The 55,477-nt window shown below is 30.2% G+C and carries 70 protein-coding genes and 1 tRNA gene (1 of these 71 cut by a window edge); 39 read left to right on the forward strand and 32 right to left on the reverse strand.

Annotated features, from left to right (window positions below):
* The 3 genes from CQA76_RS05100 to folE form a co-directional block, all read right to left on the reverse strand.
* Positions 1-1,012 (reverse strand): cache domain-containing protein (locus tag CQA76_RS05100; RefSeq protein ID WP_170999715.1); only part of this gene is annotated, 1,012 nt, incomplete at its 3' end.
* Between the two features lie 308 nt (positions 1,013-1,320).
* A complete protein-coding gene (gene fliI / locus CQA76_RS05105) occupies positions 1,321-2,700 on the reverse strand; it encodes a flagellar protein export ATPase FliI (RefSeq protein WP_137622361.1) in 1,380 nt (459 codons plus the stop codon).
* Entirely contained in the window at positions 2,700-3,272 is a 573-nt protein-coding gene (folE, locus tag CQA76_RS05110; RefSeq protein ID WP_137622362.1) for a GTP cyclohydrolase I FolE, read from the reverse strand. Before folE ends, fliI begins: the two co-directional genes overlap by 1 nt.
* A 127-nt stretch (positions 3,273-3,399) precedes the next feature.
* Between folE and tig the strand changes: the two genes are divergently transcribed.
* From tig to CQA76_RS05160, 10 genes are read left to right on the forward strand one after another with little or no spacing between them, the layout of a single operon-like run.
* Positions 3,400-4,725: a trigger factor gene (gene tig / locus CQA76_RS05115; RefSeq protein WP_137622363.1), complete on the forward strand. Its 1,326-nt coding sequence runs from the start codon at positions 3,400-3,402 to the stop codon at positions 4,723-4,725.
* Positions 4,725-5,309, forward strand: coding sequence for an ATP-dependent Clp endopeptidase proteolytic subunit ClpP (gene clpP / locus CQA76_RS05120; RefSeq protein ID WP_137622364.1), 585 nt, complete (start codon positions 4,725-4,727; stop codon positions 5,307-5,309). Before tig ends, clpP begins: the two co-directional genes overlap by 1 nt.
* A gap of 19 nt (positions 5,310-5,328) precedes the next feature.
* Positions 5,329-5,856: a peptide deformylase gene (gene def, locus CQA76_RS05125; RefSeq protein ID WP_137622365.1), complete on the forward strand. Its 528-nt coding sequence runs from the start codon at positions 5,329-5,331 to the stop codon at positions 5,854-5,856.
* Positions 5,853-7,358, forward strand: a complete 1,506-nt coding sequence (locus tag CQA76_RS05130; protein ID WP_137622366.1) for a YifB family Mg chelatase-like AAA ATPase — start codon at positions 5,853-5,855, stop codon at positions 7,356-7,358. The genes def and CQA76_RS05130 overlap by 4 nt, the downstream gene beginning before the upstream one ends.
* Before the next feature lie 3 nt (positions 7,359-7,361).
* On the forward strand, positions 7,362-8,060 hold the full coding sequence (locus CQA76_RS05135) for an NYN domain-containing protein (protein WP_137622367.1): 699 nt from the start codon (positions 7,362-7,364) through the stop codon (positions 8,058-8,060).
* On the forward strand, positions 8,044-9,402 hold the full coding sequence (locus CQA76_RS05140; protein WP_137622368.1) for an NAD(P)H-hydrate dehydratase: 1,359 nt from the start codon (positions 8,044-8,046) through the stop codon (positions 9,400-9,402). The genes CQA76_RS05135 and CQA76_RS05140 overlap by 17 nt, the downstream gene beginning before the upstream one ends.
* Positions 9,393-9,971 carry a phosphoribosylglycinamide formyltransferase gene (gene purN / locus CQA76_RS05145; protein ID WP_137622369.1) on the forward strand — a complete coding sequence of 193 codons (579 nt, stop codon included), beginning with the start codon at positions 9,393-9,395 and terminating at the stop codon, positions 9,969-9,971. The genes CQA76_RS05140 and purN overlap by 10 nt, the downstream gene beginning before the upstream one ends.
* A gap of 9 nt (positions 9,972-9,980) precedes the next feature.
* Positions 9,981-10,700 (forward strand): TerC family protein, encoded by a 720-nt coding sequence (locus CQA76_RS05150; RefSeq protein ID WP_137622370.1) that lies wholly within the window; start codon positions 9,981-9,983, stop codon positions 10,698-10,700.
* Entirely contained in the window at positions 10,693-10,902 is a 210-nt protein-coding gene (locus CQA76_RS05155; protein WP_137622371.1) for an alkylphosphonate utilization protein, read from the forward strand. Before CQA76_RS05150 ends, CQA76_RS05155 begins: the two co-directional genes overlap by 8 nt.
* A 10-nt stretch (positions 10,903-10,912) precedes the next feature.
* The gene (locus CQA76_RS05160) at positions 10,913-12,097 is read left to right on the forward strand and encodes a serine/threonine protein phosphatase (protein WP_137622372.1); all 1,185 of its coding nucleotides are present in this window, start codon (positions 10,913-10,915) and stop codon (positions 12,095-12,097) included.
* A 9-nt stretch (positions 12,098-12,106) separates the two neighbouring features.
* Here the strand turns inward: CQA76_RS05160 and CQA76_RS05165 are convergent, their stop codons facing one another.
* Positions 12,107-13,465, reverse strand: coding sequence for a hemolysin family protein (locus CQA76_RS05165; protein ID WP_137622373.1), 1,359 nt, complete (start codon positions 13,463-13,465; stop codon positions 12,107-12,109).
* Positions 13,466-13,522: 57 nt separating this feature from the next.
* A complete protein-coding gene (locus CQA76_RS05170; protein WP_137622374.1) occupies positions 13,523-15,037 on the reverse strand; it encodes a putative transporter in 1,515 nt (504 codons plus the stop codon).
* Between the two features lie 86 nt (positions 15,038-15,123).
* On the opposite strand from CQA76_RS05170, the gene CQA76_RS05175 reads away from it, so the two are divergent.
* The gene (locus tag CQA76_RS05175) at positions 15,124-16,329 is read left to right on the forward strand and encodes a saccharopine dehydrogenase family protein (protein ID WP_137622375.1); all 1,206 of its coding nucleotides are present in this window, start codon (positions 15,124-15,126) and stop codon (positions 16,327-16,329) included.
* An 11-nt stretch (positions 16,330-16,340) separates the two neighbouring features.
* On the opposite strand, the gene CQA76_RS05180 is transcribed toward CQA76_RS05175, so the two are convergent.
* The 4 genes from CQA76_RS05180 to CQA76_RS05195 all read right to left on the reverse strand — a co-directional run bounded on the left by CQA76_RS05180 (position 16,341) and on the right by CQA76_RS05195 (position 18,086).
* Positions 16,341-16,703: a hypothetical protein gene (locus tag CQA76_RS05180; RefSeq protein ID WP_137622376.1), complete on the reverse strand. Its 363-nt coding sequence runs from the start codon at positions 16,701-16,703 to the stop codon at positions 16,341-16,343.
* Between the two features lie 110 nt (positions 16,704-16,813).
* On the reverse strand, positions 16,814-17,029 hold the full coding sequence (locus tag CQA76_RS05185; protein WP_137622377.1) for a class I SAM-dependent methyltransferase: 216 nt from the start codon (positions 17,027-17,029) through the stop codon (positions 16,814-16,816).
* Between the two features lie 219 nt (positions 17,030-17,248).
* Positions 17,249-17,887 carry a superoxide dismutase [Fe] gene (gene sodB, locus CQA76_RS05190; protein ID WP_137622378.1) on the reverse strand — a complete coding sequence of 213 codons (639 nt, stop codon included), beginning with the start codon at positions 17,885-17,887 and terminating at the stop codon, positions 17,249-17,251.
* Positions 17,888-18,011: 124 nt separating this feature from the next.
* A tRNA-Glu gene (locus CQA76_RS05195) sits at positions 18,012-18,086 on the reverse strand.
* 147 nt (positions 18,087-18,233) lie between these two features.
* Here CQA76_RS05195 and CQA76_RS05200 point away from each other — a divergent pair.
* Positions 18,234-18,800, forward strand: coding sequence for a manganese efflux pump MntP (locus tag CQA76_RS05200; RefSeq protein WP_137622379.1), 567 nt, complete (start codon positions 18,234-18,236; stop codon positions 18,798-18,800).
* Here the strand turns inward: CQA76_RS05200 and miaA are convergent.
* Complete coding sequence (gene miaA / locus CQA76_RS05205) at positions 18,790-19,653, reverse strand: tRNA (adenosine(37)-N6)-dimethylallyltransferase MiaA (RefSeq protein ID WP_137622380.1); 864 nt, start codon at positions 19,651-19,653, stop codon at positions 18,790-18,792. The genes CQA76_RS05200 and miaA overlap by 11 nt on opposite strands.
* 66 nt (positions 19,654-19,719) lie before the next feature.
* On the opposite strand from miaA, the gene mqnP reads away from it, so the two are divergent.
* The 19 genes from mqnP to trxB all read left to right on the forward strand — a co-directional run bounded on the left by mqnP (position 19,720) and on the right by trxB (position 33,192).
* Entirely contained in the window at positions 19,720-20,604 is an 885-nt protein-coding gene (gene mqnP, locus CQA76_RS05210; RefSeq protein WP_137622381.1) for a menaquinone biosynthesis prenyltransferase MqnP, read from the forward strand.
* Positions 20,595-21,098: a hypothetical protein gene (locus CQA76_RS05215; RefSeq protein ID WP_137622382.1), complete on the forward strand. Its 504-nt coding sequence runs from the start codon at positions 20,595-20,597 to the stop codon at positions 21,096-21,098. The genes mqnP and CQA76_RS05215 overlap by 10 nt, the downstream gene beginning before the upstream one ends.
* A complete protein-coding gene (locus CQA76_RS05220; protein WP_137622383.1) occupies positions 21,091-21,609 on the forward strand; it encodes a DUF6115 domain-containing protein in 519 nt (172 codons plus the stop codon). Before CQA76_RS05215 ends, CQA76_RS05220 begins: the two co-directional genes overlap by 8 nt.
* 10 nt (positions 21,610-21,619) lie before the next feature.
* Positions 21,620-22,582 (forward strand): GTP 3',8-cyclase MoaA, encoded by a 963-nt coding sequence (gene moaA / locus CQA76_RS05225; protein ID WP_137622384.1) that lies wholly within the window; start codon positions 21,620-21,622, stop codon positions 22,580-22,582.
* Positions 22,583-22,584: 2 nt separating this feature from the next.
* Positions 22,585-23,328 carry a 7-carboxy-7-deazaguanine synthase QueE gene (locus CQA76_RS05230; protein ID WP_137622385.1) on the forward strand — a complete coding sequence of 248 codons (744 nt, stop codon included), beginning with the start codon at positions 22,585-22,587 and terminating at the stop codon, positions 23,326-23,328.
* Positions 23,325-23,906, forward strand: coding sequence for a 6-pyruvoyl trahydropterin synthase family protein (locus CQA76_RS05235; RefSeq protein ID WP_137622386.1), 582 nt, complete (start codon positions 23,325-23,327; stop codon positions 23,904-23,906). Before CQA76_RS05230 ends, CQA76_RS05235 begins: the two co-directional genes overlap by 4 nt.
* Positions 23,906-24,331: a c-type cytochrome gene (locus CQA76_RS05240; RefSeq protein WP_137622387.1), complete on the forward strand. Its 426-nt coding sequence runs from the start codon at positions 23,906-23,908 to the stop codon at positions 24,329-24,331. Before CQA76_RS05235 ends, CQA76_RS05240 begins: the two co-directional genes overlap by 1 nt.
* Positions 24,331-24,738 (forward strand): hypothetical protein, encoded by a 408-nt coding sequence (locus CQA76_RS05245; RefSeq protein ID WP_137622388.1) that lies wholly within the window; start codon positions 24,331-24,333, stop codon positions 24,736-24,738. The genes CQA76_RS05240 and CQA76_RS05245 overlap by 1 nt, the downstream gene beginning before the upstream one ends.
* 2 nt (positions 24,739-24,740) lie before the next feature.
* On the forward strand, positions 24,741-25,397 hold the full coding sequence (locus CQA76_RS05250; RefSeq protein ID WP_137622389.1) for a 16S rRNA (uracil(1498)-N(3))-methyltransferase: 657 nt from the start codon (positions 24,741-24,743) through the stop codon (positions 25,395-25,397).
* Between the two features lie 79 nt (positions 25,398-25,476).
* The gene (gene rpmE / locus CQA76_RS05255) at positions 25,477-25,677 is read left to right on the forward strand and encodes a 50S ribosomal protein L31 (protein ID WP_137620680.1); all 201 of its coding nucleotides are present in this window, start codon (positions 25,477-25,479) and stop codon (positions 25,675-25,677) included.
* A 2-nt stretch (positions 25,678-25,679) separates the two neighbouring features.
* Complete coding sequence (gene rsmI, locus CQA76_RS05260; RefSeq protein WP_137622390.1) at positions 25,680-26,504, forward strand: 16S rRNA (cytidine(1402)-2'-O)-methyltransferase; 825 nt, start codon at positions 25,680-25,682, stop codon at positions 26,502-26,504.
* A gap of 13 nt (positions 26,505-26,517) precedes the next feature.
* Positions 26,518-27,201, forward strand: coding sequence for a 23S rRNA (guanosine(2251)-2'-O)-methyltransferase RlmB (gene rlmB / locus CQA76_RS05265; protein ID WP_137622391.1), 684 nt, complete (start codon positions 26,518-26,520; stop codon positions 27,199-27,201).
* A complete protein-coding gene (locus CQA76_RS05270; RefSeq protein WP_137622392.1) occupies positions 27,194-28,165 on the forward strand; it encodes a helix-turn-helix domain-containing protein in 972 nt (323 codons plus the stop codon). The genes rlmB and CQA76_RS05270 overlap by 8 nt, the downstream gene beginning before the upstream one ends.
* Complete coding sequence (locus tag CQA76_RS09160; RefSeq protein ID WP_212741543.1) at positions 28,159-28,965, forward strand: hypothetical protein; 807 nt, start codon at positions 28,159-28,161, stop codon at positions 28,963-28,965. The genes CQA76_RS05270 and CQA76_RS09160 overlap by 7 nt, the downstream gene beginning before the upstream one ends.
* Positions 28,966-28,975: 10 nt before the next feature.
* Positions 28,976-30,178 (forward strand): LL-diaminopimelate aminotransferase, encoded by a 1,203-nt coding sequence (locus tag CQA76_RS05275; RefSeq protein WP_137622393.1) that lies wholly within the window; start codon positions 28,976-28,978, stop codon positions 30,176-30,178.
* Positions 30,179-30,181: 3 nt separating this feature from the next.
* Positions 30,182-31,429, forward strand: a complete 1,248-nt coding sequence (locus CQA76_RS05280) for a homoserine dehydrogenase (protein WP_137622394.1) — start codon at positions 30,182-30,184, stop codon at positions 31,427-31,429.
* Positions 31,429-31,767 (forward strand): YraN family protein, encoded by a 339-nt coding sequence (locus CQA76_RS05285; RefSeq protein WP_137622395.1) that lies wholly within the window; start codon positions 31,429-31,431, stop codon positions 31,765-31,767. Before CQA76_RS05280 ends, CQA76_RS05285 begins: the two co-directional genes overlap by 1 nt.
* Before the next feature lie 53 nt (positions 31,768-31,820).
* Positions 31,821-32,135: a thioredoxin gene (trxA, locus tag CQA76_RS05290; RefSeq protein WP_137622396.1), complete on the forward strand. Its 315-nt coding sequence runs from the start codon at positions 31,821-31,823 to the stop codon at positions 32,133-32,135.
* A 118-nt stretch (positions 32,136-32,253) separates the two neighbouring features.
* Complete coding sequence (trxB, locus tag CQA76_RS05295; RefSeq protein ID WP_137622397.1) at positions 32,254-33,192, forward strand: thioredoxin-disulfide reductase; 939 nt, start codon at positions 32,254-32,256, stop codon at positions 33,190-33,192.
* A gap of 779 nt (positions 33,193-33,971) precedes the next feature.
* Here trxB and CQA76_RS05300 read toward each other — a convergent pair.
* A complete protein-coding gene (locus CQA76_RS05300) occupies positions 33,972-34,184 on the reverse strand; it encodes a hypothetical protein (protein WP_137622398.1) in 213 nt (70 codons plus the stop codon).
* The gene (locus CQA76_RS05305; protein WP_137622399.1) at positions 34,184-34,402 is read right to left on the reverse strand and encodes a hypothetical protein; all 219 of its coding nucleotides are present in this window, start codon (positions 34,400-34,402) and stop codon (positions 34,184-34,186) included. The genes CQA76_RS05300 and CQA76_RS05305 overlap by 1 nt, the downstream gene beginning before the upstream one ends.
* Before the next feature lie 338 nt (positions 34,403-34,740).
* Between CQA76_RS05305 and CQA76_RS09220 the strand changes: the two genes are divergently transcribed.
* The 8 genes from CQA76_RS09220 (at position 34,741) to CQA76_RS05345 (ending at position 39,144) form a co-directional block, all read left to right on the forward strand.
* Positions 34,741-35,352 carry a hypothetical protein gene (locus CQA76_RS09220; RefSeq protein WP_232364903.1) on the forward strand — a complete coding sequence of 204 codons (612 nt, stop codon included), beginning with the start codon at positions 34,741-34,743 and terminating at the stop codon, positions 35,350-35,352.
* A 126-nt stretch (positions 35,353-35,478) separates the two neighbouring features.
* Positions 35,479-36,408 carry a Cj0814 family flagellar-dependent secreted protein gene (locus CQA76_RS09025; RefSeq protein WP_170999716.1) on the forward strand — a complete coding sequence of 310 codons (930 nt, stop codon included), beginning with the start codon at positions 35,479-35,481 and terminating at the stop codon, positions 36,406-36,408.
* Positions 36,409-37,079: 671 nt separating this feature from the next.
* Positions 37,080-37,277 (forward strand): hypothetical protein, encoded by a 198-nt coding sequence (locus CQA76_RS05320; RefSeq protein ID WP_137622400.1) that lies wholly within the window; start codon positions 37,080-37,082, stop codon positions 37,275-37,277.
* On the forward strand, positions 37,277-37,513 hold the full coding sequence (locus CQA76_RS05325; RefSeq protein WP_137622401.1) for a hypothetical protein: 237 nt from the start codon (positions 37,277-37,279) through the stop codon (positions 37,511-37,513). The genes CQA76_RS05320 and CQA76_RS05325 overlap by 1 nt, the downstream gene beginning before the upstream one ends.
* Positions 37,514-37,728: 215 nt before the next feature.
* On the forward strand, positions 37,729-37,932 hold the full coding sequence (locus CQA76_RS05330) for a YqaE/Pmp3 family membrane protein (protein ID WP_137622402.1): 204 nt from the start codon (positions 37,729-37,731) through the stop codon (positions 37,930-37,932).
* Positions 37,932-38,255 (forward strand): outer membrane protein assembly factor BamE domain-containing protein, encoded by a 324-nt coding sequence (bamE, locus tag CQA76_RS05335; protein ID WP_137622403.1) that lies wholly within the window; start codon positions 37,932-37,934, stop codon positions 38,253-38,255. Before CQA76_RS05330 ends, bamE begins: the two co-directional genes overlap by 1 nt.
* 165 nt (positions 38,256-38,420) lie before the next feature.
* Positions 38,421-38,714, forward strand: coding sequence for a hypothetical protein (locus tag CQA76_RS05340; protein WP_137622404.1), 294 nt, complete (start codon positions 38,421-38,423; stop codon positions 38,712-38,714).
* A gap of 10 nt (positions 38,715-38,724) precedes the next feature.
* A complete protein-coding gene (locus tag CQA76_RS05345) occupies positions 38,725-39,144 on the forward strand; it encodes a hypothetical protein (RefSeq protein ID WP_137622405.1) in 420 nt (139 codons plus the stop codon).
* A 258-nt stretch (positions 39,145-39,402) separates the two neighbouring features.
* On the opposite strand, the gene CQA76_RS05350 is transcribed toward CQA76_RS05345, so the two are convergent.
* The 20 genes from CQA76_RS05350 to atpA form a co-directional block, all read right to left on the reverse strand.
* Positions 39,403-40,860, reverse strand: coding sequence for a DASS family sodium-coupled anion symporter (locus tag CQA76_RS05350; RefSeq protein ID WP_212741544.1), 1,458 nt, complete (start codon positions 40,858-40,860; stop codon positions 39,403-39,405).
* 108 nt (positions 40,861-40,968) lie between these two features.
* Positions 40,969-41,376, reverse strand: a complete 408-nt coding sequence (gene ybeY / locus CQA76_RS05355; protein WP_137622407.1) for an rRNA maturation RNase YbeY — start codon at positions 41,374-41,376, stop codon at positions 40,969-40,971.
* Complete coding sequence (gene recO, locus CQA76_RS05360) at positions 41,373-41,987, reverse strand: recombination protein RecO (RefSeq protein ID WP_137622408.1); 615 nt, start codon at positions 41,985-41,987, stop codon at positions 41,373-41,375. Before recO ends, ybeY begins: the two co-directional genes overlap by 4 nt.
* Before the next feature lie 203 nt (positions 41,988-42,190).
* Positions 42,191-42,676, reverse strand: coding sequence for a hypothetical protein (locus CQA76_RS05365; RefSeq protein WP_137622409.1), 486 nt, complete (start codon positions 42,674-42,676; stop codon positions 42,191-42,193).
* Between the two features lie 9 nt (positions 42,677-42,685).
* Positions 42,686-43,267: a DUF4879 domain-containing protein gene (locus CQA76_RS05370; RefSeq protein WP_137622410.1), complete on the reverse strand. Its 582-nt coding sequence runs from the start codon at positions 43,265-43,267 to the stop codon at positions 42,686-42,688.
* 113 nt (positions 43,268-43,380) lie between these two features.
* A complete protein-coding gene (locus CQA76_RS05375; protein WP_137622411.1) occupies positions 43,381-43,902 on the reverse strand; it encodes an isochorismatase family cysteine hydrolase in 522 nt (173 codons plus the stop codon).
* A gap of 8 nt (positions 43,903-43,910) precedes the next feature.
* A complete protein-coding gene (locus CQA76_RS05380) occupies positions 43,911-44,666 on the reverse strand; it encodes an ATP-binding protein (protein WP_137622412.1) in 756 nt (251 codons plus the stop codon).
* The gene (locus CQA76_RS05385; protein ID WP_137622413.1) at positions 44,663-45,349 is read right to left on the reverse strand and encodes a 5'-methylthioadenosine/adenosylhomocysteine nucleosidase; all 687 of its coding nucleotides are present in this window, start codon (positions 45,347-45,349) and stop codon (positions 44,663-44,665) included. The genes CQA76_RS05380 and CQA76_RS05385 overlap by 4 nt, the downstream gene beginning before the upstream one ends.
* Entirely contained in the window at positions 45,346-46,269 is a 924-nt protein-coding gene (gene fabD, locus CQA76_RS05390; RefSeq protein WP_137622414.1) for an ACP S-malonyltransferase, read from the reverse strand. Before fabD ends, CQA76_RS05385 begins: the two co-directional genes overlap by 4 nt.
* Positions 46,269-46,832 (reverse strand): FKBP-type peptidyl-prolyl cis-trans isomerase, encoded by a 564-nt coding sequence (locus CQA76_RS05395; protein ID WP_137622415.1) that lies wholly within the window; start codon positions 46,830-46,832, stop codon positions 46,269-46,271. Before CQA76_RS05395 ends, fabD begins: the two co-directional genes overlap by 1 nt.
* A gap of 12 nt (positions 46,833-46,844) precedes the next feature.
* Complete coding sequence (locus tag CQA76_RS05400) at positions 46,845-47,795, reverse strand: tetratricopeptide repeat protein (RefSeq protein WP_137622416.1); 951 nt, start codon at positions 47,793-47,795, stop codon at positions 46,845-46,847.
* Between the two features lie 3 nt (positions 47,796-47,798).
* Positions 47,799-48,296 carry a peptidoglycan-associated lipoprotein Pal gene (gene pal, locus CQA76_RS05405; RefSeq protein WP_137622417.1) on the reverse strand — a complete coding sequence of 166 codons (498 nt, stop codon included), beginning with the start codon at positions 48,294-48,296 and terminating at the stop codon, positions 47,799-47,801.
* 67 nt (positions 48,297-48,363) lie between these two features.
* Positions 48,364-49,575, reverse strand: coding sequence for a Tol-Pal system protein TolB (gene tolB / locus CQA76_RS05410; protein ID WP_137622418.1), 1,212 nt, complete (start codon positions 49,573-49,575; stop codon positions 48,364-48,366).
* 13 nt (positions 49,576-49,588) lie between these two features.
* Complete coding sequence (locus tag CQA76_RS05415) at positions 49,589-50,365, reverse strand: TonB C-terminal domain-containing protein (RefSeq protein ID WP_137622419.1); 777 nt, start codon at positions 50,363-50,365, stop codon at positions 49,589-49,591.
* 4 nt (positions 50,366-50,369) lie between these two features.
* A complete protein-coding gene (locus tag CQA76_RS05420; RefSeq protein WP_137622420.1) occupies positions 50,370-50,759 on the reverse strand; it encodes an ExbD/TolR family protein in 390 nt (129 codons plus the stop codon).
* An 8-nt stretch (positions 50,760-50,767) separates the two neighbouring features.
* Positions 50,768-51,325, reverse strand: a complete 558-nt coding sequence (locus CQA76_RS05425; RefSeq protein WP_137622421.1) for a MotA/TolQ/ExbB proton channel family protein — start codon at positions 51,323-51,325, stop codon at positions 50,768-50,770.
* Positions 51,325-51,714, reverse strand: coding sequence for an ATP synthase F1 subunit epsilon (gene atpC / locus CQA76_RS05430; RefSeq protein ID WP_137622422.1), 390 nt, complete (start codon positions 51,712-51,714; stop codon positions 51,325-51,327). The genes CQA76_RS05425 and atpC overlap by 1 nt, the downstream gene beginning before the upstream one ends.
* Before the next feature lie 2 nt (positions 51,715-51,716).
* A complete protein-coding gene (gene atpD, locus CQA76_RS05435) occupies positions 51,717-53,114 on the reverse strand; it encodes a F0F1 ATP synthase subunit beta (protein WP_137622423.1) in 1,398 nt (465 codons plus the stop codon).
* Between the two features lie 25 nt (positions 53,115-53,139).
* Positions 53,140-54,024, reverse strand: coding sequence for an ATP synthase F1 subunit gamma (atpG, locus tag CQA76_RS05440; protein ID WP_137622424.1), 885 nt, complete (start codon positions 54,022-54,024; stop codon positions 53,140-53,142).
* 9 nt (positions 54,025-54,033) lie between these two features.
* Positions 54,034-55,477: the 3' portion of a F0F1 ATP synthase subunit alpha gene (gene atpA, locus CQA76_RS05445; RefSeq protein ID WP_137622425.1), read on the reverse strand. Its footprint extends 62 nt past the window's final position; the window shows 1,444 of its 1,506 coding nt (coding positions 63-1,506); its start codon lies off the right edge, out of view; it ends in the stop codon at positions 54,034-54,036.

Consider the following 55,477-nt stretch of genomic DNA (forward strand, 5'->3'; position numbering starts at 1 on the left):
TTTTATGATTGATGAAATCAAAGAATGAGTTAAGACCACTTTGGATGGTGGTGAGTGGGGAGAGACCTCTTGAGATTAAGATTCTGATTAGGATGAGGGCTACAACGGTAGCTATAATACCTGCAAGAGCTTGTGTGAAAAGAATTTCTCTAATAGAGCTTGTATAGACTTTGCTTTCAGTTACTGCACATATTCTAAATTTAGGATTTAAGGTTTTATTACATAACACTTCATAAGAATTTCCCTTGTCATCACTAGCTTCAAAGAGAGAATTTTTTTCTTCTGGATTTAAATAGAAATCCGGATTAGAATTGATCACATTGGTTATGTTAATACTCAATGGATTTTTTGTAAGAATTCTATCTAAATACTCGTGAAACATAATCTCACCATCTGGACTATAAACTGCTGCATAAGTATTTGCGGATTTTCCATAAACTAAAACGTCTTTTGAGTACTGCTCTAAAGTATAATCTGCACCAACAACACCAATCAATTTACTACCTTGATAAATAGGCATTGCGTAAGTTAAAACATGACCTCCATTCACTGATTGGTAAGGACCATAAGCATCAGGTTTTGTTGCCTTTTTAGCATCTTTATACCATGTTGCATTTTTGAGATCAAATGAACTAGAATCTAATACTTTCCAATTTGATAGAAAAACTTTTCCAGTATCCTCAAAACCTAAATAAATCAAATCAAAATGAAAAGCTTCTTTGAAAGACTCTAGCAAACCAAAAACTTCTTCATCGTTACCTTTGTTTAGAACTTTTTGAATTTCTTTAGCTAAAACTTCTACGGCTTTTCGTCTATTGTTTCCATAGTCATTAAAAGCTGTAGCAACATCCTCTGCTACTTTCATTTGATTATGTCTTAGCAATTCAAAAGTGCTATTTTTAGATTTAAAATAACTAAATGAATTGGTAATAGCTAATATAATAGCTATCAATAAACCTGCATATAAGGTTAATTTTAAAGATATACTGAAAGATTTCTTTTTTTCTTTCATTGTTTCCTCCTGAAAATATTTTTGTTTATTTTTAAAATTTAACTTATAAATAAAAATTGCAATTATAAAAAAAAAAAAAATAAAAAGCTTAAATTAGTTAAAAATTATATCTTAGATTTAATTAAAGAAATTTTCAGTGTGCTGATAAAGTTTTAGAAAACTAGATGAAAGAACTTAAAAATCATTTAAGTAAAATAAAAGCTAATGCAAAATTTACTAGAATCCATTTAAAGAAAAGCTGTCGTATTACTCAAATTTTAAAGCGTAATCATTGATTTTGTCATAGTGAAAAAGATTGGTTTCAACTTTTATTGTTGTGCTTGATTTGGATTGGGTAAAACAGCATTCATACTGCCTGCGTTTGCATTTTGAGCTGTAATATTGACATCAATTTGTTCTAAAAGCTTTATAGTTTCATCAAATTCAAAACTTTCTTCAGGATTTTGCCCTAAAAATTTTTGCATAAAATCTTTTTTAGCAATAGCTTCATCAAGCTCTCTATCACTTCCTTTTTGATAAGCACCAATACGGAGTAAAACTTCATTTTCTTTTAATAAAGAATTAAGTCTTTTAAATTTTCTTGCTAAGAGTTTATGTTCAGGTGTGATGATATCTCCCATAACCCTTGAGGCCGAATTTTGTATATTAATAGGTGGGTAAATTCCAAAATCAGTAAGCTCTCTGCTTAAAACTATGTGTCCATCTAAAATAGATCTGCTTTGATCAGCGATTGGATCACTCATATCATCTCCATCAACAAGCACGGTAAAAAATGCTGTGATAGTTCCTTTTCCTTCTTCTTTTCCAGTTCTTTCCATCAGTTGAGGCAAAAGACTTAAAACGCTAGGTGGATATCCTTTGGTTGTAGGGGGTTCGCCAAGGGCAAGTCCTATTTCCCTTTGAGCCATAGCAAAACGCGTTACACTATCCATGATAAAAAGAACGTCTTTGCCCTGTTCTTTGAAATATTCTGCCACACTCATAGCACAAAACGCACCATATTTACGCATCAAGGCACTATCATCACTTGTTGCCACAATGATGACTGTATCATCAAGTTTTCCACCTAAATTCTTTTGTATAAATTCAGGGATTTCGCGTCCTCTTTCACCGATTAGAGCTACCACTTTTATAGGTGCTTTTGAATTTTTAACTATCATTCCCATAAGGGTAGACTTTCCTACCCCACTTCCTGCAAAAATACCTAATTTTTGTCCTACTCCACAAGTTAATAAAGCATCGATAGTTTTAACACCTACAGGAAAAACTTCTTCAATCAAACCCCTTTTCATCGCATCAATAGGAGCACGCATGATAGGCATGTATTTACTTACCTCAATAGGAGCTTTTCCATCTTTAGGACGCATAAAAGGATCAACCACTCGTCCTAGAAGTTCATCACTCACTCCTATTTGCATTCCAGCGTCGCTAATAAAAGCTTTATCTCCGATTTTAAAACCTTCTATAAAACTAAAAGGACTTAGATAGCTAAATTGTTCTTTGATTTCTACAACCATAGCCAAAGTATTTAAATTTGGATTTTCATTAGAAACAAGTTTAACGATATCTCCAACTCCTGTTTTAAGTCCGCGAATTTCTATACTAGTAGCTGATATTTTTGTAATCTCTCCAAAAACAGCACTTAAATTTTCTTTGCCTAGCTTAGATCGTAGTTTTTCTAAATTCATTAAAAACGAACCTGTTTAGGGGAATTGATAAGTTCAAAAAATTCTTTGCGTGTTTTTTCATTTTTTAAAAACAACCCTCTAAGGGCTGAAGTGGAAGTAGTAGAATTAACCTTTTGCACCCCACGCATTTCCACGCACATATGACGTGCTTCTATAACAACGCCTACTCCTTTTGCATTAACATTTTCCATGAGTGCATCAGCGATTTGCTCTGTGAGTTGTTCTTGAATTTGCAAACGCCTTGCAAAAACTTCTACAAGACGAGGAATTTTACTCAAGCCTACAACTTTTTGATCGGGGATATAAGCCACATGGACGCGTCCAAAAAATGGCAAAAGATGATGTTCGCAAAGACTATAAAATTCTATATCACGAACTAAAACCATTTCATTGTTAGAGCTTTGAAACAGGGCGTCGTTTAAAACATCTTTAATATTTTCATGATAGCCTTTAGTTAAAAATTGAAAAGCCTTGAAAACGCGATTAGGAGTTTTTAGTAATCCTTCTCTATTTGGATTTTCTCCTACGGACTCAAGTATGGTTGTTACACATTTTTCAAACTCTTTTTGCAAGATTATCTCCACGTGTTGTTTTTAATTTTTATCATTTTATCATAAATTGCTTTAAAATTTTATGCAAGTAATAAGGAAAAATTTGTTATTATTAAAGCTAAATTTTATTTTATAAGGAAAAATAATCATGGAAGTAAAAGCAAAGCAATTAGATTCTGTAAATGCGACTGCTAGTGTAAAAATTCCTTCGGGAATGATTAAAAATGAAGTAGAAAATTTGGCAAAAAAAGCTTCTAAAAATATAAAAATGGATGGCTTTAGACCCGGAAAAGTTCCAGTCGCAGCTGTACTTAAAAGATATGAAAAAGAATTAACTCAAGATGCAGAACAAAATCTTTTTAAATCCGCTGTGGATAATGCTTTAAAAGAGTTAAAAAAAGAAGCAAAAGAGCTTGTTGGTGAGCCTTATTTTGAAAAATTTGATCGTCAAAATGGAGAGATAGTTGCAGAATTAGCACTTTCTTTTAAACCTGAATTTAAACTTGATGGTTATGAAAAACTTATTCCTGAGTATCAAACTCCTAAAGTAACAAAAAAAGAAATCGATGAAAAAAAAGAAGAATTATTAAAAAGATTTGCAACTCCTGAAGCTATAAAAACAAAAAGAGCTTTAAAAGAGGGAGATTTTGCTAAATTTGATTTTGAAGGTTTTGTAGATGAAAAACCTTTTGATGGCGGTAAGGCTGAAAATTATATTTTAGAAATAGGTTCTAAGCAATTCATACCAGGTTTTGAAGAAGGTATGATAGGAATGAAAATAGGAGAAGAAAAAGATATCAATGTTACTTTTCCTAAAGAATATGGAGCTCCTCATTTGGCAGGAAAAGATGCGGTATTTAAAGTAAAACTTCATGAAATTCAAGAGCTTAAAATGCCAGAACTTGATGAAGAAATGCTTAAAAAACTTTTACCAAATGAAGATAAACCAAGTGCAGAGCTTTTGGATGAAAAATTAAAAGAGCAAATTAAAAATGAGAAATTCTTTAAACTCGTAAATGATGAATTAAAAGCTAAATTTGCGGACGCTTTAATTGCAGGATATAATTTCGATTTACCACGCGGCATAGTAGAGCAAGAAACAGATATGCAATTCCGTGCAGCATTTAATACTTTTAGTGAAAAAGAAATTGAAGAAATGAAAGCTGATAAAGAAAAATATCAAGAAAAACGTAATTCTTTTAAGGAAGAAGCACAAAAAAGCGTAAAACTTACTTTTATTATCGATGAGCTTGCAAAAATTCGCAAAATAGAAGTAAGTGATCAAGAGCTTGTCCAAGCGATTTATTTTGAAGCATATCGTTACGGAATGAATCCAAAAGAACATTTGGATAATTATAAAAAACAAGGAGCTTTACCAGCTGTAAAAATGGCTTTAATCGAAGAAAAACTTTTCAATGATATTTTTATGCCAAAAACAGAAAAATCAAGCAAAAAACAAAAAGAGGATAAATAATGGTTATTCCTTATGTTATTGAAAAATCAAGTCGCGGAGAAAGAAGTTATGATATTTATTCTAGACTTTTAAAGGATAGAATAGTGATGCTTAGCGGTGAAATTCATGATGAACTTGCTGCTTCAATCGTAGCTCAACTTCTTTTTTTAGAAGCTGAAGATCCGCAAAAAGATATTTATCTTTATATTAATTCTCCAGGTGGGGTGATCACAAGCGGTTTTAGTATTTATGATACTATGAATTATATTAAGCCAGATGTATGCACTATTTGTATAGGTCAGGCAGCTTCTATGGGAGCGTTTTTATTAAGTTGTGGGGCGGAAGGCAAACGTTTTGCTTTACCTCATTCAAGAATTATGATCCATCAACCTTTGGGTGGTGCTAGAGGACAAGCAACAGATATAGAAATTCAAGCTAAAGAAATTTTAAGACTTAAAACCATACTTAATGATATTTTAGCTAAAAATACTAAGCAAAAAGTCGCTAAAATCGCCAAAGATACAGAAAGAGATTTTTTCATGTCAGCACAAGAGGCTAAAGAGTATGGTTTGATCGATAAGGTTTTGGAAAAAAGTTTTAAATAATTAAAGGTGATAAAATTTTATGGTTAGAAAGATTATTACTTATCCTAATCCTAGACTTTTTTTAAACTCAGAGCCTATTAAGGAATTTAATTCTGATTTACATGCTTTACTTGATGATATGTATGAAACGATGATTGCTAGCCAAGGAGTCGGTTTGGCTGCTATACAGATTGATGTTCCTTTGCGAGTTTTATTAGTAAATATTTTAGATGAAGAAGGAGAGCAAAAAAAGGAAGATTTGCTTGAAATCATCAATCCTGAGATTATCCCTTTAAATGAAGAAATGATCACTCATACGGAAGGATGTTTAAGTATCCCTGATTTTTTTGAAGAAGTGCAACGTTATAATCATATTTTGTTAAAATACCAAGATCGTTTTGGAGAACATAAAGAATTAGAAGCTAAAGGTTTTTTAGCTGTAGCTATACAGCATGAAAATGATCATTTAAATGGGCATTTATTTATAGAAAAAATTTCTTTTTTAAAAAGGCAAAAATTCGATAAAGATTTTAAAAAGAAATTGAAAAATCAAAAAAAAGCTAAATGAAAAAATTAAAATGTATCAGCTTTGATGAAAATTTAGATATTATTGACGTAGAATCAACTTTTACAAGAGGTTTGCCTAATTTAAGCATAGTAGGACTTGCAAACACAGCGATAAAAGAAAGTATTGAGCGTATTAAGGCGACGCTTTTAAGTTGTGATTTTGTATTTCCAGCTAAAAAAATCACTATCAATCTAAGCCCTTCAGGAATTCCTAAAAGAGGATCGCATTTTGATCTAGCTATTGCGGTGCTTATTTTGCTTCAAAATGAAGAATTAGATGATTTTTTTGTAGTAGGAGAATTAGGACTTGATGGAAGTATAAAAAGCACCAATGAACTCTTTTCTCTTCTTTTATTTTTATCCGCCAAAGTAAAACATGCTAGAGTTGTTGTGCCAAAAAGTATAGCCTTAAAAGCTTCTATGATCCCTAACTTAGAAATTTACGGACTTGAAAATTTAAATGAGGCGATTGAATTTTTCAAAGAAAAAAATTACGAAAAATTTAAATTTTTGCAAAACCATCCTTTATTTAGTAATCCTTTAAAAATCAATGATGAAATTTTTATCCCTAATAATCAATTTGATTTAGATTTTAAAGATGTAAAAGGGCAGGAAAAAGCTAAAAAAGCTTGTATGATTGCTGCGCTTGGAATGCATAATATACTTTTTGAAGGAAGTCCAGGAAGTGGCAAAAGTATGTGTGCAAAACGCCTAGTTTATATTATGCCTCCTCAAAGTTTGAGTGAGGTTTTAATGCAAAATGCTTACATGTCTTTAAATTCTAAAGAATGCGAATTTGCTAAAACAAGATCTTTTCGTCATCCGCATCACACTTCTACTAGAGCAAGTATTTTTGGAGGGGGTGCTAAAAATGCTAAAATTGGAGAGGTGGCACTCGCAAATGGTGGAGTTTTATTTTTTGATGAATTTCCGCATTTTAATAAACAAATCATAGAAAGTTTAAGAGAGCCTTTGGAGGATTATAAAATTCATATTTCAAGGGTAAATTCTAAAACCACCTATGAAACAAAATTTAGCTTTGTTGCAGCACAAAATCCTTGCCCTTGTGCTAATTTATTTTCTAAAAATTTATCTTGTACTTGCACAGATAATGAAATTAAAAAATACAAAAATCATATTTCATCCGCTGTGATGGATCGTATTGATTTGTATGTTGCTATGGATGAAATCAGTAAGGATGATAAAGCAAGTGTGACTTCTAAGGAAATGAGTGAAAAAATTTTGCAAGGCTTTATTTTTGGAAAAAAGCGAGGACAAAAAGAATTCAATGGAAAATTAAAAGATGAAGATTTGCAAAATTTTTGTCCTTTAGAAAAAGATGCTAAAGATACCCTTGATTTAGCAATTTCTCGTTATAATCTCTCATTAAGATCTGTTAATAAGGTTTTAAAGGTTTCAAGAAGTATAGCGGATTTACAAGAGAAAGAAATCATAAATAAAAGTCATATTTTAGAAACTTTAAGTTTTAGGATAAGAGGTTAAATAATGGAAAATAAAAGCATAGCTATTTTTATCGATGCTGAAAATATTCCCGCAAAATACGCCAAAAGTATTTTTGATATCGCATCAGATTATGGAGAGATTATTATCAAGCGTATTTATGGGGATTGGACTCAAAAAAATATTCAAAATTGGAAAGAGCAAATCGCACAATACTCACTCATTGCCATGCAGCAATTTAATTTTGCGGCCAATAAAAATTCTAGCGATATGTATTTGATTACAGAAATTATGAGCGTATTTTATGAGAAAAATATTGATATTTTTGTAATCGTTTCAAGTGATAGTGATTATACTTCGCTTATCCAAAAACTTAGAGAAAATAAAAAACAAGTCATTGGCATGGGACTTGAAAAATCGATACAATCTTATGTCAATGCTTTTAGTGAATTTTTTTACCTTGATCAAGATGAAAGAAAGAAAAAAAATGTCTTAAGCAATGATTACTTAAAAACCTTGATCAATATCACCGAACAACTTATTGATGAAAAGGGTCGTGCAGAATACGCCCAAATTCGCACCAATATGAATAGAAAATATTCTGATTTTAATCCTCAAAATTACGGATTTAAAAATTTTAGGGCTCTTGTGCAGAAATTTTTACCTAAAATGAAAAAATTTAAAGAAAAAAGAGAAAAAAATATTTATTTTTTAGTGGCTAAAGACGATGAAAGCTATTACTGATAATATCCAATTTTTAGAGAAAAATGCCATAAATAAAGGCTTAAGTGAAATGATTTTAATGGAAAATGCAGGTGCAGCTTTAGCAAGGCTTATTTCACAAAAAGCTAAAAAATTAGGGGTTAAAAATTCTCAAATTTTATTTTTATTAGGCGGTGGTAATAATGCAGCAGATGGGCTTGTCGCTATAAGACATCTTAAAAAGGTTAAGGCTTATAAATTAGGTTTTAAAGAAAATGATATTTTTAGACAGCAAGAGCAAATTTTAACTCATTTTGGTTTTAAAATGATGAAAAAAGAACCCAAAATTCATAAATTTAAAATCATTGTTGATTGTATTTTAGGCACAGGATCTAATAGGGCTTTGGATGAAAAGTATTATGCATTGTTAGAAAAAGTCAATAAAAGCAAGGCTTTAAAAATTGCTTGTGATATTCCTACAAATTTAGGTTTTAATCCTTGTTTTAAAGCCGATATTACAGCTTGTATGGGTGCTTTAAAAGAAATTTTACTTGAGGATTTTGCTAAAGAATTTGTAGGAAAAATAAAGCTTTTAAATTTAGGTGTAAAAATGAAAAAATTTGCCCCTAACTCACAAAGTAATCTTTTAGAAAAAAAAGATTTAAAAACAATCAAAAGAAATGCCAATTCCAATAAAGGTAAATTCGGTCATGTTTATATAGTTGGAAATTCAAGTGCGGGAACTTTAGCAGGACTTGGAGCGCTTAATTTTGGAAGTGGGCTTGTATCTTTGGTTGCTAAAAAAACTCTTTCACCCCTTTTAATGCTAAAGCAAAAAATTTCTAATGAAGCCACGGCTATAGCTTTAGGTATGGGGCTTGAGGATTTAAATTTTCTAAAAGATGAGACTTTGCAAAATATTCCTTTAGTTTTGGATGCAAATTGTTTTTTAAGTGAAGCGATTTTGTGGTATTTAAACAGAGAAGATGTTGTGATTACTCCACATCCAAAGGAATTTGCAAGACTTTGGAAAATGTGTTTTGATGAAGAATTAAGCGTGGAGAATTTGCAGAAAAATCGCTTTTTTTATGCGAAAAAATTTGCCAAAAATTATAATTGTGTTTTAGTCCTTAAAGGAGCTAATCCTATTATCATACAAAAAGAAAAAATATTTGTGGTTAATTTGGGCAATGAAGCTTTGGCAAAAGGTGGAAGTGGAGATGTCTTAAGTGGCATGATAGCTGCACTTTTAGGAGTCAATTTCAATGCTTTAAAGGCGGCTAAAAATGCTTGTTTAGCCCATGCTTTGGTTGCTAAAAAATATAAATTTAATAAAAATAGCTTTGATGCGATTAAGCTAGCAAAGGGGTTAAAATGCTTGTAAAATTAGCAGTTCTTTTTAGTGGGAATGGGAGTAATTTAGAAAATATTTTAGAAAAACTCCACCAAAAAACTATAAGAGGCAATACTTATGAAGTGGTGCTTTGTCTTTGTAATAAAAAAAATGCTTTTGGCATACAAAGGGCTAAAAAATATGGACTTGAAAGTGTGATTGTGGAGCATGAAAATTTTTCTTCTAGGGAAGAATTTGATCAAGTTTTGGTAGAAAAAATTCAACAAAGTGGCGCAGATTTAACCATATTGGCTGGATTTATGAGAATTTTAAGTCCTGTTTTTACAAAAAATATTAAAGCGATCAATCTTCATCCTTCTTTACTTCCACTTTTTAAAGGAGCTCATGCGATAGAAGAGAGTTTTAAAAGCGATATGAAGGTAGCTGGAGTGAGTGTGCATTGGGTCAATGAAGAACTCGATGGCGGAAAAATCATCTCTCAAAAAGCTTTTGAAAAAGAAGAAATGAATTTTAATGAATTTGAAGAAAAAATTCACAACTTAGAATATGAGATTTTGCCTGATAGTGTGGTAAAAATATTTGAAAAGCAAGAAAATTAAGGAAAAATAATGTTTGAATGGGTTTTTAGCTTTGACTCCTGGATTGTTTTGATCACCTTAACCGCACTTGAAATTGTGCTAGGGATTGATAATATCATTTTTTTAGCTATTTTAGTGGCTAAATTACCCCCAAATTCTCGAGATAAAGGACGTATTTTAGGTCTTGCTTTTGCTATGATCACGCGAATTTTACTTCTTTTATCGCTTTTTTGGGTTATGAAACTTACAAAGCCTTTGTTTGATATTTTAGGTAATGAAATTTCAGGTAGGGATTTGGTGCTTTTGCTTGGTGGGCTTTTTTTAATTATTAAATCCATTAAAGAAATTAGAGAACAAATTTTACACAAAGAAGAAAATGAAAGCCAATTTAAGGCAAGCAATAAACTTTGGGTGGTTGTAGCTGAAATAGCCGTTATAGATATAGTATTTTCTTTAGATAGCGTGATTACTGCTGTGGGAATTGCTAAAGATGTTACGATTATGATTATAGCAGTAATCCTTGCTGTAGGGGTGATGCTTTTTGCTTCTAAGCCTATTGCTGATTTTGTAGAAAAATATCCAAGCATTAAAATTTTAGCTTTAGCATTTTTAGTATTAATAGGAGGTGTTTTAGTTGCAGAAAGTTTTGATATGCATATTGATAAAACTTATATTTATGTAGCTATGGTTTTTGCTTTAATCGTTCAAGTGTTAAATATTTTAGATCAAAGAAAGGAAAAAGATGCCTAAAGATGCAAATGGAATCGAGTTAAATTCAGGAGACAATGTGAGTGTGATTAAAGATCTCAAGGTTAAAGGAGCTAGTACTACTTTAAAAAGAGGGACAACGATAAAAAATATTAAACTAACTGCTAAAGATAATGAAATTGAAGCAAGGGTAGATAAATTTGGAACCCTTGTTCTTAAAACAGAATTTTTAAAGAAAATTTAGGTAGAAAATTTTGCGAATTTTACTCATATTGCGAGGAAATTATTACGCAGGACAAGAAGAATTTATTGCTCAAAATCAATTACAAGAATATACGCTTGATTTAAATTTTTTGCGTTTGCTTGCTGGGAGTGTGAAAGAAATAGCAAATGAGTATAAGAATTTAAATACGAGAGATGATGAAAAATTGCATAAAATTTTACTTAATCTTTTAGAAATGCGTATGCAAAAAGGGGAATTTTGTATAGCCAATATCTATAGTCAAACATTAAAAAATTATAAAGAATTAGCAAATAAATATCGATATGAAATGTATGTTATAGAATTTGAAACTTCATTAGAGCAATGTTTTAAAAACAACATACAAAAAGCGAAACATAAGGGTTTTGCAATCCCTTACTCACTCTTAGAAAGAACACATTTTTTACTTGAAAAAACTTCTAAGAAGTATCAAACCTTAGCTTTAGATAACTGGAAAAAATGTCTTTATCAAGCTCCTGATTTAAGTACTTATAAAAAAATTCATCATATAGGAGATATACAAGGATGCTATAGTGTTTTAAAAGAATATATTAAAAAAATCAAGGAAGATGAGTATTATATTTTTTTAGGAGATTATATCAATAGAGGTGTTGAAAATGCTAAGGTTTTAAAATTTTTGCTAAAAATTTGTGAAAGAGAAAATGTGTGTTTGTTGGAAGGAAATCATGAAAATCATCTTATAAAATGGGCAAATGGGGAGATTTCAAACTCCAAAGAATTCAACGAAAATACGCTAAAAGATTTTAAAAAAGAAAAGCTCACTCCAAAAGATGCTAAAAATTTACTTCCTTATTTTAAAGAATGTTTGTATTATAAATTTGAAGATAAATTAATTTTTTGCTCTCACGGAGGGGTTAATACTTTGCCTTCTGATCCACCGCAGATTAGTTTTATACCAAGCTATGATTTTATCTATGGAGTGGGGCATTATGAAGACAGTCAAATCATTGCAAATCAATTTTGTAGCTTTACTGAAAAAAATATTTATCAAATTTTTGGTCATAGAAATAGAAAAAAATTACCAATTCAAATTGCAGAGCGTGTATTTTTGTGTGAAGGAAAAGTAGATAATGGGGGATATTTACGTGTTGTAACTTTGGATAAAGAAAGTTTTAAGTGTATAGAAATAAAAAATCATATTTACAGAAAAAAGTAGGTAAATCACCTACTCTTCTTCATCAGTCTTTTTTACAACCTTAACTCGTTCTATAGAATTTCCATCCATTTTTTTAACTTCATAATAACAAAGCTCATCTTCTATTCGGTCACCAACTACTGGCAAACGCCCCAATAGATTAAAGACATAGCCTCCTATAGTAACTTGTTCAAGATCTTCATCATAGCTGATTAAAAGCATTTCTTCAACCGTTTCAATATCGCAACGTCCTTGAAATTCATAGATATTATCCGCAAGTTTTTTATAACTATCTTCTTCATTTTCGCTTTTAATTTCGCCAATAATTTCTTCCATAATATCTTCCATGGTTAAAATTCCAGCAGTTCCACCATATTCATCGATAACAAGTGCGGTGTGAGATCTTTCTTTATTCATTCTCACAAGAACTTTTGAAATACTGATATTTTCAGGGACTAAAATAAGTGGCTTTATAAAAGAATCTAAGTTTTCACTTTTGGATTTTAATTCATTTTGAACTATATCACGTATATGAATCATTCCTAGAATACTATCTTTAGAACCATCTATATAAGGAAAGCGTGTGTGTTTATGTTCGCAAATGATTTGCATATTTTCTGCATAAGTTTTTTGCTTGTTTAAACAAACCATATCTTTGCGCGGTGTCATGATTTCTTTGGCAACCGTATCTGAAAAATCCACTGCATTGCGGATGATTTCAGTTTCAAATTCGTCCAATACTCCACCTTTTTGACTTTCGCTTGCAATGATTTTAATTTCTTCTTCACTATGGGTTAATTCGCTTTCTTTAGCGGGTTTGATTCCAAAAATTTTTAAATTCATGGCTGCTAAAAAGTCAAAAATTTTTATACAAGGTAAGAATAGTATCCAAAACCAATGAAGAGGTCTGGCTATCCAAAGAACAGCTTTATCAGCTATAGCTATAGCTATAGATTTTGGTACGAGTTCACCTAAAACTACATGCAAAAGAGTGATAATACTAAAGGCAATGATAAAAGAAATGGTATGAATAACAACAGCATTAAAACCTAATTTTAAAAGTGCAGCTTCAAGCATTTTTGCAATGGCTGGTTCACCGATCCAACCTAAAGCAAGGGAACTTAGGGTGATTCCTAATTGACAAGCACTCAAATAAGTATCAAGTTTAGAAGAAACTTCTAGCGCCTGTTTAGCACCTGATTTTTTTTCTTTGATCATTTCTTCAAGTTTTGATCGACGTACTTTAACAATACTAAATTCAGATAAAACAAAAAAGCCGTTTAGAAATACTAAAGCTAGCGCAACGGCAACCATAAGTATAGAATATCCTGCATCAAAAGATGCTGTAGGTAACGTTTGGTTTAAATCAAAAACCTGACTGGGGTCCAATGAAACTCCTTATTTTTTAAAATTAAATTCTAATTATACACAATTAAAAGTAAAATTTTAGCTTAATTTTTGTATCAAATCCTTATATTCTATATTGATTTCAAATTCTTTTAAACGCTTGTAAATACTTCTAAGTTGGGTAATAGTTGTCCAATTTGTGATAAAAACACTAAAAGAGCTTCTTACTTGATCGAATGCATTATTAATTTGCATTACAATTCCAAGTGTAATGATACCTCCAAAAAGACTTGGAGCCATAATTAAAAATGGAATGATAACGATGACTTGCTCAAATAAAATAAGCCAAATATTAAAATAACCATAGTGTAAAAAAAGCCTTTTATAATTGAATTTAAGTCCAGTAAAAAGTTCAATTATGGTTTCATTTTTTGCGTATTCTTTACGATTATCTTCCGCATAAACTAATTCTTTTCTAAAAGCTGCTTCTGCTTTTTGATTGTTATATTCAAGTCCTGGAAGTTTAATCCCTACAAACCAAGAAGCTATCAAACCACCTAAAGAAATAAAAAGGGCAATATAAACAAGTAATCCATCCATATTTTTTAAAAAATAAAAGCTTGAATTTTCATCTAAATTGAAAAACAATGCTTTGGTAGTTAAATCGCTTAAATTCCATAAAATAGGAATAAAAGCTATGAGAGTCATCAAAGCTTTTATAAAAGCAAGACCAAGACTTTCTACAATTTTAGAAAAATTATAAGCATCTTCTTGAATTCTTTGTGAGCTTCCCTCTATATTATCATCTTTGTTTTTCCAAAATTTTAAATAAGAAAAGGTCATAGCCTCTCGCCATTTAAAAGCATAAATACTTGCAAAATAAATATTAATCGTTGCAATGATAACATAAGGGATAGCAATGCCTAAAAAAACAAAAATGAGTGAATAAAAATCTTGCAAATCATAAAAAGGTTTTTCAAGTATCGCGGGTGTGTGAAGAAAATATTTTAATAAATTTTGATAATAATAAATTGCAAATTTATTGATAAAATTAGCATTTTCAAAAGAATTTTTAGCCTGTTCATTAGCCTTAATGACGCTTTGTACTAACAAGTTAATTTGATCTAAGGATAAATTTTGCTTTAAGATATTTTTATCTTTAATTTTTTGAGAAATTTGGGTTAAGTTTTGTTCTTTATAATCTTTTTGTTCTTCTAAAATTTGGATAATTTGCCTAAAAATATCTTTGTCAATATAGGATGAATTTTGCGTGGTTTCTATATTTAGTCTTTGTTTGTTTTCATTTTGGATTTCTTGAATTTTTTTAGCCTTGGCTTTTTCATACACAAAACTTTGATTATAGTCTTTAGAGTCAATGTGAAGTTCTCTAAGTAAAGAAGGTGTGATTTTAAAATCTTGCTTGAATTTTGCTTCGTCAAAATTTAAAACAATAGCATTAATTTTTGGTTTTTGGATGGTGTTATAAAAGTCATTATACCAAGAATTAAGCGCCACATTAAAACTTGTTTGCAAATATAAAAAAAGTAAAAGCAAAAAAAGTCCCAAATAAGCCCACAAAGCCCACTTTTTAGAAGCAAAAAAAGAATAAAACATTAATCTCCTTATTTATATTTTGATATTCTACTTTAGTAAGGTAAAAAATGATATAATAAAACTTTAGCTTATTAAAGGAATGAAGAATGAAAAATCTTTTAATCATAGGCGCAGGAGGAGTTAGCCGCGTAGCTACTGTAAAATGCGCGATGAATTCTGATACTTTTTCTAAAATCACTCTAGCCAGTAGAACTAAAAGCAAATGTGATGAAATTGCCGCTTTTATTAAAGAGCGTTTGGGAGTGCAAATTGAGACTGCACAAATTGATGCTGATGATAGTGATGCGGTTGTGGAGCTTATTAAAAAAACGGGGGCGCAAATTTTGCTTAATGTTGCTTTACCTTACCAAGATTTAAGCTTAATGGATGCTTGTATAAAGGCAGGAATTCATTATATAGATACAGCAAATTACGAACATCCTGATTTGGCTAAATTTGAATACAAAGAACAATGGGCCAGAAATGAAAAATTCAAAGAAAATGGAATTTTAGGACTTTTAGGAAGTGGATTTGATCCAGGGGTGACTAATGTTTTTTGCGCTTATGCTCAACAAAATTTATTTGATGAAATTCATTATATTGATATTTTAGATTGCAATGCGGGTGATCATGGTTATGCTTTTGCAACTAATTTTAATCCAGAAATTAACTTACGCGAAGTTTCAGCTAAAGGACGTTACTGGGAAAATGGGCAATGGATAGAAACAGAACCGATGCAAATAAAAATGGAATGGGATTATCCAGAAGTTGGAGTCAAAGATAGCTATTTGCTTTATCATGAAGAGCTTGAAAGTTTAGTTAAAAATATCAAAGGACTTAAAAGAATTCGATTCTTTATGACTTTTGGTCAAAGTTATCTTACCCACATGAAATGCCTTGAAAATGTTGGAATGCTTGGAATTAAACCTGTAATGCATCAAGGAAGAGAAATCATTCCGATTGAATTTTTAAAGACTTTATTGCCAGATCCTGCAAGTTTAGGCCCTAGAACTAAGGGTTATACCAATATAGGTTGCGTGATACGTGGGATTAAAGATGGTAAGGATAAGCAAATTTATATTTATAATGTTTGCAATCACGAAGAATGTTACAAAGAAACCGGAGCACAAGCGGTAAGTTATACTACAGGAGTTCCTGCGATGATAGGGACTAAGCTAATTGCTAAAGGAATTTGGCAAGGCAAAGGTGTGTTTAATATGGAGGAATTTGACGCTAAACCTTTCATGGATGAACTTAATTCTAGTGGACTTCCTTGGAAAATCATCGAAATGACACCAAATTTAGGAGAGTAAGCGTAAAACGCTTACTTTTGTCCTATGTAGATAAAATGCTGCACGCTACCTTCAAAATTATAAAGATTAATAAGCTCATAATCACCCCAAAATAAAGGTTTAAAAGGTTTAAAATCTTCTTTTAGTTCTTCAATATCTTTGGTAAATCGAATAAAAGAAGAACCACTTAATCTACTACCAGGGCGTCCCTTGACTTCACGTAAGCCATTTTCCATAATATCCCCTCTTTCAGACATGCTATAGCCTTTATCACTTATCATTGTTGCAAAGATAATAGCACCTTCATTGCAAATATCATATAATTCTTGAATGGTTTGTTTAAAACTTTCAAAAGGAAGATAATAAAGACTTTGATTGGCTAAAATCAAATCCATTTTTACATTAAAAAGATTTTTTATACTTGAATTTGGAGTGATAATATGAAAGTTGTTAGAATCTAATTTAGGATCTTTTTCCCAAATTTCTTTTAAACTAGGAACTATATCTAAGCCGTAAGCCTTATACCCCCCCCCGTAGTGTCTTGAAGATATTTAGAATGCACACCATTTCCACAACCAAAATCAAGCAAATTTCCGCTTGTTTTATTGAGTTTATATTTTAAGATTCTTTCATAAAACCTTATGACATGACCATCAGGATATTGCAATCCATAACCCTCTTTTTCATATTTTTGAGTGTAAGCAGATAAAGAATTATCCATAATTTTCTCCTTTGTATTTAGATGTAAAGTATGGTATTATACAAAAAATTAAAAATATAATGATAAATGAAAAAACATAGTTTTTTAATTTTTAGCCATTTTTGTGTAAATATTTCAAAATTTTATGTATTTTAGTTTATAAGTCTAATTTTTAACTAGTTTTTTTGTAGATTTTAAAAATGAAAGAAATGCAACTATTCCGCATAGAGCGGAATAGAATCATTTTACCGGATGAAGTTCATTAGCATAGAAGCTGATTGAATTTATGCCTTCTTTTAAAGCCCACTCATAAGCTTTTGATACAAAATCCCAATTGATATGTGCATAGAATTTTTCCAAATAAGCAGGACGAGCATTGCGATGATCTACATAGTAAGCATGTTCCCAAACATCGACTACGAGTAAAGGAATTTTATCTTCAGTGACAGGAGTAGCAGCATTTGAGGTTGCAACTAATTCTAATTTTTGATTTTTGCTGTTATAAACAAGCCAAAACCATCCGGATCCAAAAAGGCCTGTAGCTCCTTTAATGAATTCAGCTTTAAAATTATCTAAAGAGCCAAATTCTTTTTCTAAAGCCACTTTTAAATCCCCTTTTACTTCACGGGCATTTGGAGTGATACAATCAAAATAAAAATCATGATTATAAACTTGAGCTGCATTGTTAAAAATTCCACCATTTGATGATTTGATAATGCTTACAAGATCTTTATTTGCAAATTCAGTCTCTTTAATAAGATTATTTAAATTAGTAACGTAGGTATTATGATGTTTTCCATAATGATAATTAAACGTTTCAGCACTTAAAAAATCGCCAAAAGCATTGATATCATAAGGTAGTTTTCTTAATTCAAACATATTTTCTCCTTTTTTATTTTTGGTAAAACATTGTAACATAAAAATTTATAAAAAAAGCAACTTAAAACAAGCTTTATGAAAAATATTTTTTGGATTTTTAATTTTTTAGTAGATTAATAGTGAGTGGTGACCCATACGAGACTCGAACTCGTGTTACCGCCGTGAAAGGGCGATGTCCTAACCGCTAGACGAATGGGCCATAAACAAAAAATAAAACGAGATTATATATTTTTTATTCTTAAATACAAATAAAAATCAAGCTATAGGGTTATTTTGAAATGCTAACTAAAAAATTAAAATTTAAGATTTTTAGATTATAATTTTTGCTTTAATTTTTGGAGTTTGTATGGATTATATCAGTCTTATTTTTCTTTCTTGTGCCTTAGCTATGGATGCTTTTGCAGTTTCTTTATGTAAGGGTTTTAGTGTTAAAAAACTGAATTTAAGACATTATTTTATAGTAGGAATTTATTTTGGTGGGTTTCAAGCTTTAATGCCAGCACTTGGATATATTATCGGCATAAGCTTTGCATCTTTTATAGCGAGTATTGATCATTGGGTGGCATTTATTTTGCTTGGTTTGATTGGATTAAAAATGATTAAAGAGTCTTTCGAGAGTGAAAATTGTGATACCAATGCCAATCAATTTGGTTTTAAAATAATGTTTGCTTTAGCGTTTGCGACGAGTATTGATGCCTTAGCGGTTGGAGTTAGCTTTGCATTTTTAGAAGTCAATTTATCTATCGCACTTTTATTGATCGGTTTAATTACCTTTATACTTTGCACTATAGCTTTGAAAATAGGCAATAAATTTGGAGTTTTCTTAAAAAATAAAGCTGAATTTTTAGGAGGTGTAGTACTGATTGTTTTAGGGATAAAAATTTTAATCGAACATTTATTTTTTAATGCGTGAATTTTTGTTTTAAAATATCAAAAGCTCCATCAAAATTTAAAGTTATACTTTGAAATTTCCTATTAAAAGTTCTTTGACGCTTAGCAAGTTGTGCTGTATGAGTTGTGATTAGGTTTTCAAGCTCATCAAGGGAAATTTTACCATCCAAATATTCTTTGCATTCTTTTAAACCAATGGAATTTAAAGCTTTGAGCTTGTGATTAAATTTTGAAAAAAGTTCTTTCGCTTCTCCTATAAGTCCTTCTTCTAGCATTTTTTTAGTTCTCATTTTTATGCGATCTCTTAGTAAATTACGCTCCCAAACGATTTCATAAATTTCTATATTTTTCAAAATCCCTTCTTTATGAGTTTTTTTTAAGAAAACACTAGGAATTTCTTTTGTGCTTTCATAAATACTTAACCATTTTTTTAAACGATAAGTATCATTTTTTTCCACTTTAAAACTAGGATCGATTTTACACATTAGAGAATAAATTTCATCATTGTTTAAATCAGTCTCGATTTCTTTTATTTTTTGACTTAAACCATCTATCATAGTTTTTAAATAAAATCCAGTTCCACCTGTTATAACCAGAGGTAAGTTATTTGCAAGGGCGAATTCTTTAGCCTTTTGATACTCTTTGATAAATAACTCTACATTAAAATGCTCATCAACGCTGATTAAATCTATACCAAAATAATGGAAATTTTTAAGCTCTTCTTGGGAAGGTTTAGCACTTGCAATATTGATTTCTTTATATACACAAAGGCTGTCAAGGCTTAAAATGACAATATTAAAGCGTTTGGCTAATGAATTTGCTATATGAGTTTTTCCGCTTGCAGTTGTTCCTATAAGAGCTATTTCAAAAAACATAAAATTTATCCTAAAATTTATTAAAATTTGAGTAAAATCATAGCAAAAATTTTTAAAAGTGGAAAAATGAAATTGTTATGGGTAAAATTTAAAGATATTTTAGAACTTATTGTATTTAAACATTCTATTTTTGCCTTACCTTTTTTATTTTCATCAATGATTGTGGGTTCAAAGCTTGTAAATCATACGCCTTGGTTTGGTTTTAAAGCTTTGATTTTAGGCATTATTTGTGCTGTGAGTGCTAGAAATTTTGCTATGGCAAGCAATCGTTTAATGGATGAAGATATTGATAAGGATAATCCGCGTTGTGCCAATCGTCCTAATATAAGCGGAAGAATAGGAAAAAAAAGTGTTTGGATGTTTATTATTTTTAATGCAGTGATTTTTTTACTTTGTTCTTATTTTATCAACACCTTAGCTTTTTACCTTTCCTTTCCTGTGTTATTTGTTTTGGCGATTTATTCTGCTTTTAAGCGTTTTAGCTCTTTAGTGCATTTAGTTTTAGGTTTTTGCTTAGGTTTGGCTCCCATTGCTGGAAGTGTGATTGTGATGGGAGAAATCCATATTTATAGTGTTATTTTATGTTTAGGTGTTACTTTTTGGACTGCTGGATTTGATTTGCTTTATTCTTTACAAGATATGGATTATGATAAAAAAGCGGGACTTCATTCGATTCCAGCTCAATTTGGCTCTAAAGCAACCTTGTTAATTTCCGCCTTTTTTCATGTATTAGCTGTATTATTTTGGTTGCTTTTTGTGTGGCAAGTTTGGGGAGAGGCTTTAGGGTATATTTCACTTTTTGGCGTGTGTATGAGTGCCATAATTTTATTTTTTGAACATAGAATTGTTCGCAATAATTTTGATCGTATTGATAAAGCATTTTTCACACTCAATGGTTATTTAAGCGTTATATTTTTTATTTTTATTTTGGTTGATTTATTATGGAATTAAAATTATTTAAAGCTGGATTTGAAGCTCAATTAGAGTATTGTAAAATAGAGGATAATCATTTTTTACAAGAATATCTTAAACTCGGAGCCATTTCACAGCTTTCAAAATGGAAAAAGATGGCTTCTCGTATTGATTTTAGTGAAGGTGAAAAGATAATTTTTGATTTGCTTTTAAGTTTGAAAGAAGACATTTTAAGAGTTGAAAGTGCTGTAAATAAAGGCGAAGAACTTATACCTTTAAAACAAAAAGCTATTGTAGAATCTTTAAATTTTGATCATCTTAATTTTTCAGAAAATGTTTTAGAAAATGATGAAGAATACTATATAAGATTTAATCTTAATAATCAAAAAGTAGCCCTTTTTGCAAAAGCTAAAAGTCAAACTTTAGTGCAAATAATTAAGATTAAACCAGAAGATAAGGTTGCATTCGATGCGTTTGTTGTCGAGGTGCAAAGAGATATGATTAGAAACAAAAAGGAGCTAGAATATGAGTAATGATGTGCTTTATTTAGTTTTTGTGCTTGTGCTTTTAGTTGCGATGTTGGCTTATATTAATATTAAAGAAAGAGAAAACAATGCAAAACTTGCAAAGCTTCAAGGGGTTATAGAAGATATTACAAAAGAATTGCATTATTTTCGCAAAGAACTTGGTATAAAAGAAGAGGGTGAAAATGATGAAGAAGATTATAAAATCACGCTTTTAAAAGAAGAAATACAAATTGAGCTTGAAAAACAAATCAGTGCTAAAATCACTCCTGTTTTAAGAACTCTTAAAACTATGGAACACATCATAGAAGATTTTCAAAATGAGCAGCAAAATAGGCTTTTAAGCTTGGAACAAAAGGCGCAAAGCATAACCAAACTTACTCCAAACTATGACACAGAAGAGCAAAAAATTGTAGATTTATTTAAACAAGGTAAAACCATAGAGCAAATTGCCAAAGATTTAAGAATAGGTACTGGAAATGTCGAACTTGTTTTAAAATTTAAACAACTTATAAAATAAAAGGATTTTGATGCTCATTGATCAATTTGGTAGGAAAATTGATTATCTTAGAATTTCAGTAACACAACGATGTAATTTTCGTTGTCTTTATTGTATGCCAAAAATTCCATTCAATCACCAGCCAAAAGAAAATTTATTGAGTTTTGAAGAGCTTTTTTTATTTATAAAAGCAGCCATTGATGAAGGAATTGAAAAAATTCGTATTACAGGCGGAGAACCTTTATTGCGTAAAGATTTAAGTGTATTGATTAAAATGATCAGTGATTATAAAAAAGATCTTGATTTAGCTATTACAACGAATGGATTTTTATTAAAAGACTTTGCTAAAGATCTTAAAAATGCAGGCTTAAAACGTTTAAATGTTTCACTGGATACCTTAGATGAAAAAAAGGCAAAACAATTAGCACAAAAAGATGTTTTATCAAGTGTTTTAGCTGGAATTGAAGAAGCTTTAAATGTTGGATTAAAAGTTAAGTTAAATACCGTTGCGCTTAAAAATTTAAATGATGATGAGCTTATAGCTCTTTTAGAATTTGCCAAAGCTAAAAATATACAAATTCGTTTTATAGAATTTATGGAAAATACTCACGCTTATGGAAAATTGCAAGGTTTAAAAAGAGATGAGATTATCCAAATTTTAAGCCAAAAATATGATGTAAAACTCATTAAAAAGGCGGAAAAAGCCCCAGTGAGTCTTTATAGTGCTAATGGTTATGAATTTGGGATCATTGATCCACATAGTCATGAATTTTGCGATTCTTGCAATCGCATCCGTCTTAGTGCTGAAGGGCATTTGATACCTTGTCTTTATTTTGATGAAGCTTTGAGTATCAAAGAGGCAATTAGAAAAGGCGATGTAAAAGCTGCTGTGGAAATTTTGCAAGAAGTATTACGTAATAAGCCTGAAAAAAATAAATGGAGTGTTATAGATAATGAAACTTCATTGCGTGCTTTTTACCAAACCGGAGGTTAAGTTTGCAAATCGTTGAGACTTTTTTAAGTGTCCAAGGAGAGGGTAAATATAGCGGAAAGTTAGCTATTTTTGTCCGTTTTGCAGGTTGTAATTTTAATTGCAGCGGTTTTGGGATTGAAATCAAAAAAGATGGAAAAATTCTTAAAGGTTGCGATACCATAAGGGCTGTTTTTACTCAAGAATTCAAAGAAAAATATAAAAATCTAAGCACGGATGAAATTTTTTATCAAATAATAAAACTTAAAGATAAATTTAATCCTATAGTTGTAATTACCGGCGGAGAGCCTTTAATCCATCATCAAAATTCCGAATTTATTGCTTTGATCAAATCTTTATTAAAAGCGAATTTTGAAATTCACTTTGAAAGCAATGGTAGTATAGAGATTGATTTTTCAAAATATCCTTTTTATAAAGAATGTATTTTTGCCTTAAGTGTTAAATTGGAAAATAGCGGAGTAGATCGTCATAAGCGTTTGAATTTTAAAGCTCTTAAATCTTTTAAAAATAATGCTAAAGATAGTTTTTATAAATTTGTATTGGATGCAAATACGCTAAAAACTTCTTCAGAAGAAATTTTAGAAATTTTAAAAGAAGTTCCTAATGAAGTTTTTTGTATGCCTATGGGGGAAAATCAGATTAATTTAGACAAAAATGCAAAAAAAATTGCTGAATTTTGTATCAAGAATGGATATAATTACTCTGATAGAATTCATATTCGTTTATGGAATGATAAAGAGAGTGTATGATTATTAGAAAATTGTTTGAATTTGAAAACGCCCATATTGTTAGATTTTGTTCTTCAAAACGTTGTAAAAGTAGCATACATGGACATTCTTACAAGGTTGAAGTTTTGCTTGAAAGTCGATATTTGGATAATGCAGGAATGGTTTATGATTTTGGGCTTTTAAAAACTTACATACGCCAGATTATTGATAGTTTTGATCATGCTATTACACTTTTTAATCAAGATGATCAATCTTATTTACAAGAAATGAAAAAATATTCTCAAAGATGGATCGCTTTGCCTGTTAATGTGAGTGCAGAAAATTTTTGTCGCGTGTTTTTTATACTCATTGATGCTTTGCTTAAGCAAACAAAGATGGTCAATGGAGAACAAGGTGTAAATTTACAAAGCATTATAGTACATGAAACAAGAACAGGTTACGCTCAAGCTTTTAAAGACGATGCTTACTCGGATATTTTGCCAAAAATTTCTCTTGATGATATTGAATTTTCACCGGCCATTAAAGCAGAATGGAATGATATAGATTTTTATAATAAATTAAAAAATTCGCATATTTTTACCAATCCTAAGGAGATCTAATGGGCAAAATTCTAACTATTTTTATAAGTTTTTTTATCGTTTTATCAATCAGTGCTTGCGGTGATAGCGATGAGTTAAATTCTAAAAAACAAAATTCCATAGAAGATAAAGTTGAGTTAGAAAAAAATGATGAAACGACACAACTTAGTGATACAAATTTACCCTTGCCCGTAGATGATGAATCACAAGATTTTAACGGAGAATATAATACGAATTTGAGCATTATAGGTTCTTTATATAAGCAAAAATGTGCCAGTTGTCATGGGGAAAGGGGAGAGTTAAAGCCTAAAAAAAGCATGGCTATTAGAAATTTAAATTTTGAAAATTGGACTTTAAGGATTCGAAAATTAAAAGATGATTCTCATGCTTTTTTAACAGAGGAGCAAAGTGACAATTTGGCAAAATATATCATTAAGGCAAAATAATGGATCAAAGTTATCAGTTTTTTTTAGTATTACATCTTTATAGTCTTTATGCAAGTGGATTTTTAATGTTTTTTTATCTTATTTTGACTCAAGGTAGCTTCAAAACAGATTTTATTTTTATCCGCAGAATTAGATTATTTTTGCCTATATATTATACTTTTTTGGCTTTTATGCTTTTTACAGGTCTGTTGCTTTTGGCTATGAAAAAATTTCAAATGAATTTAAATTTTTGGATCATGATTGCAGCTTGGATCTTAATTTTAATTCTAGCCATTTTTCATTTTGTTCAGTTTAAAAAAGCTCGTAAAATAAGGCGTTATATAGCTTTTAGATGGATGAGTTTTTTAATTTTAGTGTGCGAGATTTCGCTTTTGTTTTTACCTTCTTTATTGAAAAACTATCTATAAAAATGCAATTTTTATATCATCAAAAAGCTGGTGAGGAAATTTTAAAATTAAAGGGTGAAGAATTTTCTCATCTAAAAGCAAGAAGGGTTAAAGAAAATGAAATATTAACCCTAAGAAATTTAGAGGATGAATTTGCATATGTTTATAAAATTTCTAATTTAGAACGTCATTCTTGCGAGTTGCATTTTTTAAGTAAGGAAAATAAAACAACGCACAAAAATTTCACTTTAAATTTAGCTTTAGCTGTGATAGATATTAAAATTTTAGAAAAAACCCTTCCTTTTTTAAATGAACTCGGAGTTGAAACCTTACATCTTGTTTTTACAGATTTTTCTCAAAGAAATTTTAAAATAGATATAGATAGGCTTGAAAAAATCATTATTGCATCTTGTGAGCAATGCGGAAGAGAAAGTAAAATGAAAATACAAATTTATAATCATATAAAAGATTTTTATGAAAAATTTTCAGAGGCCGTTTTGGTTGATTTTGAAGGAGAAGTTAAGGAATTTGATTTGAATAAAATTTATTTTGTAGGCCCTGAAGGAGGATTTAGTCAAAGTGAAAAACAAATTTTTAAAGAAAAAATTGGGCTTAAAACACCTAATATTCTTAAAAGTCAAACCGCTGTTATATCGATTGCTTCAAAAATACTTCTTTAAAATTTACTTAAATTAATATAATTTTTATATTATATTTACTATAATCACGGTTTATTGTTTTATTTTTTAAGGAAAAGTTATGAAAAAAGAAATTCATCCAGAATATGTAGAATGCAAAGTTAGTTGTGCTTGTGGCAATACTTTTGTAACTAAGTCTAATAAAAATGAATTAAGAGTGGATATTTGCTCAAATTGCCATCCTTTTTTTACAGGAAGTGAAAAAATAGTTGATGCTGCAGGTCGTGTAGAGAAATTTAAGAAAAAATACGCAATGCAATAATTATGCTCTATTTTATTCCTACCCCAATAGGAAATTTAGGCGATATATCTTTTCGTGCTTTAGAGCTTTTAAAGACTTGTGAGATTTTTTTTTGTGAAGATACTAGAGTAAGCAAGTCTTTACTTTTATCACTTTCTAATAAATTTCAGATTGATTTTCAAGCTAAAAAAATGATCGCTTTTCATACTCATAATGAAAAGGAAATTTTAAAGAATTTAAATTCAGAAATTTTTTCTCAAAATATAGCTTTTTTAAGTGATGCAGGTATGCCAGGTATCAGTGATCCAGGATATGCCTTAGTTGATTTTGCTTTAAAAAATGGTATTGAATTTGAAGTTTTACCAGGTGCAAATGCAGCTTTAGTCGCTCTTGTAAGCTCAGCATTGAGTGAAAAGGAATTTATTTTTATGGGTTTTTTAGCTAATAAAGGAAGGGAGCGTCAAAAAGACATCCAAAGGGCTTTAAACCATCCTTATGCGAGTATTGTTTATGAATCACCTAAGCGAATTTTATCTTTAGTAGAACAAATTTCTCTCATAGATGAAAATCGTGAAATTTTTGCAATAAAAGAAATTTCTAAAAAATTTGAAACGAAATTTAAAGGTAAGGCCAAAGAAGTTTTTAGTGTATTAAAAGAAGCAAATTTAAATGGAGAATGGGTTCTTGTAATTTCAAAAAATCATCAAAATTTAAATCATAATTCTTTATCGGAAAACGATATTTTAGAACTTGATATCTCTTTAAAAGCTAAAAGCAAACTTCTAGCAAAAATTAATGGAAAAAATCCAAAAGAAATTTATGCAAAACTGCTTTTAAGTCAAAATTAGATACAATTAAACGATGATAGTTTATGGAAAGCAAGTATTTTTTTATATTTTAGAGCATCATAAAGACTTAATTAAAGAGCTTTATTTGGCAAAAGAATGCGATAAAGAAAGCTTTAAAAAGATTGTAAATTCTGGCTTTAAAATTAAAAAACTTGATTTTAAAACAGCTCAAGCTTATGCAAGAGGTGGAAATCATCAAGGTTTTTTGCTTGATATAAAAGAGTATGAATTTAAGGAATTAAATTCTTTAAAAAAAGGCGATTTTATCACAATACTTTGCGGTATTAGCGATATAGGAAATATAGGATCTATTACAAGAACTGCTTATGCTTTGGGTGTGGATGGAATTGTTTTTATTGGAGAGAGATTAAATATGGAAGGAGTGATACGTGCTAGCAGCGGTGCGGCATTGGATCTTGACATTGTCATAAACAATGATATTTTATCTGTGATTAATGAATTAAAGCAGGTAGGATTTACAATTTTTGCTAGTGCAAGCGGAGGTAAAGAAATTCATAGATTTAAAGTGGAACAGGGAAAAAAAGCTTTGGTTTTGGGAAGTGAAGGATCAGGACTAAGTACTAAAATAATAAAAAAATGCGATGAGTGCGTGGGCATAGAGATGAAACATCATTTTGATAGTCTTAATGTCAGCGTTGCTTTTGCAATACTTTGTGATAGGATGATAAATGTTTAATTGGAAAAAAATTGAAGATTTGAATTTAAAAGATGTTGCAGCTAAAACGCAAATCGAACTTGTTTTTTTAGAAGCACTGGTTAAAAAAGATTTTGCTACTTTAAATCGTTTTAATGTTAAAGGTTTTATAAAAATTTTGAGTCGCGAATATGAACTTGATTTTGCTGACTTTAATGAAGAATATGAGGCTTATTTAAATGAAAATAATTTAAATATTGAAAATAGTCTTAAAATAACTCCTAAACTCGATTTATATCATCGAGAATCGATTAATTTTTTACCCTTTATTATTGTTTTTATAGCTGTAGTTGTTTTAAGTATTGGGATTTATTATTCAAATACTATTAAAAGTTTTTTTATCGATAAGCAAAATAGTTCTAGTACGGCCGTTATAGATATAATAGGACAGGCGCAGTCTAATTTAAAATCTTTAGAAAGTAATGTTGTCGTGATAGATAATCAGGCAAATAAAGTAGAACAAAATTCGACTTCTCAAATTGAATCTGATCAAAATGCAAATAAACAGGAACAAAACATAGAAGAACAAAATACTACTATAAGCGTAAGTGAAAATACAAATACAAATACAAATAGTACAAACAATAACATTGTAGAAAATAATCAAACATTTGAAAATGTTGATTCTGATATCGAAGAGGATAATACACCAACAACGCTTAATAAAAATGCATTTTTTAAAATTTCAACTCAAACTTGGATAGGATTAATTGATTTACACAAATATACCAAAACAAGTTTTGTCAAAAGTCAAGATTTTAATCTTTCTTTAGATACCGATCGGTTAGTTTTGACAGGACCTGCAGCTCTTAGTGTTATTGATGAAAACAACAAAGAACAAAAATTTCCAATAGGAAGTCCTAAGCGCTTTTTGATTAAAGACGGTAAGATTAAAAGTATTTCTTTGAGTGAGTTTATGAAATTAAATAAAGGCAAGGGATGGTAAAAGTATTCTTTGTTTTTTTGTGTTTTATACAAACAGCTTTTGCAATTTCTAGTTTAGAATTGGCTCAAAATTTAGTAAATAATCCTACTAAAAATTCTCAACTTCAGCTTTTATTTTCAAATTCTTCTTATTTAGATAAAAGTGGTAATTTAAATATTGCCCGAATTTCTAGGGTTTTAAAAACAAATTCTTTAATCACTCTTAATTTATCAAGTCCTCAAACATTAAAATTAACCTTTAGAACTAAGGCAGATCCTGTAATTTTTTTTAAGATCTTATCTGATGCACTTATGGATGCGGGATATGTTTATTTTATTCCTGTGGAATTGATTTTGCATAATGGAAATATTGATTATACAGTGGAAGTTGAATCTCAATATGTTTTAGATCCTGGTACTTTATATAATTTATTGAAAGAGAATTCAGTTTATATAGAAAATATTAGGCGAGTTGGAATTTATGATTATCAATACGATTTAAATTTTGACAATGCAAAACTTAATACAAACGTTAATATTGCTTTAAATTCTTTAGCGGTACTAGAAAGACCTCTTAAGGATTATATTTTTAAAACTCAAGATGCTTCTAAATTAATTATAGATGCAAGTGATGCTGATTTTTGGTTTCCTAAAGTATTATTTTTAGATAAAAATCTTAATTTAATTAAAAGTATAAAGAGTAACAAAAAGAATAATCATTTTACAGAATTTATTCCAAGCGGAACGGTTTATGTTATTGTGAGTGATATGTATAGTTTAGACAATATCCGCAGAGGCTTAAGAGTGCTTCTGAAAAAATAAAAGGAAAAAAATGTTTGATGAAATCCGCTTTAATACTATAGAAAGACTTCCAAATTATGTTTTTGCGGAAGTTAATGCCATAAAAATGGAGGCGAGACGTTTAGGAAAAGACATTATAGATTTTTCTATGGGAAACCCAGATGGAAAAACTCCGCAGCATATTATTGATAAATTATGCGAAAGCGCAAATAAAGATAAAACCTCGGGATATTCTGCTTCAATTGGAATTTTTAAATTAAGATTAGCAATTTGCGACTGGTATAAAAGAAAATATAATGTCGATCTTGATCCTGAAAGTGAAGTTGTAGCAACTATGGGTTCAAAAGAAGGATTTGTTAATCTTGCTAGAGCCGTGATCAATCCAGGTGATGTGGCTATAGTCCCAACTCCTGCTTATCCTATACACACTCAAGCTTTTATTATAGCTGGAGGCAATGTGGTTAAAATGCCTTTGGCTTATAATGAAAGATTTGAATTAGATGAAGATAAATTCTTTGAAATTTTAAACACAACTTTACAAGAAAGCGTTCCAAAGCCTAAATATTTAGTCGTTAATTTTCCACACAATCCTACAACAGTCACTTGTGAAAAGAGTTTTTATGAAAGATTAGTTCAAATTGCAAAAAAAGAAAGATTTTATATTATTTCAGATATTGCTTATGCTGATTTGACATATAATTCTTACAAAACCCCTTCAATTTTAGAAGTTGATGGGGCTAAGGATGTGGCTGTGGAAACCTACACCCTTTCAAAATCTTATAATATGGCTGGTTGGAGAGTAGGATTTGTCGTAGGAAATAAGCGTTTAATCAGTGCTTTGAAAAAAATTAAGTCTTGGTTTGATTATGGGATGTATACTCCTATACAAGTGGCTGCGACTATTGCATTAAATTCTGATCAAAGTTGTGTTGAAAATATCAGATTAAGCTATGAAAAAAGAATGCAAGTTTTAATTGATTCTTTTTCTAATATAGGTTGGAATTTATCAAAACCTAGTGCGAGTATGTTTATTTGGGCCAAACTTCCACCTCAAAAGGCTCATTTAAAGAGTTTAGAATTTTCAAAACAACTTTTACAAGAGGCCAATGTAGCTGTTAGTCCAGGGGTTGGTTTTGGGGAAGCGGGCGATGAGTATGTACGAATCGCTCTAATAGAAAATGAAAACCGCATCCGTCAAGCAGCTAGAAACATAAAAAAGTATCTTAAAGAATAATTTATGAAAATTGCTATTTTAGGATATGGTGTTGTAGGAAGTGCAGTTGCTAAAGCCCTTATAGAAAATGAAAAGATTATCCGTGCAAGATGTGGTCAAAATATCACGCCAGTGATTGCACTCGCAAGACATAAAAAAGATGCTTTAATTCCTATCACTACAAATATTGATGAAATTTTACAAAGAGAAGATATAGATGTTTTTGTAGAGCTTATGGGAGGAATTGAAAAGCCTTTTGAAATAGTAAGTCAAATTCTTAAGAAAAAAAAGCCTGTAGTAAGTGCAAATAAAGCTATGCTTGCTTACTATCGGTATGAGCTTGAAAATTTAGCAAAAGACTTAACTTTTGGATACGAAGCAAGTGTTGGAGGTGGAATTCCTATCATTAAAGCTTTAAAAGAAGGACTGAGTGCGAATAATATTTTAAGCATAAAAGGTATCCTTAATGGCACAAGTAATTATATATTAAGTGCTATGAATGCTAAAGGAATTAAATTTGATGATGCCCTAAAAAAAGCGCAAGAGCTTGGCTATGCTGAGGCTGATCCGAGTTTTGATATAGAAGGACAAGATGCGGCACACAAACTTTTAATCTTAGCAAGTATTGCTTATGGTTTGCGTGCTAAACCCGAAGATATTTTAATAGAAGGGATCGGCAATATCACTTCAGAAGATATGTATTTTGCGAAAGAATTTGATTTCGTAATCAAACTCTTAGGAATCGCTAAAGCTAAGAATTCAAAAGTAGAATTGAGAGTACATCCTACTATGATCAATAAAGATAAAATGATAGCAAAGGTAGATGGGGTGATGAATGCGGTGAGTATAACAGGAGATTTGCTCGGAGAAAATCTTTATTACGGTGCTGGAGCTGGTGGTATGACAACAGCTAGTGCGGTGATTTCTGATCTTATTGATATAGCAAGGAATGAATTTAAAAGTCCGATGTTAGGTTTTAGGGATGATCTTCAATTTGAACTTTTAGCCAAAGATGAAATTTTTACAAAATATTATTTAAGACTTAAGGTAGAAGATAAAGTAGGAGTTTTATCTAAAATTGCTAAGTTAATGAGTGAAAATGGAATTTCAATCGATAGTTTTTTACAAAAGCCAAAACAAGATGAAATTCATAGCACTTTATTTTTTACAACCCATAGCACTTTTGAGAAAGATATTCAAAATTTACTTCTCATTTTACAAAAACAAGATTTTATAAAAGACAAACCCTTTATGATGCGTATCGAAGAATAATGGGTTTAGCGTCTTATTTAAGTGGAATTTTGGGTGAAGATAAAGCTTGTGCTTTTTTAAAAAAAAGAAAATTTGAAATTTTAGAGCGTAATTTTTATTGTAAATTTGGCGAGATTGATATTATTGCTAAAAAAGATGATATATTGCATTTTATAGAGGTTAAATTTACCGAAGGAAATTATGAACTTGTTGAGCGTTTGAATTGTAAAAAATATAAAAAAATTTTAAAAACCATAGAATTTTATAAGATCAAGAAAGGGATTTTTAATGATTTTCAAATGGATCTCATCTGTATTAAAGGTGATATAGTAGAATTTTATGAAAATATTAGTTTTTAAGCTGATATTTAAAAAAATAAAATACAATTAGACAAAATAACGAAAGGAATACAATGGGAAAATATATAGAATTAACTTCAGAGAATTTTTCACAAGCAAAAGAAGGTGTTGCTTTAGTTGATTTTTGGGCTCCATGGTGCGGACCTTGCAGAATGCTTGCTCCAGTGATTGATGAGCTTGCAAATGATTTTGATGGCAAGGCAAAAATTTGCAAAGTAAATACTGACGAACAAGGCGATTTGGCTGCTGAATTTGGAGTAAGATCAATTCCGACTTTAATATTTTTTAAAAATGGAGAAGTTATAGATCAGCTTGTAGGTGCTCAATCAAAACAAGCTATCACTGACAAACTCAATTCTCTACTTTAATCTTAAAGCTAGTTACGTACTAGCTTTTTCTTTTTTAAATTTATACTAAATAATAATTTTTATTAACTACTTTTAAGAAAAATTTTTATATTATTAATAAAAATAATAAGGAAATCATATGTTAGATTTAGCAATTATAGGTGGAGGTCCTGCTGGTCTTAGTGCCGGTCTTTACGCGACTCGCGGTGGCTTAAAAAATGTAGTTATGTTTGAAAAAGGTATGCCTGGGGGTCAGATTACTTCAAGTTCTGAGATTGAAAATTATCCTGGTGTGGCACAGGTTATGGATGGAATTTCTTTTATGGCTCCGTGGAGTGAACAATGCATGCGTTTTGGACTTAAGCACGAAATGGTAGGCGTGGAACAAATTTTGCAAAATGATGATAAAACTTTTACTATTAAAATAGAAGGTGGAAAAACTCAAACAGCAAAAGCGGTGATTGTTTGTACAGGATCAGCTCCTAAAAGAGCAGGTTTTAAAGGAGAAGATGAATTTTTTGGAAAAGGGGTAAGTACTTGTGCGACTTGTGATGGATTTTTTTATAAAAATAAAGAAGTGGCAGTTTTAGGTGGTGGTGATACAGCTTTGGAGGAATCTTTGTATCTTGCTAATATCTGCTCTAAAGTCTATCTTATCCATCGTAGAGATGAATTTAGATCCGCTCCTTCAACGGTTGAAAAAGTTAAAAAAAATGAAAAAATCGAATTGATTACTAGTGCAAGTATTGATGAGGTTTATGGCGATAAAATGGGAGTGAGTGGAGTAAAGGTAAAATTAAAAGATGGTAGCATTAGAGATTTGAAAGTTCCAGGAATTTTTACTTTTGTTGGTTTAAATGTAAGAAATGAAATTTTAAAGCAAGATAATGGTCAATTTTTATGTAACATGGAAGAAGGTGGTCAAGTAAGTGTTGATCTTAAAATGCAAACAAGTGTTTCAGGACTTTTTGCTGCAGGGGATTTGAGAAAAGATGCTCCTAAGCAAGTCATTTGTGCTGCAGGAGATGGTGCTATAGCTGCACTTAGTGCTATGGCTTACATAGAAAACTTACATTAGTATTTTTTAGGTTAGATAAGTTCTAACCTAACTTATAAAAATTTTAAAAATCAATAATCATAAATTTGCTTCTAAATATAACTTTTTATTTTTAAAAAAAATATTTTTGTAAAATTAAACCAATTAAAGCAGATAGAATTTTAACTTGTAAGGATTTTCATAATTGTCAAACTACAAATCAGTATCAAACTTGTGTTAAATTGGTATTTGCATTGGTATATTCTCAATGTTGTAATCAAGTTATTGATACAAGTTTGTGTTATACAGCAAAATCTTTGTTAAAACTTGAAGAAGTAAAAGAAAACAAAGAAGACAAAGAAAAAAATATCAAGGTAAGTAAAAGTAAGTAAAGGTATTAGCAATTCTACAAATGTTGATAAGCAAGCAGATGCTAGCAAAAAAGATCAGTTTTTAGATATAATGCTACTTTAAGACGCTTACTATGTTTTTCATAGTATGTCCTAAGTTGTGGATTTCCGCTAGGAGTGAAAACTCAAGGCGGATTTTATCGTAGTATATTATCAAGGTATTGTCAATAAATATTCCTCTTTTTAACAATCGACTAAGACATCACATAAGGACTAGAATACTCCATAAAAATATTAAAAAATTTAAAAAATGCGTATGTGTGTGAGAGAAAAACAAAAAAAGTTTCAAATGTAAAAGAGAATTTAAGGACGTTAGCCGTCTTAGAACTGAAGAACTTTTTTACTTAGATAAGCAAAGAATAATTAACATTAAAGAAGCGCAAAACTACAAAAACCTTTTTTTGCAATAGACTAAACAGATATATCTAAAAGCTGATCTTTTTTACTAGTATCTGCATTTATAGAGTTGCTATTGTCTTTATCTTTTAGTTTTGTTTCTTCTTTGTCAGCTTTAGCCTCTACTTTTGCTTTTTTTTCTTGAAATTTTAAAGCTGAAGTTATGCTAATTCTTTTACTTTCGAAATTTGTATCTACTATTCCTCTACAAGCTGTATCAAGTAGCATTAGCAAGTTCCTAGATAATGACAATAGCCTTTTTGGAAAGCAAGTTGATAGATCTCTTTACTACTGCATTTACTAAAATCCATTCCATACTGATAAACTAGAACACAACCTTCGTAATGTGGTTGGATTATAGGCTGTTGGGATACAGTAATTTTATATGCTGAAGCAACACTAGATAATGAAGCAATTAATGCTAAACCTAAGATAATTTTTTTCATTTTTAATTCTTTCTATAAAAAACAAAAATTCTAATTATAAACAATTATAATATTAAAAAATTAATTCGATATTAAACAAGGGAAAAATTAAAAGGTATTAAAAACTTATCCTTCCATCATTTTTTCGGCACTTATGTGGGATAAATTTACTTAAAACAGACATTTTTAATGTCAAAAATAACCATAAACGCTAAACAAATTTTTTCATTGTTACCTTTCTAAACATTTTCAAAAGTTTTTTAAAGCAATAAATGCTCCAAATAAAAAATATTGATTTTAATATATAATTTGTGATATTATTCAAATAAAGAGTAAAAATAGCTAAATAAAGAGAAATTATGTTTAAAAAATTAGCAAGTTCATTAATTTTAGGTTCTTTGTTGACAAGTTCTGCTTTTGCTGGGGATTTTTTAGCTAAAGTTAGTAACGGTGCTTTAAGTGATAACTCTCAAGGAGTTAAGGCTCTTAATTTAGATGAAATGAAACAGGTTAAGGGTGGGTATAGTGTTATTGCTGGAAATGTAAGTGATTATACAATAGGTTCTATCAGAACAACAGAAGCTATGGCAATAGCCATTCCAACAGTATTTGAATTATCTACTGGCGGTATATGTGATATGGGAGTAACTTCAAGTTGTTATATCCCTGGTTCTGAAGAAGCATATGGTCATCCTGAGCATTATACCACTAGTAAAACTAGATACAAAGAATTAATGGCAGCTACTAATAATAATCCAACAACACAATTTATAGCTTTTACATTAAAAAGAACTATAAATTGGAGTAATCCATATAATCCAATAGTATATTATACAACAGGAGCATCAACAGTCGGGTTAAACAGTAACGGATCAATATATAAAATTAATTCCAATATAGGCAGTAATACAATGATAAGAGAAATGTCAGTAGCCTATCAACAACAACTTAAGAAGGGTATGGGGTTATAACCACCCTGTTTCATTATTATGAGAAATTACACAATCAATAACACTATTTTTAGTGGCTTTAAATCTGGGTTAAATTTATCTATAAATCCCAACAAAAACACAGATACCCTAAAGCAAAATCAATTTATGGGTTATGAAGTGGATAAAGATGGCTTTTTTACAAGTGATTTTAATGAAGCAGCAGGAATTCCAAAAGATATAAAAATCCATTCTAGCACTATAGAAAATTTTATCAAAGCTCAAAATAATGGGAGTTTAAAAAGTTATGCAAATATTGATATTGCAAAAACTATAGGAAATGCTTATAAAATAGTTTCTCAACTTGTAGAAAAAACTCCCGAATTAAAAGGGAAAAGTAGCTTTTCAAAAGAAGATTTAGCAAATTATTTTCCACAAAACTACTTAATAGATAAAAACAATTTAGAAGTAAAACAAACTTTTTCTTATGAAGAAATGAAAGATATTATCGCAAAAGGTGGATTTAAAAATATTAATGAGAATGAAAAACTAAGTCCTAGTTTTTTTAACTTTGACAATACAGATGAAAAATCAGAACTCCTACCTTTTAATCCCGATATTTTACATAGTGCTAAAAACACCGCTTTATCTTGGGATACTAGTGCTGATAAATATACAAATAATGATGGCTCTATTACTATGGGCGGTTTATTAATAGGTTTTTTATCTAATAATGTTAATACTGGGGTAACTGCACAACCCTTAATTGCTGGTGAAACAACTATATGGGGAAAGTTACAAGGACTCGATAATTCTTTAAGCGAAAATGAAATTAAAGAACTTAATAATAAACTTAGCCATACTTATTTTTCAAATTTAAGCGATGCTTTTGCATTACTTAATGGTACAAGTGATATTAAAGAATTTGAGAATAAATTAAATAGTTTAAATCAAAATAATAAAACAAATTCAAATAATTTTTTAGAATGGATGCAACAAATCACCAAGAAGCATCAAAAATCTTTATTTGAAATTCTAAAACAACCAAATAGTGTTAATAAAATACATTCGTTGATAAATATAGATATAAGAGCTTAAAACATTAAAAACTTTAATTTAAATATAATCAAGTAAAATTGATTTGCCTATATAAGTGCTTAGTATCTCTTTTAGTCTGGTAAAAAATTTCTCTTGTTTGGCTTTTTCTTGTGCGACGATCCACATAAACCATTTTATTGGCACAAACAAAGCGATTATTTTGAGTTGCTACGGCTTTTTGAATTTTTTGTTAGTTTTTTTGGTGTTTGCATAATTAGCTCTTAAGGCCAAAAGGACAGGGGCTTAAAGCCCCTGCAGTCTTATTTCACAAAAAATATCGCCACTTTAAGTTTAAAAAACCTAAAATTTAGATATAATGTTACTTTAAGACGCTTACTATGTTTTCATAGTTAAGCTTTTGTGGGTTATTTCCGCTAGGAGTGAAAACTCAAGGCGGATTTTATCGTAGTATATTATCAAGGTATTGTCAATAAATATTCCTCTTTTTAACAATCAGCTAAGACTCATCACATAAGGACTAGAACGCTCCCTAAAAACATATATAAAAATATTAAAAAATTTAAAAAATGCGTATGTGTGTGAGAGAAAAGTTGAGTAAATTTTTCTCAACGTTTAACTAATTTTTTATTTTTTCTCTTGTTTAATATTAAATTAATTTTTTAGTTTTATAATTATTCATATATCAAAAATAATCATAGAAAGGGTCAAAAATGAAAAAAATAGTAGGTTCTATAATTTTGATCGGATGTTTATCTAATATTTTTGCAGCAACTTGGCATTATGATACTGATGGTTGCGCTAAAATATATAATTATGGTCGTGATTATAGTGAGTGTTTTGATAAAAAGACACATATATATCAAGAAGCCGGGCATAATGTAATTTGTAAATATGGATATTGCTTTTAATGTTAAAGTTAAATATATTAAATGCAAATTCGCATCATCGTTTTCATAAATGTATGCCTAAAGAATGTCACGAAATATATGACACTCTCAAACTTATGGAAAAACAAGAAGAAAATACAAAAAAAGTAGAGGCTAAAGCTGACAAAGAAGAAACAAAACTAAAAGATAAAGACAATAGCAACTCTATAAATGCAGATACTAGTAAAAAAGATCAGCTTTTAGATATATCTGCTTAATAGTGTTTTTACCCTATTCTTCATAAATTACTATTAAACTATATGAATATTTTTTAATATTTTAGAATAATTTATTTATCATAGCTTTTATATTAAATAAAAATTTTTAATTAAATTTTCGCTACTTTTTCTTATTTATAATATTTCTAATTTCAGCTTTAATTAATAGGGGGGGGGGATATAATTTTTTGCATTTAATTTTTTAAGGAGAAAGAATGAGGTTAATTATTTGTATTTTATTACCTTGGTTTGGTTTTTTTACTATAGGAAGACCTTTTGCTGCAATCATATGTCTTATTTTGCAAATCACTCTTATTGGTTGGTTGCCTGCTATGGTTTGGGCTGTTTATGCTCTTAATCAATATAAAACAGATCAAAAAATTGCGAAAGCTCTACAAGAGCAAAATAGGGGGATTTAATGAAATATATTTTATATATTTTTCTAGCTTTTAGTTTGGGCGCTTGTTATCAAAAAGGCTTAGAGGTTAATCAAGATAAATTAAATACCATTGTTATAGGAAAGAGTACGCAAGAAGATGTGGAAAAAATCATAGGCTATCCTGTAAGAAAGACAAATTTAGGCAACAAAGAGGTATGGTATTACGATTTTACTAGAATTTCTTCGCTTCCTGGATTTGATAAAGATGAAAGCACGGTTTTTGAATTTAATAAAAAAGGCGTAGTAGTTAAAAAATATAAAACTACAGGTTCTGGAAATTCAAATCCTTTGTTGGGTGGATAACAAAGTCTATCAACAATCTCATACAAGCAGAGCTTTATGGAAGAGACTTTGTGCCAAATAAAGCCTTTAGCAAAACAAACGATCAAGATAAAACCCAAACTCAAAATAAAGAGCAAGGTAGAAATATGTAAAAAAAGCCCTTTTTAAGGGCTTAAAGGTTTTTAAATGACGCAAATTTTATTAAAGCTTTTTAATTTCTTGAATTTGGAAGAAACAAAACCTTCTAAAAATGAAAACGAAAACGTAATCCCCTTAAGCGAAAGGGGATTTACTGAAAAAGAAGAATTTAGAAAAAGAAGTAATCTTTATTCTAAAGCTAAAAATAAAAAAGTTTTCACAGAAAAAGAAGAAATTGTTAATATAAACAATAAATTGTTTAGAGTAAAAACTCAAGAAATTATAAGTCCTGATGGGACAGAAGAAATTATTAAAACAGAACAATATCAAATCAACAGATAAAGGAAGAAAAATGAAAAAAATGTTATTTGCAGTAATTGCGGTGTTTTTTATTGCTTGTGGTGGAGATAATTTAGTTAAATTAGAATATGAAAAAGGAAATAAAGAATTATTTGATTATGCAAATAAGCTTATTGAAGAAAAATATCCAGGTTATAATCTTTATTCTTGGAGATCGTTAAAAGATATCCAAAGTATTGTTAATGCAAAGGGAATGTATAATGATATAGAACATCGGCTTAGTAGTAATAATAAGTTTCATAGAAATGATGATAAAAACTATTCTAATTATATTTTATTAGAAAAAGATGGAATATATAAATTAATAAGTGCAGATTGTTATAAAGAAAAAGTAGATAATAACGCCGTTGGATTATATAAAACAAAACCTAATAATTGTAGTATTGCTAATATACTTATACAACAAAAATAAAAGAATTGTAAAATGGCAAATATAAAAATTACCATTTCCACTTTACCTTCAAATTGGATAGATAGTGTCGCTAATACTATTAACGACCTAACTATGCCTATATTTGAAAAAATGTTTTCAGGCGTTCATAATGCTTTGTATAGTGGTATGGGTGCTAGTATCTTTGTAACATACTGCATTATATGGTTACTAAGACAAGCACAAAATGGATATGTATCAAGGCTAATTTTTCTCCGAATTAAGGAGAAAAATTAACTTTTAATGAAAGCTAAGATAAGGCGTAATAAATTCTATCCAAGGAATTCCTATAAAAAGATAAATAACCATATAAATTAAGGCAAAAATTCCGCCTAATAAGAAAAATTGAGGACCTTTAATATAATTACTTCCAAACCATAAAGGAGAGCAACCTGTTCCATATGGAGTGATGATACCCATAAAACCCATTGGTAAAGCAAGTATTAGCATAATTTGTGCCGGATTTCCGCCTTCAATAGAACTGGCCAAAGATACAAAAACAGCAATGATGGCTGTTACATAAGCAGTTCCTGAAGCGAAAAAATATCTAAGCCAAGAAAATAACATTAAAAGTAAAATGGTAGCTATAAATGGTTCAAAACCCGAAAGTCTATGCCCTAAAGAATTAGCTAAGTAGTCTAAAAATCCAACATTTTTAAGCCCACCCGCCATTGTAACAAGAGTTGCAAACCATACAAGAGTATTCCAAGCTGGTTTATTGCCTAAAAAATCTTGCCAAGTTATTATTTTGCAAGCTATCATTAAAATGATCATAATTAAGGCTGTGGTTGTGGCATTGATTTTAAAAAAGCTTGAACCAACCCAAAGTACTAGTCCAATAAGAGCTATAATAAGCATACAAATTTGAGAAGTTGGCATTTTTCCTAAAGCCTGATATTTTTCTTTTGCCCAGATAGCTATTTCTTTTGATCCTTTAATTTCTGGTGGATAGATGAAATATCCTAAAATTGGAGTGATAACAAAAAGGATTAAGCCTACTGGCAAAAAGGCTAAAAACCAACTAAGCCAATCCACAACAGCAACTCCATTTTTAGATATCAAAGAAAGTGCAAGTGGATTTGGAGCTTGCCCTGTAAGAAAAATCGAGCTTGTGATACAAGAGCTTGCTAAGCCCATCCATACAAGATAAGCACCAATTTTTCTAGGATTTTTATCCGCATAACTTTCAAACATAGGAGCAATATTAGTTACTATAGGATAAACAGTTCCTCCACTTCTTGCAGCATTGCTAGGGATAAAAGGAGCTAAAATTAAATCAACTATAGCAATAGCATAACCTAAACCCAAGGTAGATTTTCCAAGTTTTGAAACAAGATAAAGGGCTATTCTTTCTCCTAAACCTGTTTTAGAAAATCCAAGTCCTATGGTAAAAGCAGCAAAAATAAGCCATACAACCGCGTCTGAAAATCCTGCCAAACCCCATTTTATAGCTGCAGAATCCTTGATAATGGTTTCGACATTATTGGATCCAGCGGGTCCAACCTTAAAGACAACAGCTAAAGTAACAGCAATGACTCCGATTAAAGCAGGTGCAATAGGTTCCAAGATTAAGCCAATAATCAAGCCAACAAAAATGCTAAAATAAAGCCAAGCATTAGGACTTAAACCCTCAGGAACCGGGATCAGATAAGTGATTAAACCTACAATTAAAGGCGCTAAAAGTTTTACATAAAACATGTTCATCCTTTTTTAAATGTAAAAACAAATTATACTTTAGAAAACTTATATTAAATTTTAAATTAATAAATTCTTTATAAGAGATTTGATTAAGCTAAGATAATGTTTTTAGTTAAGAGTTCTAATGATTAAGCTTGTAGGTAGTTTAAAGTGTTTTATAAGTTCTTCTTCTTTTTTTCTCATTTCTCCATTATCCTTTTCATGATCAAAACCTAGTAAATGAAGCATAGCGTGGATAAATAATAAACTCAATTCTTCTTCGTAACTATGTCCAAATTCTTGTGCTTTTTCTTTGGCTAATTCTGTATTGATGACTATAGAACCTAAAGGGATATTTTCATCTACATTTTCAAGTGGAAAGGATAAAACATCGGTTGTTTTGTTTTGATTTCTTTGTTTTAAGTTAATTTCTTGCATTTCTTGATTATTTACAAAAATAAGCTCCACATCTTTTTTTGGACTTAAATAAGCTACTATTTTTTCTAAAAAATCGTATTTTTTGTCACTAAGTATCATAAGCCTTCCTTGATTAAATTATATAAATTTTGTATTTCTTCATCATTAAAAATTCCGCAATTTTTATTATCATAAAAATCTTTTAATTTTTTTTCTTCAAAATTATAACCTAAAGCACAATGATTATGAGAAGGCAAAAAAGCTCTTATTAAAGTGATATGGTTTTGAATTTTTTCATCACAAGAAAAACAAATAAAATCTTGGTGTAATCTACCTTCAAATTCTAAAATTTTAAGATAAGCATCTATTATGACTCTTTTAGGATTTTGTTTTTCAAAACGTTTGACACATTCTTCTAAAAGCAAAAAATAAAATTTCTCAAGTATCTCAGTATCTTTTAAATGTTGATATAAAAGGCGAATGAATTCTTGCCAAATAAACATTTTTTCTCTTTGCATAATCCATGAAAAATTTAAATGCAAAACATCTTTGAGTCTTGGTAAAAAGCTCGGGTTTTCTTCTAAGGCAAAGTCAATCTTATAACCATTTAAAATGCTAGAATGTCTAAGTCCATAAAAACGATAGGTTTTTACAAGCATTTTAGGACTTAATATATAAACTATCAAATCTTCATCTTTGACTTTTTGCGTATGGAGTATAAAACCTTGCATATTTTCCTTTGGTAAAATATATCTACGTTATTTTGAATTGTACTATAAAATTTAAACCTTAAATATAAAGATTTATTGATCAATTTTAATGTTTTACAAATTAATATTTTATAGAAAAATTGGAAATTTTATATTGAAAAATTTAGCAAGTTATGCGAAAATTAAAACGAAAGTAATTAAACTAAGGCAAATATACCTTAGTTTTAAATAGCACTCAACAAATCTTTTAAAAGATTTTGCGAAACTTCTATAGATTCTAAACGAGTAAAGCCTATACTTGGATCTATGTTTCCATCAAATTTTTTAGACTCTTCTAAAATTTTAATTTGTTTAGCCAAATTGCTTCCAAATTCTTGATCTTCTTCAGACATTATTTCATTCTGACTTTCCTTCCAACCTTTTGTATCAAAGTCTTTAAGGTCATTTACGCCTTGCTTTTGCATAGCTTCATTTAAGGCTTGATTGATGGTAGCAGAGAAAAGCTGAAATCCTATGGCACCATATTTATCTTGTTCTTCTTTGCTTGAAGCATGTATAGCTTTATCATAAGCATAGTCTATAACATCATCAATATTTTTAATGTCGCCATTTTCTACTTTTTCTTTAGCATCTGAGAAATCTAAACCATAATTATTTTTCTTTTGATTAGAAGAATAATAACTTTGAGAACTTAAAGAATTTATTTGCATGTTTTCCTCCTATTGAATTTGAATCTTTGTACTCATTGAATTAAATGGCGAATTAATTGACTTTGAGGTATAGATAAATAAGCCAGTTTGATTAGGTGCGGTTGTTAAATCCCATTGTTCTAACCATCCAACAATAATTCCGCCAGAATCAGCTACTACAGGGCTATAATATAAACACTCCACCTTACTTCCGCCAAAAGTAGCAGTATCAACATTACTATTTCCACCATAACCTAAAACACCTGTAACAGCCCAGAAGGGTTTTCCACCGTGATGATATTTTGTAATCGTTTGTCCAAAAGAAACCACTTCTTTGCCACCTTTTTCTGAAACTATACCTTCAATGGTAACAAAAGTTACAGGAGGTGCAGGTGATTTTACAATAGGCTTTTTCTCTAAAGTTTTATAAAAATTGTTTAAAATCTTAACAACCAAGTCTTTGTTTTCAGGTTTGGCCAAAATGGAATCAGGGCTAACATAAACACTAAGATCGTTTGAAGCAATAACTTCTTTACCCTTTTTTAAAGCTTCAATGTTTTCAGCAAAAACTAAAGAGCAACTTAATACTAATAAAAAGATCATTTTTTTCATCTTTTTCTCCTTAGGTTTTCAATGCTCTAAAATTTACAAGCAATTTTTATTCCAATATTGATATTATTTTTTTAAAGATTGATTTATTATGAAAATTACTTAAAATTTAATTGCTAGATTATCTCAACACCATAAATTTTAAGCAAAGAAAAGGCCGAATTTTGTAGATTTTCATCAAAACTTGCTGTAGAATCTTGATATAAAATCAATTTTGCATTCGGTTTCGCACTAAAAGCTAGTATGATATTACAAAATACACAAATATGTGAAACCAAACCACAAAAATAGATTTCTTTATATGTGCTTTGATTGATAAAATTAGCAAATTCTAAACTACCAAAAGCATTTTTATAAAAAATTTTATGAGCTTTTTTTAAAAATGGATCAAATTCATCAGGCATTTTCCAACCAAAAGTATCTTTAATACAATGTTTTATAGGGAGATTTAACCCTTCTTTGCTTTTTAAATAATTTTGAACATGTGTATCACAAGTGATGAGTAAATGTGTGGTATTAAAATCGATTTGATTTAGGTGATTAAGAATATTTTCTTTGATTTCTAAAGCTTTTTTAAAACCTAAGCTTCCGTTGATAAAATCATTTTGATAATCAACAATAACAAAAGCTTTTTCCATAGAGTTTTTTATACTTGATTCATCCAAAAAGTTTCTGTATGTAAGTTAGAAAAGGCGGTTTTTAAGCTCGTAAAAAGTTTAGGATGCTCTTTTTCTAAATTTGCCAAAAGCTGTTTGGATTCTTCTCTTGCATGTGGAAATTTAACATTTTTTTCACTGAGTTTCATGCCAGGACAAAACTCATTTCCTATAACTTGAAGTTCATTTTGTATTGCATTGTCTCTAAGTTGTCTTTCTCTAACAAAAATCAAAGGGCGTATCACTATTATACCACGTTTGCTTTTATAGATTGGAGCTAGGGTTCTTAAGGATCCATTGTGGATGAAATTCATAAAAAAACTCTCCGCTGCATCATCTAAATGATGGCCAATAGCAAGTTTATTAAAACCTTTTTCAAGAGCATAAGTATATAAAGCTCCACGTCTCATTCTAGAAAAATAGCTACAAAAACTAGAATTTTCTCTTATAGTATCGCCCGATACTTCGTAGATATTAGAGTCAAGAACGCTATGTTTTATGCCATGTTCTTCACAATGTGCATGCAGTTGAGAATAATCTTCACCCATACCATAGCTTAAAGTAACAGTTTCAAGATCAAATTTGAAAGGAGCGTGAGCTTGCATACGATTTAAAAGATGTGCTAAAGCTAAAGAATCTTTGCCTCCACTTAAGCCTAAAAGAACGCGATCGCCATCCTTAATAAGCCCAAATTTAGCGTTTGCTTGAGCAACTTGTCGTATAAGCTTTTTACTAAGGTTTATCATAATTTTTCACACATTTTAAGAACAAAATTAGCTGAAATTTTCGCAGAATTAATCACAAATTCATCAAAATCAAATTCAGCTTTTTCTCCAGCCTTATCACTCATAGCTCTTAAAATAAAACAAGGTATTTTTAAAGCATCGCAAACTAAAGCGACACTAGCACCTTCCATTTCACAAGCATCGGCGTTAAAAATTTCTCTTATTTTTGCTTTTTTTGCTTCATCGCAGATAAATTCATCTCCAGTTGCAATGATTCCTGATTTTAGTTTGATATTTAATTCTTTTGCAACTTCTAAAGCAAGATTATTTAACTTCTCATCTGTTTTTATAAAAATTTCATTCCCAGGAACAAAACCAAGTGGATGTCCAAAAGCGGTTATATCAAGATCATATTGAGCTAATTGCGTAGCGTAGAGTAAGTCGCCTATTTCTAATTCTGGATTAAAAGCACCTGCCACACCTGTAAAAAGTAAAATTTCAGCCCCAAATTTTTCAATCATTATGCTTGCACTTAGAGTTGAATTGACTTTTCCTATTTTAGAATAGGCTAAAATAAGTTCATGATTTTTATAATTTGTTAGATAATAAGTATTGTTTGCGTATTCAATACTTTTGTATTCTTTTAAAATTTCAAGCAAGGGAGTAATTTCTTCAGGCATTGCACCTAAAATTGCTATTTTCATTTTACAACCTTTAAAAATTCATCAATATCACTAAAATTAGTCAAAGAATAAGTTTCCTTAGAGCTTATTTTTTTGTTTAAACCTTTAAGAATGCTTGCACCAAATTCTACAAAGCAATCGATTTCATTTTCATAATTTTTAATACTTTGCTTATAAAGAACAGGGGAAATGAGTTGAGATTTGAGTAGTTTTAACGCTTGTTCTTTATCGGTATAAATTTTTGCATTTGCATTTGAAACCACGGCTTTAAAATTTGGTTTGAGTGTTTTTTCAAGTTCGATGCAAAGTTTTGATGAAGCATTTTCAAGTAAAGGACAATGACTTGCAACACTCATATTTAAAAGCATTGCTCTTTTCGCTCCAGAGTTTTTAAATTCATTTTCGTAACTTATAAGATCGGGTTTTAAACCTGCTACAACAATTTGACCATCGCAGTTATAGTTTGCTGCAAATATTTTTTTATTTTCTTCTTGAGCTTTTTTGCAAATATTTTCTACGACTTGATCATCTAAACCTAAAACTACCATCATTCCTGCTTCAACTTTAGAGCAATCTTCTTGCATGAAAAATCCTCTTTTATTAACCAAAGTAAGAGTTTGCAAAAATTCTAAAGCTCCATTTACAGCCAAAGCTGAAAATTCCCCTAAAGAATGACCTAGGGAAAATACAGCTTGTAAGTCTGGTTTCTGTTCGATTAAGGCTGTATAGGCCATTAAAGAATTTAATACAATAGCAGGTTGGGTAAATTCGCTTTTATTTAACTGATCATTTTCTTCAAAAAGCAAATGTTTAAAATCAATCTTACAAAAATCACTTGCACTTTCAAGGAGTTCTTTAGCTTTTTTAGAATTTTCATAAAAACTTTTTCCCATTCCAGTGACTTGAGAACCTTGTCCTGGAAATATAAAGGCAATATTCATTAGTGGCAACCACAGCCTCCACCACCACCGCAGCAGCCACCACCCCCGTGATGATGATCGTGATCATGGTGTCCTCCACCACATCCACAACTATGACTTCCTGCAATAATGCCTGTCAAAATTTCATCTTCGCTAGCTGGTCTAACATCTACAATGTTAAGTGAAAAGAGCAAATCTCTTCCAGCATAAGGATGGTTATAATCAACAACAACATCGTTTTCATTGATTTCTTTAACACTTACGCGGACGGTTTCACCATTTTCACCTTCACCGAAAAGTTCCATACCTATTTTTAAATCAATCCCAGCAAATTGCTCTTTAGGTAATGTTTGAATAGCAGTAGCATCGTATTCGCCTAAACCCTTTTCTTTTTTGATTAAAACATCACTATTGCTTGGACAATCAAGCTTCATAATTTCTTCTTCTAAGCTTTCTAAAATCTGTCCTTTTCCGACTATAAAAGAAATAGGTTGAGCGTATAAATTCGACTCTAAAACTTCTTGAGTATTAGCATCTTTGAGTTCATAAAACATTGAAACAACATTATTTTTTTCTATTGACATTTTTTTCCTTTTTTATTTTCTATTTGGTGAAGCTTTTGCTTCTGGTGAATTTGGATAATTCTTTTTTAAAGCCTTATAAAATCCATTGGCAGTTTTAGCATTACCTGTTTTGTCTAAAGAAATTGCTGTATGGTACAAAAGCTTTGGAAAATAATCCCCTTTAGAGCTGATGGCAGAACTTTTTTTATAAAATACAATAGCATTATTATAATTTTTTTGCTTATATTCTATCTCTCCTAGCCAAAAATTTGCTCTTGCTGGTTTATATCGTTTTTCTATAAGGTAATTTAATTTTATTTTAGAGTCTTCATATAAATTTTTTTGAAGATCTTGTATGGCTAGATTTAAAATTTCATTGTTTTTTTTCTTTTTCCAAGAGTTATCTATTATTTTAGTTTCTTCGTCTTTTGTGCTATTATTCTCTTTTTTTTGTGTTATATTATTATCATTTTTTACCATAATAGGGTTTGATGATATTGAATTTTGAACACTTAGATTTAAGTCATTAAGATCATTTTTAGAAACATAGTTTGCATTAATCGAATCTACTAGAGAGCTAAGCTCTGTTAGAATTTTTTTAAATTGTTTATTGTTGGTTTCCTGAATTTTTCGACTTTCTTCAACATATTTTTTTAAATTTTGGATTTCTGCAGTTAAATTACTTTCTATAGTTTCATTATTTGTTTCCAATTGAGTCAATCTAGAACTAGACTTAGCGTATTGAGAATTTATACCTTCTAAAGTACTCTGTAATCCCTCAATTCTTTCTTCTATTTCATTAATCCTTGAATTTGTTTGAGCGTTGTTATTAGTTAAGGTATCTAATTTATTTTTTAATAATATTTCATTGGAGCTTAAACCATAAGGAGAACTACTTGTTAAATCTCCTGCACCAAAAGCAGAATTTTCAGCATAAAGTAGAGTAGCTCCCGCAAAAAGAGCTACTAAAAACATTTTTTTCATCAATTATCTTGATAATTTAAATTCGGCACGTCTGTTTTGTGCATCACAAGATTTGGTTTTTTCGGTACATACTGGATTAGTTTCTCCATAACTTTTCACAGAAATTCTATCAGCATTTACTCCTTGAGCAATTAAAGCTTCTTTTACAGCTTTTGCTCTTTTTAAACCTAGTGCTTGATTATATTCATCGGTTCCCCACTCATCACAATTACCTTCAACTGTAATATTAACTCCACTTACTTCAGTATTGAAAATATTAGCATTTGTATTGATAACAGTTTGCATATCTGGACGAATATTGAATTTGTCAAAATTAAAGTATACCTTATTTAAAGTTTCATTAAGATGAGAAATTCTTGAGTCAATATCCCAATTATCTCTACCGCCTGAACCTCCATTAGAATCCACGCTAGTATCACCACTTACACTAGAGCTTTTAGTGCTACATCCGCTAATAACTATTGCAAATGCTGCAATCGAACTAAAAAGAATTTTTTTCATTTACGACCTTTCAAAGTTGATAAATTTCGTAGATATTATATCTAAAATTTTTATTAATTGCAACTTTTTACCAATCAATAGATTGAATTTTTCCAATTTTAAGCGGAAAATAAAAAGTTTTATTTGCATTTACACGTATAACACCTAGGGCACTTTGTGCTCCAAGATATTTTATAAATACTATACTGCCACCATCACTAGAAAATCTAGGAAATAAATTCTTTCCATTTGCTGTAAGTTGTCTTATATCATTACTATTTAATGACATTAAATAAATATTAAACACTCCATATTGATTAGGCTCTCTGCTTGAATAAACTAAAAAATCTTTATAAGTTGAAACGGCCGAATTATTTCTACCATGGAAAACAACCTGTTCAGCACCACTTGTACTATTTAGATTTTGTAAAAAAATATTTGGGTAACCCAAGCGATCACTTACAAAAACTATTTTATTATCATCATTTCCTATAAAATTACCATTTACGTCAATGCCAGAATAATTTGTAAGCTGTGTTATTTTTTTGTTATTTAGTTCATATAGATAAATATCTGGTTGATCTTTTGGAGCCATAGTGATAAGGAGCTTGTTCCCATCCGAGCTTACATCACTAGCCACTACCATGCCGCCACTTGATAAAATTTTATTTGCTTTGTTTGAATTTAAATCATAGCGATAAAGCGTAGGCATGTTATTATCATATGCTGTATAATAAAATATAGTCTGTTCTTTATTTCCCCATTTTGGAAATAAATTTAAGCCACCATCAATTATGACTTTTTGATAAGTTAAAGTATAATCGGCTATTATAATTTGACTTTTTCTAGAACTAGAGTTTCTAGAAATTAAAATTTTATGATCCATCCAATCTATAGGTGGCAAACCTAATACACTAACAGAAGACTTGACGCTCTTGTGAGCCAAAAAAGGATATTGTTCAATACCATTTAAAGTATAAGTTTGATTTGATTTTTCAATTCCACCAGCTTTAATTTTAACATTTAAATTTAAGCTATTGTTGTTTCGACTTAGAGAGTATTCAAAAACATAATTACTTTGCTCAGATGCGTCGCTAACAACTTCAAAATTAGAACTCACTTTTAAATCATTGACAATTATGTTATAAAAACTACGTTTTAGAGCAGGGTTGTCTAAATTAGAATTATCTTTAACGATAATTTTTGGTAGAGCCACACCTGAATTTACAACCGTTATGGTTGGATCTTCTGCCCAAAGAGTACCTAAAAAGAATAAGAAAATAGTAAAAATTTTTTTCATTTTTTCTCCTAAATTATTGTTGAGTTTTTATTTCATCTTTTAAATTCATAATAATACTTATGCTTTTATTTTGTGGTGGATAAGTAATAAATTTTCCTTTTTGATTTTCTAAAAATTCTGCCACTTTGGCATCATATAAAGCGTCTCCACTTTTTTCTACTGAAGTATAACCAAATTTTCCATTTTCATCAATAAAGATTTTAACTTTTACAGCAATCTCTTTATTGTTTGGATAATATTGCTTCCATCTTTGAGTGATAATACGCACAACTTTTCCTAAAAATTCATCATAAATTCCTGTTTTTTGAGCTTTCGTATTTTCACCTTGAGTAAGATTTTCTTCTTGAATGAGGCTATCATTTAATTGTTTAACAAGTTCTGCTGCTTGAGGCTTTGGAGCAACCGAAGTGCCTGATTTTGCACTTGATTGAATTTTAGTAGTTTTTTTATCTTGTATTTCTTTAATGCTTCCAAATAGTTCATTAAAATTGCTTGATTCTTGTTCAACATCTTCAGTTTTTACGCTTTGATTTGTAGTTTGTGCAAAAAGTTTTTCAATATCAATTTGTTCATTTGGTTTTTGAATATTTTCAGCGGTATTTTGTTTAGTTATAACTTGTTTTGATGGTTCGGCAAGCTCAATATCAACAAAACTATCTTTAATATCTGTATATTGTATAGCAGGTTCGTTTTGAGTTATAAGTCTAAAAAAAACAAAACCAACTACAATGAGATAAACACCAAAAGCCAATAAAAAAGAATTGAAATTACCTAAGCCATAATTTTTCATAATTTTATTCTGTCTGTAAAGCAACTTTACTAAAACCTAAATTTTTAATACTTCTTAACACATAAATAACATCATCATACTTTAAATTTTTATCCGCTCTTATAAAAACAGGTTCTTCGGTATTAAATTGAGATTTTTTTTGTGCGAGATTATCTGCAAAGCTTACAAAATTATATTTTTCTTGATTTAAAAAAATTTCTTTTTTAGAATTAATACTTACAATTAGACTTTTTACCGTTGGAGCACTGGTAGATTTTTGACTACCTTGGGGAAGGTTTATTTTTTCTTCGTAGGTAATGCTTGGTGCTGTAACCATTAAAATAGCAAGCAAAACAAGCATAATATCCACCAAAGGTGTGATATTAAGTTCTGGTTTTTGATCATCAAAATGCATAATACGCCTCAATTGTTATTTGAGCTTAAAACTTTAATCTCACTATCAATAATGCTTAATAATTCAAAAGCTTTTGCCTTGATAATGAGATGAAAGGTATATGCGGGAATAGCAACCAAAATTCCACACCCCGTTGCAACTAAAGCTTCGCTTATTTTTGGTGCAATAATACTTAAAGAATTTTGAGATCCAAGACCTCCAAAAGTTTCAAGTATAGAAATAACTGTTCCAAAAAGACCTATAAAAGGAGAAGTTGAAGCGACGATACTAAGCCAAGTTAAACCACCAGATGCACGACGATTAGCTAAATTTTTATAAATTTCTAAATGAGCAAGAGTAGTATCTGTACATTTTCTTAAAATAGAATCTGTTCTACTTAAGTCTTTTTCTCCTAAAAGCAAAGTTTCTAGACTTTCTTTTTCTTTGCTTTTCCAAGTAGCTAGGTAAGTCATTTTTGCAAAAAATATAGCAAAAGAAAGTATAAAATATAAGGAAAGCCAAACTAAAACTATATAAGTAATCATACTTGAATTTCCAAAAAAATGAAATATTGCTTCAAAATTCATCAATTAACCTTTACATTATCTATTTTTGAAAAAGTAGCTGCCAAAGCTACACTATCAGAACTCATTGATTTGATCAATTCTTTTGCTTCTGAAAGATTTTTTTCTATTTCGCTCTCATTGGATCCTGAAATCCAAATTGCTCCTTTTGCTAAGACACTGGTTTTACTTTCGTCAACTTTTACATGGCCTGCGTCAATTGCAATAAGTTCATGGCTTAGATCTTCTTTTTCTATATCAATTACGCCTGACTTTAAAGACGAGACTAAAGCAGCATGTCCTTTCAATACGCCAAATTCTCCGTCACTTCCTGGCAAGGTAACTGATTTTATATCGCCTTCATAAATCACACCCATAGGTGTAATAATTTCGATTTTAAATAAATTGTCCATCACTAGCCTTTGATTTTATCAGCCTTTGCAATTGCTTCTTCAATATTACCAACCATATAGAAAGCATTTTCTGGTAAATGATCATATTTACCTTCTAAAATTCCTTCAAAACCTGCTATGGTTTCTTCAAGAGAAATATATTTTCCTGGACTACCTGTAAAAACTTCGGCAACGAAGAATGGCTGAGATAAGAATTTTTCTATTTTTCTTGCTCTTTCAACTATAAGTTTATCTTCTTCACTAAGTTCATCCATACCTAAAATAGCAATAATATCTTGCAAATCTTTATATTTTTGAAGAACCGATTGCACTCCACGTGCTACTTTATAATGTTTTTCTCCAATAATATTTGGATCAAGCATTCTTGAGGTAGAATCAAGCGGATCAACTGCTGGATAAATTCCTTTTTCAGCAATAGCTCTATTTAGTACTGTTGTTGCGTCTAAATGTGCAAAAACTGTTGCTGGAGCTGGATCGGTTAAGTCATCAGCGGGAACATATACAGCTTGTACTGAAGTGATAGATCCTTTTTTGGTTGAGGTAATTCTTTCTTGAAATTTACCCATTTCGCTTGCTAAGGTTGGTTGATAACCAACAGCTGATGGAATTCTTCCTAAAAGAGCTGACATTTCAGAACCTGATTGAGAAAATCTAAAGATATTATCAATAAACATTAATACATCGAGTCCCATTTCATCTCTAAAATATTCTGCCATTGTAAGACCTGTTAAAGCGATACGATTTCTTGCCCCCGGTGGTTCATTCATCTGTCCGTAACATAAGGCAACTTTATCCAAAACGTTACTTTCTTTCATTTCATTATAAAGATCGTTTCCTTCACGAGTTCTTTCACCAACTCCTGCAAAAACCGAATATCCACTATGTTTAAAGGCAACATTGTGTATAAGCTCCATAATGATGACCGTTTTACCAACACCAGCACCGCCAAAAAGTCCTACTTTACCACCTTTTGCATAAGGCGCTAATAAATCAACAACCTTAATACCCGTTTCAAAAATTTCACTTTTGGTGCTTTGATCTTCAAAAGCCGGAGGATCTCTATGGATTGCCCATTTTTTATCAAAAGAGATTTCTTCTCCCTCATCAATTAAATCACCCGTAACATTAAAAATTCTTCCTAAAACTTTCTCACCCACAGGAACACTAATAGGGGCTCCTAAAGCTTTCACTTCAAGACCTCTTGTTAAACCATCTGTCATATCCATAGCGATGGTTCTAACTCTATTATCTCCTAGATGTGCAGCTACTTCTAAAATAAGCTTATGTTTTTTTCCTTCGCTTTCAAAATTAACCAAAATTGCTTCATTGATTTGAGGCAGGTAGTCATTAAAGTCTACATCAACAACTGGACCTAATATTTGTGAAATGAATCCTTGCATTATTAATATTCTCCTTAAAAATTTACTACTTCATAGATTCAACACCACTGATGATTTCTATAAGTTCAGTGGTAATGGATTCTTGTCTTGCTTTATTGTAAGCAAGATTGAGTTGCTTTACTCTAGCTTTTGCATTATTGGTTGCATTATCCATAGCCTGCATTCTTGCACTATGTTCTGCCGCCAAAGAATCAATTAATGCATAATACATATTATACTCAAAATAAGTTTTCATCAAATCTTCCAAAAGACTTGTATCATCAGGTTCAAGCTCTAAAAGAGAATTTGAAACAATTTCAGATTCTTTCGGTTCTACTGGGATAAGATGAGAAATTTTTAATTCTTGAGTGATCATATTTTTATATCCATTATGAATTATGATAACTTCATCAGTAATTCCACTTAAATAATCATTTACAGCAGAATGGATAATTGAACAAGCCTTTTCATAATCTGGGCTAGAGCTTAATCCGATATATTTTTCTAAAATTTCTATTTTTTGAAAATTAAAATACTCTATACCTGTTTTACCAATAGCTCTTAAACGTACCTTAATATTTTGTATTTCACAATCTTTTAGAAAATCACTTACAGCCTTTAAAGTTTTAATATTAAAACCTCCACATAACCCTTTATCTGCAGTAATAAAAATAAGATCGATATTTTTAATTTGACTTTTCTTATGAAATAAAGCAAATCTAGAATCATCTTCATTATAAATAATCTTATTGATTTGAAATGAAATTTCACCCAACATTTCATCAATTTTTTGAGCATATATTCTCGATCTCTTAGCCGCTTCTTCTGCTTTTTTTAATTTAGCAGTAGAAACAAGCTTCATAGCATTGGTTGTTTTTTGAGTGTTATGAACACTTTTTATTTTTCTTTTAATTTCTTTTAAATTGGACATAAAAGAACCTTATAGGTGATTTGTTTTAAACTCGTTAATAGCTTTTATTAGTTTTTCTTCTAATTCTGCATCTAAAGCTTTTTTGGAACGAATTTGTTCGAAAATATCTGGATATTTTGTTTCTATAAATGAATAAATCCCATCTTCAAAATCTTTAATTTGTGAAACAGCTACATCATCCAAGTAACCTTTAGTTCCAGCAAATACAGAAACAACCTGTTTTTCTATACTGATTGGAGCGTAAGGAGGTTGTTTTAAAAGCTCTACCATTCTTTGGCCACGCTCGAGTTGTTTTCTGCTTGCTTCATCAAGATCACTCGCAAATTGTGCAAAAGCTTGAAGTTCTCTATATTGTGCCAGATCTAGTCTTAATGTACCAGAAACTTGCTTGGTTGCTTTAATTTGTGCAGCACCACCAACCCTAGAAACGGATAAACCAACATTGATTGCAGGACGAATTCCTGAGTTAAATAAATCTGTTTCTAAAAATATTTGTCCATCGGTAATAGAAATAACATTAGTTGGTATGTAAGCAGAAACATCTCCTGCTTGAGTTTCTATAATAGGAAGAGCCGTCAAAGATCCTGCCCCTAACTCATCGTTTAATTTACTTGCTCTTTCCAAAAGTCTTGAATGAAGATAAAAAACATCACCTGGATAAGCTTCACGACCTGGAGGACGACGTAAAATGAGTGACATTTCGCGATAAGCAACTGCATGTTTGCTTAGATCATCATAAACAATTAATGCATGTTTTGCGTTATCTCTAAAAAATTCTCCCATGGTTACACCAGAATAAGGTGCAAGATATTGAAGTGCTGCAGGATCACTCGCCCCCGCATTCACTACTATAGTATAACTCATAGCTCCATGTTCTTCAAGTTTTTTAACTACTTGTGCTACTGTACTTTGTTTTTGTCCAATAGCAACATAGATACAAATGACATTTTGTCCTTTTTGGGCGATAATCGTATCTATTGCCACGGTTGTTTTACCTGTTTGTCTATCACCAATAATAAGTTCTCTTTGGCCACGACCAATTGGAACGAGTGCATCAATTGCTTTAATACCTGTCTGTAAAGGTTCATGGACACTTTTTCTTGCCATTATCCCTTTAGCTTTCTCTTCAACACAACGAAATTCATTGCTATCAATAGGACCCTTAGCATCAATTGGTTCCCCCAAAGCATTAACAACCCTTCCAACTAAACCATCTCCTACTGGAACTTTAAGAAGTCTTTTTAAACGTTTTACAGAAGAACCTTCTTTTAAATTTTCTCCTTTTCCAAGTATAATGATACCTACGCTACTTTCTTCTAGGTTGAGTGCCATACCTTTATCGCCATTTTCAAACTCAACCATTTCTCCAGCCATAATATTTTTTAACCCATAAGCTTTAGCAACTCCATCGGCTATAGAAATAATTTTTCCTGTTTCTTCAATTTCTAAATTT

The organism is Campylobacter aviculae (assembly GCF_005406215.1).
GTDB classification, from domain to species: Bacteria; Campylobacterota; Campylobacteria; order Campylobacterales; family Campylobacteraceae; genus Campylobacter_D; species Campylobacter_D aviculae.

Coding starts and splice junctions, on each gene's coding strand:
- CQA76_RS05370 (WP_137622410.1), bottom strand. CDS start 43,267: ATGAAAAAAATGATCTTTTTATTAGTATTAAGTTGCTCTTTAGTTTTT.
- CQA76_RS05270 (WP_137622392.1), top strand. CDS start 27,194: ATGTTTAATTGGAAAAAAATTGAAGATTTGAATTTAAAAGATGTTGCA.
- CQA76_RS05150 (WP_137622370.1), top strand. CDS start 9,981: ATGTTTGAATGGGTTTTTAGCTTTGACTCCTGGATTGTTTTGATCACC.
- bamE (WP_137622403.1), top strand. CDS start 37,932: ATGAAATATATTTTATATATTTTTCTAGCTTTTAGTTTGGGCGCTTGT.
- CQA76_RS05345 (WP_137622405.1), top strand. CDS start 38,725: ATGAAAAAAATGTTATTTGCAGTAATTGCGGTGTTTTTTATTGCTTGT.
- CQA76_RS05155 (WP_137622371.1), top strand. CDS start 10,693: ATGCCTAAAGATGCAAATGGAATCGAGTTAAATTCAGGAGACAATGTG.
- trxB (WP_137622397.1), top strand. CDS start 32,254: ATGTTAGATTTAGCAATTATAGGTGGAGGTCCTGCTGGTCTTAGTGCC.
- CQA76_RS05420 (WP_137622420.1), bottom strand. CDS start 50,759: ATGCATTTTGATGATCAAAAACCAGAACTTAATATCACACCTTTGGTG.
- CQA76_RS05385 (WP_137622413.1), bottom strand. CDS start 45,349: ATGAAAATAGCAATTTTAGGTGCAATGCCTGAAGAAATTACTCCCTTG.
- rlmB (WP_137622391.1), top strand. CDS start 26,518: ATGATAGTTTATGGAAAGCAAGTATTTTTTTATATTTTAGAGCATCAT.
- pal (WP_137622417.1), bottom strand. CDS start 48,296: ATGAAAAAAATTCTTTTTAGTTCGATTGCAGCATTTGCAATAGTTATT.
- CQA76_RS05220 (WP_137622383.1), top strand. CDS start 21,091: ATGAGTAATGATGTGCTTTATTTAGTTTTTGTGCTTGTGCTTTTAGTT.
- CQA76_RS05245 (WP_137622388.1), top strand. CDS start 24,331: ATGGATCAAAGTTATCAGTTTTTTTTAGTATTACATCTTTATAGTCTT.
- CQA76_RS05235 (WP_137622386.1), top strand. CDS start 23,325: ATGATTATTAGAAAATTGTTTGAATTTGAAAACGCCCATATTGTTAGA.
- CQA76_RS09220 (WP_232364903.1), top strand. CDS start 34,741: ATGTTTAAAAAATTAGCAAGTTCATTAATTTTAGGTTCTTTGTTGACA.
- tig (WP_137622363.1), top strand. CDS start 3,400: ATGGAAGTAAAAGCAAAGCAATTAGATTCTGTAAATGCGACTGCTAGT.
- CQA76_RS05135 (WP_137622367.1), top strand. CDS start 7,362: ATGGAAAATAAAAGCATAGCTATTTTTATCGATGCTGAAAATATTCCC.
- CQA76_RS05280 (WP_137622394.1), top strand. CDS start 30,182: ATGAAAATTGCTATTTTAGGATATGGTGTTGTAGGAAGTGCAGTTGCT.
- moaA (WP_137622384.1), top strand. CDS start 21,620: ATGCTCATTGATCAATTTGGTAGGAAAATTGATTATCTTAGAATTTCA.
- atpD (WP_137622423.1), bottom strand. CDS start 53,114: ATGCAAGGATTCATTTCACAAATATTAGGTCCAGTTGTTGATGTAGAC.
- purN (WP_137622369.1), top strand. CDS start 9,393: ATGCTTGTAAAATTAGCAGTTCTTTTTAGTGGGAATGGGAGTAATTTA.
- CQA76_RS05175 (WP_137622375.1), top strand. CDS start 15,124: ATGAAAAATCTTTTAATCATAGGCGCAGGAGGAGTTAGCCGCGTAGCT.
- trxA (WP_137622396.1), top strand. CDS start 31,821: ATGGGAAAATATATAGAATTAACTTCAGAGAATTTTTCACAAGCAAAA.
- CQA76_RS05250 (WP_137622389.1), top strand. CDS start 24,741: ATGCAATTTTTATATCATCAAAAAGCTGGTGAGGAAATTTTAAAATTA.
- def (WP_137622365.1), top strand. CDS start 5,329: ATGGTTAGAAAGATTATTACTTATCCTAATCCTAGACTTTTTTTAAAC.
- CQA76_RS05330 (WP_137622402.1), top strand. CDS start 37,729: ATGAGGTTAATTATTTGTATTTTATTACCTTGGTTTGGTTTTTTTACT.
- recO (WP_137622408.1), bottom strand. CDS start 41,987: ATGCAAGGTTTTATACTCCATACGCAAAAAGTCAAAGATGAAGATTTG.
- CQA76_RS05395 (WP_137622415.1), bottom strand. CDS start 46,832: ATGTCAATAGAAAAAAATAATGTTGTTTCAATGTTTTATGAACTCAAA.
- rsmI (WP_137622390.1), top strand. CDS start 25,680: ATGCTCTATTTTATTCCTACCCCAATAGGAAATTTAGGCGATATATCT.
- CQA76_RS05380 (WP_137622412.1), bottom strand. CDS start 44,666: ATGATAAACCTTAGTAAAAAGCTTATACGACAAGTTGCTCAAGCAAAC.
- CQA76_RS05215 (WP_137622382.1), top strand. CDS start 20,595: ATGGAATTAAAATTATTTAAAGCTGGATTTGAAGCTCAATTAGAGTAT.
- sodB (WP_137622378.1), bottom strand. CDS start 17,887: ATGTTTGAATTAAGAAAACTACCTTATGATATCAATGCTTTTGGCGAT.
- atpG (WP_137622424.1), bottom strand. CDS start 54,024: ATGTCCAATTTAAAAGAAATTAAAAGAAAAATAAAAAGTGTTCATAAC.
- CQA76_RS05305 (WP_137622399.1), bottom strand. CDS start 34,402: ATGAAAAAAATTATCTTAGGTTTAGCATTAATTGCTTCATTATCTAGT.
- rpmE (WP_137620680.1), top strand. CDS start 25,477: ATGAAAAAAGAAATTCATCCAGAATATGTAGAATGCAAAGTTAGTTGT.
- CQA76_RS05400 (WP_137622416.1), bottom strand. CDS start 47,795: ATGAAAAAAATGTTTTTAGTAGCTCTTTTTGCGGGAGCTACTCTACTT.
- CQA76_RS05130 (WP_137622366.1), top strand. CDS start 5,853: ATGAAAAAATTAAAATGTATCAGCTTTGATGAAAATTTAGATATTATT.
- CQA76_RS05320 (WP_137622400.1), top strand. CDS start 37,080: ATGAAAAAAATAGTAGGTTCTATAATTTTGATCGGATGTTTATCTAAT.
- CQA76_RS05350 (WP_212741544.1), bottom strand. CDS start 40,860: ATGTTTTATGTAAAACTTTTAGCGCCTTTAATTGTAGGTTTAATCACT.
- mqnP (WP_137622381.1), top strand. CDS start 19,720: ATGAAATTGTTATGGGTAAAATTTAAAGATATTTTAGAACTTATTGTA.
- CQA76_RS05375 (WP_137622411.1), bottom strand. CDS start 43,902: ATGGAAAAAGCTTTTGTTATTGTTGATTATCAAAATGATTTTATCAAC.
- CQA76_RS05185 (WP_137622377.1), bottom strand. CDS start 17,029: ATGGATAATTCTTTATCTGCTTACACTCAAAAATATGAAAAAGAGGGT.
- CQA76_RS05340 (WP_137622404.1), top strand. CDS start 38,421: ATGACGCAAATTTTATTAAAGCTTTTTAATTTCTTGAATTTGGAAGAA.
- CQA76_RS05285 (WP_137622395.1), top strand. CDS start 31,429: ATGGGTTTAGCGTCTTATTTAAGTGGAATTTTGGGTGAAGATAAAGCT.
- CQA76_RS05200 (WP_137622379.1), top strand. CDS start 18,234: ATGGATTATATCAGTCTTATTTTTCTTTCTTGTGCCTTAGCTATGGAT.
- fabD (WP_137622414.1), bottom strand. CDS start 46,269: ATGAATATTGCCTTTATATTTCCAGGACAAGGTTCTCAAGTCACTGGA.
- tolB (WP_137622418.1), bottom strand. CDS start 49,575: ATGAAAAAAATTTTTACTATTTTCTTATTCTTTTTAGGTACTCTTTGG.
- clpP (WP_137622364.1), top strand. CDS start 4,725: ATGGTTATTCCTTATGTTATTGAAAAATCAAGTCGCGGAGAAAGAAGT.
- fliI (WP_137622361.1), bottom strand. CDS start 2,700: ATGAATTTAGAAAAACTACGATCTAAGCTAGGCAAAGAAAATTTAAGT.
- atpC (WP_137622422.1), bottom strand. CDS start 51,714: ATGGACAATTTATTTAAAATCGAAATTATTACACCTATGGGTGTGATT.
- CQA76_RS05425 (WP_137622421.1), bottom strand. CDS start 51,325: ATGAATTTTGAAGCAATATTTCATTTTTTTGGAAATTCAAGTATGATT.
- CQA76_RS09160 (WP_212741543.1), top strand. CDS start 28,159: ATGGTAAAAGTATTCTTTGTTTTTTTGTGTTTTATACAAACAGCTTTT.
- miaA (WP_137622380.1), bottom strand. CDS start 19,653: ATGTTTTTTGAAATAGCTCTTATAGGAACAACTGCAAGCGGAAAAACT.
- CQA76_RS05300 (WP_137622398.1), bottom strand. CDS start 34,184: ATGCTACTTGATACAGCTTGTAGAGGAATAGTAGATACAAATTTCGAA.
- CQA76_RS05365 (WP_137622409.1), bottom strand. CDS start 42,676: ATGCAAATAAATTCTTTAAGTTCTCAAAGTTATTATTCTTCTAATCAA.
- CQA76_RS05275 (WP_137622393.1), top strand. CDS start 28,976: ATGTTTGATGAAATCCGCTTTAATACTATAGAAAGACTTCCAAATTAT.
- CQA76_RS05140 (WP_137622368.1), top strand. CDS start 8,044: ATGAAAGCTATTACTGATAATATCCAATTTTTAGAGAAAAATGCCATA.
- CQA76_RS09025 (WP_170999716.1), top strand. CDS start 35,479: ATGGGTTATGAAGTGGATAAAGATGGCTTTTTTACAAGTGATTTTAAT.
- CQA76_RS05325 (WP_137622401.1), top strand. CDS start 37,277: ATGTTAAAGTTAAATATATTAAATGCAAATTCGCATCATCGTTTTCAT.
- CQA76_RS05240 (WP_137622387.1), top strand. CDS start 23,906: ATGGGCAAAATTCTAACTATTTTTATAAGTTTTTTTATCGTTTTATCA.
- ybeY (WP_137622407.1), bottom strand. CDS start 41,376: ATGATACTTAGTGACAAAAAATACGATTTTTTAGAAAAAATAGTAGCT.
- CQA76_RS05170 (WP_137622374.1), bottom strand. CDS start 15,037: ATGTTTTATTCTTTTTTTGCTTCTAAAAAGTGGGCTTTGTGGGCTTAT.
- CQA76_RS05415 (WP_137622419.1), bottom strand. CDS start 50,365: ATGAAAAATTATGGCTTAGGTAATTTCAATTCTTTTTTATTGGCTTTT.
- CQA76_RS05180 (WP_137622376.1), bottom strand. CDS start 16,703: ATGGATTTGATTTTAGCCAATCAAAGTCTTTATTATCTTCCTTTTGAA.